The following is a 55,842-nucleotide window of genomic DNA, read 5'->3' as shown; positions in this document are numbered from 1 at the left end:
GCACGCTTCGACTTGCGCGCGCGCACGAGGCTGAGCGCCGCGGTGGCGACGGTCGGGAGGAGCCACGGCGATGCTCCGCGCGCGAGGCGTACGCCGGCAAGGCTGTCGCGGTGTGCAGAGGTTTGGCTGTGGGGCATGGATGACCTTCGTAGCGGATGATGCCGCGCTGGCAACGGGGGGACGGCGGCTTTCCGGCGATGCTATCGGTTGCGGGGCGCAACTGGGCAAGCCAGGAACCGAGTCGACGGCCGGAAGACGAACACAGGGTGTGATCTTCTTCGCGGCCGAACCGACTCAAAAGCCACAATCAACCCTGGAATCGGTACTCCTCGAGCAGCCGACGACCAATGATCATTTTCTGGATCTCGGCGGTACCTTCACCGATGAGCAGCATCGGCGCCTCCCGGTAGAGGCGCTCGATCTCGTACTCCTTCGAGAACCCGTAACCACCGTGGATGCGGAAGGCGTCCTCGACGACCTCCTTGCAGTATTCGGAGGCGAGGTACTTCGCCATCCCTGCTTCCAGGTCGTTTCGTTCCCCGGAGTCCTTTTTGCGTGCTGCATTCACCATCATGGCATGAGCGGCCTCGACCTTGGTAGCCATCTCGGCCAGCTTGAACTGAATCGCCTGGTGCTGGGCGATCGCCTTGCCGAAAGTGTGACGTTGCTGGGCATAAGAGACACCCAGTTCGAAAGCACGCTGAGCGACGCCGCAGCCACGGGCCGCCACGTTCACGCGGCCGACCTCCACGCCGTCCATCATTTGGTAAAACCCTCGGCCGGTGACCCCGCCGAGTACCCGATTGGCCGGAATGCGCAGTCCGTCCATGATGAGTTCGGTCGTGTCGACGCCCTTGTAACCCATCTTGTCGATCTTCCCGGGGATGGTGAGGCCGGGGCGGACCTCTCCGAAGCCGGGCTCCTTCTCGACGAGGAAGGTCGTCATCGACTTGTGGGGGGCGGTGCCCTCCGGGTGTCCTTCGTCACTTCGGACGAGAACGGCCACCAGCGTTGACGTTCCGCCGTTCGTCAGCCACATCTTCTGGCCGTTGAGGACGTACTCGTCGCCGTCCTTGACCGCCTTGGACGTGATGGCCGACACGTCCGAGCCGAGGCCCGGCTCGGACATCGAGAACGCGCCGCGGGTCTCGCCGGCCGCCATCCGCGGAAGGAAGTACTCCTTCTGCTCCTGGGTGCCGTGCTGCTTCAGCATGTACGCCACGATGAAGTGGGTGTTGATGATGCCGGAGACCGACATCCAGCCGCGGGCGATCTCCTCCACGCACAGCGCGTAGGTGAGCAGTGACTCGCCCAGGCCCCCGTACTCCTCGGGGATCATCAGACCGAAGACGCCGAGCTCCTTGAGCCCGTCGACGATCTGCTGGGGGTACTCGTCGCGGTGCTCGAGCTCCGTCGCGACCGGGATGATCTCCTTGTCGACGAAGTCCCGGACAGTGGCGAGGATCTCCTGCTGGACATCGGTCAGACCGTGGGTCTGGGCGAGTCGCGCCATGACTACTTCTCCTGCTGCTTGAGTTCCGGGCGGCCGGGCTGCTCGCCGCCGCGTGCGTCGATGTACTCGGCGGTCGGGACCATCACCTTGCGGCGGAAGACGCACACGAGGGTGCCGTCCTGCTTGTAGCCCTTGGTCTCGACGTAGACGATGCCGCGGTCGGTCTTCGACTTCGACGGGGTCTTGTCGAGGACCGTGGTCTCGCCGTAGATCGTGTCGCCGTGGAAGGTCGGCGCCACGTGCCGCAGCGACTCGATCTCCAGGTTGGCGATGGCCTTGCCGGAGACGTCCGGCACGGACATGCCGAGCAGCAGCGAGTAGATGTAGTTGCCGACGACGACGTTCTGCTTGAAGTCGGTCGTGTTCTCGGCGTAATTCACATCCATGTGCAGCGGATGGTGGTTCATGGTGAGCAGACAGAAGAGGTGGTCGTCGTACTCGGTGACCGTCTTTCCGGGCCAGTGCTTGTAGACGGCACCGACTTCGAACTCTTCGTAGGTACGGCCGAACTGCATCGGACTCAGGCCTCCGGGATCTCGAACTTGCTGGTGCGCTGCATGCCGGCGGCGCGGCCCTTGCCGGAGATGACCAGGGCCATCTTGCGGGAGGCCTCGTCGATCATCTCGTCGCCGAGCATCGCGGAGCCCTTCTTCCCGCCGGCCTCGGACGTGTAGTAGTCGTACGCGTCGAGGATGAGCTCGGCGTGGTCGTAGTCCTCCTGCGACGGCGAGAAGATCTCGTTCGCGGCGGCGACCTGGTCCGGGTGCAGCACCCACTTGCCGTCGAAGCCCAGGGCGGCGGCGCGCTGCGCGACGGCCTTGTAGCCCTCCTGGTTGCGGATCTGCAGGTAGGGGCCGTCGATCGCCTGGAGGTTGTTGGCGCGGGCGGCCATCAGGATGCTCATCAGGATGTGGTGGTACGCGTCCGCCGGGTAGCCGGGCGGCTGCTCGCCGACGACCAGCGACTTCATGTTGATGGAGGCCATGAAGTCGGCCGGGCCGAAGATGATCGTCTCGACGCGCTGGGAGGCCTGCGCGATCGCGTTGACGTTGGTGAGGCCCTGGGCGTTCTCGATCTGCGCCTCGATGCCGATCTTGCCGACCTCGAAGCCCATGGTCTTCTCGATCTGCGTCAGCAGGAGGTCGAGGGCGACGATCTGCTGGGCGTCCTGGACCTTCGGCAGCATGATGCAGTCGAGGTTCTGGCCGGCGCCCTCGACGACGGTGACGACGTCGCGGTACGTCCAGTGGGTCGTCCAGTCGTTGACGCGGACCACGCGGGTCTTGCCGGTCCAGTCGCCCTCGTTCAGGAACTTCACGATGGTGTGCCGGGCCTCGGGCTTGGCCAGCGGGGCGCACGCGTCCTCCAGGTCGAGGAAGACCTGGTCGGCCGCGAGGCCCTGGGCCTTCTCCAGGAAGCGCGGGTTGGAGCCGGGGACCGCCAGGCAGGAGCGACGGGGGCGGAGCCGGTTCACGGGGCTGGTCATGCGAGGACCTCCGTACTTTCGAGGGGGCTGAGCTTGTGAGCTGTGCGGATCTCGTCGACGATACGGCCGATGATCTCCGTGATACCGAAGTCCTTCGGTGTGAAGACGGCGGCGACACCCGCACGCTTCAGTTCTGCGGCGTCGGCGTTCGGGATGATTCCGCCGACGATGACCGGAATGTCGGTCGCTCCGGCCTCGCGGAGGCGGTCGAGGACGTCGGGCACGAGCTCGGCGTGTGAGCCGGAGAGGATCGACAGGCCCACGCAGTGCACGTCCTCGGCGAGCGCCGCGTCGACGATCTGCTCGGGGGTCAGCCGGATGCCCTGGTAGACCACCTCGAAACCGGCGTCACGCGCGCGTACGGCGATCTGCTCGGCACCGTTGGAGTGGCCGTCGAGGCCGGGCTTCCCGACGAGCAGCCGCAGCCGCCCGGAGTTCAGCTCCTCGGCGGTCCGGGTCACCTTGTCCCGCACGACGGCCATCGGCGTGCCCGCCTCGGCGGTCACCGCGACCGGGGCGGAGGAGACGCCGGTGGGCGCCCGGAACTCGCCGAAGACCTCGCGCAGGGCCCCGGTCCACTCGCCGGTCGTGACGCCCGCGCGGGCGCACTCCAGGGTGGCCTCCATGAGGTTGCCGGTGCCGCGAGCGGCCTCCTTGAGGCGTTCGAGGGCCTTGCAGGGGCGCGGGTGGTTGAACGGGGGCTGGTAGCGGTTGTCCCGCCACGACTTCAGCGAGCCGACCACCCGGGCCTCGACGGCCGGGTCGACGGTCATGATCGCGGTGTCCAGGTCGGCGGTGAGGGGGTTCTCCTCGGTCGACTGGAAGACGTTCACACCGACGATCTTCTCGTCGCCGGCCTCGATCCGGGCGCGCCGCTCGGCGTGCGAGGAGACCAGCTGCGACTTGAGGTAGCCGGACTCGACGGCCGCCATCGCGCCGCCCATCTCCTGGATCCGCTCGATCTCGGCCAGGCACTCCTCGACGAGCGAGTCGACCTTGGCCTCGATGACGTGGGAGCCGGCGAAGATGTCCTCGTACTCCAGCAGGTCGGACTCGTGGGCGAGCACCTGCTGGATGCGGAGGGACCACTGCTGGTCCCACGGCCGGGGGAGGCCGAGGGCCTCGTTCCAGGCCGGGAGCTGGACGGCGCGGGCGCGGGCGTCCTTGGAGAGGGTGACGGCCAGCATCTCCAGGACGATCCGCTGGACGTTGTTCTCCGGCTGGGCCTCGGTGAGGCCGAGCGAGTTGACCTGCACGCCGTAGCGGAACCGGCGCTGCTTCGCGTCCTCGATGCCGTACCGCTCGCGGGTGATCTTGTCCCAGATGCGGCCGAAGGCGCGCATCTTGCACATCTCCTCGATGAAGCGGACGCCCGCGTTCACGAAGAAGGAGATGCGGGCCACGACATCGCCGAACCGGTCCTGGGGGATCTGGCCCGAGTCGCGGACCGAGTCGAGCACCGCGATCGCCGTGGACATCGCGTACGCGATCTCCTGGACCGGCGTGGCCCCCGCCTCCTGCAGGTGGTAGCTGCAGATGTTGATCGGGTTCCACTTCGGGATGTTGTTGACCGTGTAGCAGATCATGTCCGTCGTCAGCCGGAGCGACGGGCCGGGCGGGAAGACGTGCGTCCCGCGCGACAGGTACTCCTTGACGATGTCGTTCTGGGTGGTGCCCTGGAGCTTGGTGATGTCCGCACCCTGCTCCTCGGCGGCCACCTGGTAGAGCGCCAGCAGCCACATCGCCGTGGCGTTGATGGTCATCGAGGTGTTCATCTGCTCCAGGGGGATGTCCTGGAACAGCCTGCGCATGTCACCGAGGTGCGAGACGGGGACCCCGACCCGGCCGACCTCGCCGCGGGCGAGGATGTGGTCGGGGTCGTATCCGGTCTGCGTCGGCAGGTCGAAGGCGACCGAGAGGCCGGTCTGACCCTTGGCGAGATTGCGCCGGTACAGCTCGTTGGACGCCTCGGCGGTGGAGTGACCGGCGTAGGTCCGCATGAGCCACGGCCGGTCCTTCTGGCGCTCAGTCATCTATGGTCCCGGGCTCAGATGTTGCGGAAACGGTTGATGGCGTCGATGTGCTGGGCGCGCTTCTCGGTGTCGCGCACGCCCAGGCCCTCCTGCGGGGCGAGGGCGAGCACGCCGACCTTGCCCTGGTGGAGGTTGCGGTGGACGTCGTAGGCGGCCTGGCCGGTGTCCTCCAGGGAGTAGACCTTGGAGAGCGTCGGGTGGATCTTGCCCTTCGCGATCAGGCGGTTGGCCTCCCACGCCTCGCGGTAGTTGGCGAAGTGCGAGCCGACGATCCGCTTCAGCGACATCCACAGGTAGCGGTTGTCGTACTGGTGCATGTAGCCCGAGGTCGAGGCGCAGGTGGTGATGGTGCCGCCCTTGCGGGTGACGTACACCGACGCGCCGAAGGTCTCGCGGCCCGGGTGCTCGAAGACGATGTCGATGTCCTCGCCGCCGGTCAGCTCGCGGATCTTGGAGCCGAACCGCTTCCACTCGCGCGGGTCCTGCTCGTTCTCGTTCTTCCAGAACTTGTAGCCCTCGGCGTTGCGGTCGATGACCGCGTCCGCGCCCATGGACCGGCAGATCTCGGCCTTCTCCGGGGAGGAGACGACGCAGATCGGGTTGGCGCCGCCGGCGAGGGCGAACTGGGTGGCGTACGAGCCGAGGCCGCCGCTGGCGCCCCAGATGAGGACGTTGTCGCCCTGCTTCATGCCGGCGCCGTTGCGGGAGACCAGCTGGCGGTAGGCGGTGGAGTTGACGAGGCCGGGGGAGGCCGCCTCCTCCCAGCTCAGGTGGTCCGGCTTCGGCATGAGCTGGTTGGACTTGACGAGGGCGATCTCCGCCAGGCCGCCGAAGTTGGTCTCGAAGCCCCAGATGCGCTGCTCGGGGTCGAGCATCGTGTCGTTGTGGCCGTCGGAGGACTCCAGCTCGACCGAGAGGCAGTGCGCGACGACCTCGTCGCCGGGCTGCCAGGCGTTGACGCCCGGGCCGGTGCGCAGGACGACGCCCGCGAGGTCAGAGCCGATGATGTGGTACGGCAGGTCGTGGCGCTTGGTGAGCTCGGAGAGCCGTCCGTAGCGCTCCAGGAAGCCGAAGGTCGAGACCGGCTCGAAGATCGAGGTCCAGACCGAGTTGTAGTTCACCGAGCTCGCCATGACGGCGACCAGGGCCTCGCCCGGGCCGAGCTCGGGGAGCGCGACCTCGTCCAGGTGGAGCGACTTGCGCGGGTCCTTGTCGCGGCTGGCGACCCCGGCGAACATGTCCGCCTCGTCCTTGTGGACGGTGATCGCCCGGTAGGAGTCGGGGAGCGGGATGTTCGCGAAGTCGGCGGACGTGGCGTCCTGCGACTGGATCGCGGCCAGGATTTCCTTCACGGGTTGCCTCCGGCGGTGAGCGTCCTGAGGGAGGGACGCCTGAGGGTTACGACGGGCAGTGCTGCTGCTGTGGAGGTGTGCCGTCGGTTCGGCTCGGTGGTGCGATGGCGGCGCTGTGTGGTGGAGCGCGGGGTGCCTGTGACGCAGGCGTCCGGGCGCACCGGCCGTGGCTGGTGGGGACAGCCGGCGCACGAGGTGTGATCTCTGCGCGCCGGCCGCCCGGACAACATCAACGTATGGCACGCCGTGTCACCTGACAAGGCACTGCGTGCCAACAATTTCACTCAGATGCAATCTGCCCATCACGGATGAGCGATGATCGATCGAAACCGCCCTTGAGCTGGGCGAACGCACGAGGGCCGCCCCCGGAAACCGGGGGCGGCCCTCGTCGTGGAAGGGTGCTCAGGCCTCTCTGAGGGCCTGCTGGATGGTGCGCATGACCTCGTCGAGCGGTGCGTCCGTACGGGCCACGGCGACGACCACGTCGCCGGTGGTGGCGACCCGCGCCGGGGGCGCCGGCTCGGGCTGCGGGGACGGGGCCGGGCGGCCCGCGCCTATGCCCGAGCCGAAGGTCTCCCGGACGATGGCGAAGGCGTGGTCGAGCTGCGCCTCCACGTCGCCCTGGCCGCCCGCCCGCAGCCAGCGCCGCAGCACGTGGTTGTGGGCCGTGACGACCGCCGAGGCGGCGACCTCGGCCAGCAGCGGGTCGTCGTTGCCGTCGTGGTGGTCGCGCTCGTCGAAGTGCCCGAGCAGATACCGGGTGAACAGCCGCTCGTAGCGGGCCACCGAGGCGATCTCCCGCTCCCGCAGCGTCGGCACCTCACGGGTGAGCCGGTAGCGCTCCACCGAGACCGAGGGCGACCCCGCGTACATCTTCATGACTTCCTTGATGCCCCGGCACACCGTGTCGAGCGGGTGCTCGTGCGGCGGGGCGGCGTTCAGGACCGCCTCCGCCCGCACCAGGGTGTCGTCGTGATCGGGGAAGATCGCCTCTTCCTTGGAGCGGAAGTGGCGGAAGAAGGTCCGCCGCGCGACCCCGGCCGTGGCCGCGATCTCGTCGACCGTGGTGGCCTCGTACCCCTTGGTGGCGAAGAGCTCCATCGCCGCCGTGGCGAGCTCCCGGCGCATCTTGAGCCGCTGGGCGGCTGCACGAGTGCCCGCCGCGCTCTCCGGAGCGTCGGACGGGGACGTGGCACGGGGTGTCTTCGCGGCCTTGGGCATGGTCCGAACGTACTGCATCGGAGTGGGAGTGTGCCCAGGTGGGGGCGGGGAGCCCCCCGGGGCGCCGACGGCGCCCGGGGAACTCAGCAGACCGCCCCAGCCGGCCGTACGGGGCTCAGCGTCGGGCATATTCGCGGAAGCCGCGACCCGTCTTGCGGCCCAGGCAGCCCGCCGCCACGAGGTGCTCCAGGAGCGGCGCCGGGGCCAGGCCCGGGTCGCGGAACTCGCGGTGCAGCACCTGCTCGATCGCGAGCGAGACGTCCAGACCGACCACGTCGAGCAGCTCGAACGGGCCCATCGGGTAGCCGCCGCCCAGCTTCATCGCGGCGTCGATGTCGTCCAGGGTCGCGTAGTGGTCCTGGACCATCTTGATCGCGTTGTTCAGGTACGGGAAGAGCAGCGCGTTCACGATGAAACCGGCGCGGTCGCCGCAGTCCACGGGGTGCTTGCGGATCTTCGCGGTGACCTCGCGGACGGTGGCGTGGACGTCGTCGGCGGTCAGGACCGTACGGACGATCTCGACCAGCTTCATCGCCGGAGCCGGGTTGAAGAAGTGCATCCCGATGACGTCCTGCGGGCGCGTGGTGGCGCGGGCACAGGCCACGACGGGCAGCGAGGAGGTCGTGGTGGCGAGCACCGCGCCCGGCTTGCAGATCTTGTCGAGCCGCGCGAACAGCTCCTGCTTGATCTCCAGGTCCTCGGCGACCGCCTCGACGGCCAGGTCGACCTCGGCGAAGGCGTCGAGCGAGCCCGCGGCGGTGATCAGCGCCAGCGTGGTGTCGCGCGCCTCGCCCGTCATCCGGCCCTTGTCGACGGAGCGGGCCAGGGACTTCGCGATCCGGGCCTTGGCGGTGTCCGCCTTCTCCTGGGAGCGCGCGGCGAGGACGACCTGGTAACCGGCCTTGGCGAAGACCTCGGCGATGCCGGAGGCCATCGTGCCCGAGCCGGCGACGCCGACCGAGCGGACCTCGCGGCCCGCTCCGGCCTCGGCGGAGGCCGACGGGGTGAGTGCGTCGTCCACCACCTGCGCGGAGCCCGGCGCCTCGTACGTGTAGAAGCCGCGGCCCGCCTTCCGACCGGTCAGACCGGCCTCGCTGAGCTGCTTGAGGATCGGGGCGGGGGCGTGCAGGCGGTCGTGCGAGGAGGCGTACATGGCCTCCAGGACCGTGCGGGCCGTGTCGACGCCGATCAGGTCGAGGAGCGCCAGCGGCCCCATCGGCAGGCCGCAGCCCAGCTTCATCGCCGCGTCGATGTCCTCGCGGGAGGCGTACTTGGCCTCGTACATGGCGGCGGCCTGGTTCAGGTAGCCGAAGAGCAGGCCGTCCGCGATGAAGCCGGCCCGGTCGCCGACCGCCACCGGCTCCTTGCCGAGGTCCTGGGCGAGCCGGGTGACGGCGTCGACCGCCTTCGGGTCGGTCAGGACGGAGGACACCACCTCGACCAGCTTCATGGCCTGGACCGGGGCGAAGAAGTGCAGGCCCAGGACACGCTCGGGGTGGGCCGAGTCGGCGGCGAGCCGGGTCACGGAGAGGGCGTTGGTGCCGGTGGCGAGGATCGCGTCCGGGCGGACGATCGCGTCGAGGGCGCGGAAGACCTCCTGCTTGGCCTCGTACGACTCCGGCACGACCTCGATCACGAGGTCGGCCTCGGCGGCCGCCTGGAGGTCGGAGAAGGTACGGAAGCGGGCCAGCACGTCCTGCCGCTCCTCCTCGGTGATCCGCTCGCGGGCCACCGCGCGGGCGGTGGACGCCTCCAGGGCGGCGACGGCCCGCGCGGCGGCGACGTCGCTGATGTCGATGCCGATGACCTCACGGCCGGCCCGGGCGAGGACGTCTGCGATACCCGCGCCCATGGTGCCGAGACCGACGACGGCGATGGTGGAGAGAGGGGTGTCCATCAGGGGACTCCAGAGAGGAAGAGTGACGACTGAGGGCAGTTGCGCGCGCGAAAGGGCGCGGGAAAAAGGTGAGGGCGATGCCACGGAAAGAGGGCGCTGCCCGGTATTGAGGGCGATGCCCTGGGAAAGGGGGCCGACGGACTCTGTCCCGAGTCACATCGAAACTGCCGAACCGACGAACGACACAACGGCTGCGTCACCAGGCCGTTGTGGGAAGTGCGGGTGGTGGCCCGCTCACCTGAGACTAACCGGCCGGTAACGAGCACGCCAGTCCCGGGAAGTTGAGGAAAATGTGATCTGGATCGCGGATAGGCTCGGATTCATGGAATACGCCGAGGATCCGGAATTCTGCTCGATGATCGATCGATTGCGCGACGAGATCGAGAATGACACCGGAGAGGTCCCCGAGACATTCCGTCGCCTCGCGGCCACCGCCGACCCCGAGGAACTGCACCGGGTCCTCACAGCACCCGGGCAGCCGCTCTGGGCCCGCGAGATCGCCGCGTACGCCCTCGGTGTCGCCGGTGACCCGCGAGCCTTCGAGGCCCTCGTCCTCCTCCTCAACCACCGCGACCCCGAGCGCTGCGTCACCGCGGCCCACGCCCTGACCCGGCTCGGCGACCCGCGCACCGCCCGCGCCGCCGCCGCGCTCGCCACCAACGAACTCCGGGCCGCCTACGCCCTCCTGCCGGTACGGCTGCTCGCCGCGCTCCGCGCCCCCGAGTCCGTACCGGCCCTGATCACCGTCCTCGAACGGCGACTTCCCGCGGACGACCCCCACTGGCGGGTCGGACTCGCCTGTGTCGAGGGCCTGGGCGCCCTCGGCGACCCCGTGGCCCGTCCCGCTCTGGAGGCCGCCCTCCCGCACCCCAGGCTCGGCGCCGCCGCCGCACGCTCACTGCACCTGCTCGGCCCCGCCGGCTGACCGGCGGCCCGGACACAGGAGAGCCGGCGCCAGGGTCCCGGCCGACGCGAGGACTGCGGGGAACGCGGCCAGCGCGAAGCACAGGGCCAGCGGCAACCGTCCCACCAGGAGGCCCGCACCCGCCGTCGCCGCCGTACTGCCCGCGTTGAACGCGGTGTTGACCCAGGCACCGGCCCGGGTGCGCCGACCGGGACCGGCGGACTCGTCCGCCAGCAGGTACGCGCTCGTGAGCGCCGGAGCCAGGAACAGACCGCCGAGCGCCACCCAGCCGACCAGCGCGTACGGATGCGGGGAGAGCCCCGCCACCGCCAGCACCCCGCCGAGACCGAGCGTGAGCAGGGAGAGGCGCACGGCGGTGGGCAGCCGCCAGGACACGGCGCCGTGGACCAGGCCGCCCACCGCGCTGCCCGCGGACAGCGCCGCCAGCACCCAGGGCACCGCCCCCGGCAGCCCGTGCGCGTCCGCGAACGCGATCACGAGCAGGTCCAGGGCGCCCAGGCACATGCCCATCGCCGCGGCGACGGCCGCCGCCCGGGCCGGTCCGCCACCGGGCGCACCCACCGGGCCGGTCCCCGCATCCGGAGCCTCGCGCTCCCGCTCCTTCGGCGCGCCCCGCACGACCGGCGAGGTGACCAGCGCGAGCGTGCCCGTCAGGACCAGCGCGGCGCTCACCGCGAGCCCGGCCGGCGCCGCCGCGAACCGCAGGAGCAGCCCGACCAGCAACGGGCCCGTGACGAAGAGGAGTTCCTCCGCCACCGTGTCCAGGCTGTACGCGCGCCGCAGCAGCTCCCGGTCGGGCAGCATCGCGCTCCACAGCGCCCGTGTCACCGGTCCGAGCGGCGGGACCACCGCGCCCGCGGCAGCGGCCAGGACCGCGAGCCCAACGGTCGAGGTCACGCGCCCGGCCGTCGCGACCGCCAGCGCGGTGAGCAGCAGGGCGTGCGCGGCGGCCAGCGGCGGCAGGGCCCGGCGGGGCCCGAACCGGTCGACGAGACCGGCGCGCGCGGGCGACAGCAGCACACCGGTCAGCCCGAACACGGCCATGACCGTGCCGGCCGCGGCGTACGAGCCGGTGCCGCCCTTGACCGAGAGGACCAGGGACAGCGGGGCGATGCCGTTGGGGAGCCGGCCCACGAGGGCGGCCCCGAAGGTGCGGGAGGCGTGCGGGGTGCGCAGCAACGCGGCATAGCCGGGCGCGCGGGAACGGGCAGGGGAGGTCACGGACATGACGGAGGTTCCTCGGGGAGGGCGCCGGGCGGTGCCCGCGGCGCCTGGGTGTGCGGGGTCGCGAAGGACCGCGCCGGTGCCCGGGGGCACGGACGTCGGCCGGGCGACTCCTACGCACAGAAGAGGAACATGCGCGTCAACGTATCAAGCGGAGCTCCGTCCCGGTGTCACCGGGACGCCGTCCCGGCACGCTCCGGTACGAGCGCGAACGCCTCGATCTCCACGAGCAGCTCCGGCCGGACGAGCGCCGACACCTGCACCGCCGAGCTCGCCGGCAGCGGCGCGCCCGCGAAGTGGGCGTCCCTGGCGTCCCGCACCGCGGGGAGATGGGCGACGTCCGTGACGAAGTAGGTCAGCTTCACCACGTCCCCGAAGCCCGCGCCGGCGGCGGCGAGGCACCGCTCCAGGTTCGCGAAGACCTGGTGGGCCTGGGCCGCCGCGTCGCCCTCCCCGACGACCGCCCCGGAGGCGTCGAGGGCGCACTGCCCGGATATCGCGACGAACCGGCCCGTGCCCCAGACGACGTGGCTGTACTGGGGGCTGGGCGCGAGGCCGTCGGGAGCGGGGACGTGGGTGAGGTGGCTCGTCATGTCGCACATCCTCGCCCACGGCACTGACAGTGCCCGCCACCCCGTGGGGTGCGGGCACTGCCGGCCGGTGCGGCGGGGTCAGCGCACGTGGCCGAGGAGCCCGTGCAGGGCTACGCCGATCGGCTCCGCGAGCGGGATGCCGGCCCGCCCGGCGCGCTTCTCCGGTGCCTTTTCCCCGGAGGTCTGCTCGTCCGCGGCCTTCTTGCCCTGGGCCTTCTTCCCCGCGGCGGTCAGCGGCTCGGGCTCCGGCTCCGGAAGCGCCTCGCAGACGGCGTCCACCTCGGCGTCGCCCTCGGCGCGCGGGACCTTGCCGGTGGCGAGGTAGGCGGTCAGGTGGTCGTCGAGGCAGTCGTTGCCGCCGAGGGTCACCCCGTGGTTCCCGCCGCCCTGCTCGACGACCAGGCTGGAGCCGCGGACGAGCCGGTGCAGGGCGACCCCGCCCTCGTACGGGGTCGCCGCGTCGTCGGTGGCCTGGAGGATGAGGACCGGCGGCAGCCGGTCGTTGGTCACGTCCGGCGGGGTCAGGGACTCGACCGGCCAGAACGCGCACGGCGCGTTGTACCAGGCGTTGTTCCAGGTGGAGAACGGCGCCTTCGCGTGCACGTCCCAGCTGTCCTTGCGCCAGACGTTCCAGTCGCGGGGCCATGCCGCGTCCCGGCACTGCACGCTCGTGTAGACCGAGTAGCCGTTGTCCGCGGCCGCGTCGGCCTCCCCGTACCGTTCGTACGCCTCCTTCAGCGGCGCCGGGTCGGCGTCGTTGACGTACGCCGAGAACGCGTTCGCCAGGCGGGGCCAGTAGCCGTTGTAGTACCCGCCGGGCAGGAAGGTGTCCTCCAGCTCGCCCGGCCCGACCTTCCCGCCGGCCGGGGCGGCCCGCAGCGCGTCGCGCATCCGGTACCAGGCGGCCTCGACCGCGGCCGGGTCGGTGCCCAGCCTGTAGACGGCGTCCTGGCGGGCCACCCAGGCCATGAAGTCCTTGTGGCGGGTGTCGAAGGCGTAGTCCTGGGAGATGTTGTCCTCGTACCAGACGCCGTGCGGGTTGACGACGGAGTCCAGTGCCATGCGGCGCACCCGGTCAGGGTGGAGCCGGGCGTACACCGCGCCCAGGTAGGTGCCGTACGAGTAGCCGAGGTAGTTGATCTGCGGGGCCCCGAGCGCGACGCGGATGGCGTCGAGGTCCCGTGCGGTGCTCACCGTGTCGATGTACGGCAGGACGTCGGCGTACTTCTTGCCGCAGGCCTCGGCGAAGGACCGGGCCCGGTCGACCGCCGCCCGCTCGGCCTCGGCCCCGGTCGGCACCGAGTCGGCGCGCACCGGCGCGAAGTGGCCGGGCTTGCAGTCGAGCGCGGGCTCGCTCTTGCCGACCCCGCGCGGGTCGAAGCCGATCACGTCGTACTCGGCGGCCACCTTCGGGGGCAGTGAGGCCGCCACGTACCCGGCCATCGCGCGCCCGCTGCCGCCGGGCCCGCCCGGGTTGACGAGCAGCGGGCCCTGGAACGTACCCGCGGTGTGCGGGACCCGCGTGAGGGCGAGCGTGATGCTCCGCCCGGCCGGGTCGTCGTGGTTGAGCGGCACCTTCAGGGTGGCGCACTGGAGCTTCGGGTACGCCTCGGTGGCGCAGCCGGTCCAGGCGAGCGGCGGCAGCGGACGGGGGGCCGGTTCTCCGGCACCCGCGGGAGCGGCGGGCAGGACGGTGACCGTCCCGGCGACCAGCGCTCCAGCGGCGATCAGCATTCCTGCGCGTGGGGTCATGGGGCCTTTGTGTCCCGTGCGGGCCGCGGCAGGACCTGTTTCGGCCAGAGTTGACCCGAACAGAGGAGGATCCGACGGCGTGTCAGGTGACCGGTCCGATGATCGGGCCGGACGTCCGAGCCGGTTCTCCGAATGTGGATTCAGAGGAAGGTGAGCTGCTCCGGGGTGGCCGCCCCGGCCGGTCCCTCGGGGAGGGGAACCCGGCGCGACGCACCCCGGTGGGCGGGCCCGATGCCGAACTCGGCGGCCAGTTCGTGCACCTGACGGGTGATCCGCCGCTGGTACCAGGTCGGCGCGTAGGCCCCGGACGCGTACATCCGTTCGTACCGCCCCACCAGGCCGGGGTGGTGCTCGCGCAGCCATCGCATGAACCACTCGCGGGCGCCCGGCCGCAGGTGCAGGACGAGCGGGGTGACCGAGCTCGCCCCGGCCTCGGCGATCGCGCGCACCGTCTCGCGCAGCTGCTCGGGCCGGTCGCCGAGGAACGGCACCACCGGAGCCATCAGCACCCCGCAGTCGATGCCGTGCTCACCGAGGACGCGGACGACGTCCAGGCGGCGCTGCGGTGAGGGCGTGCCCGGTTCGACGGTCCGCCACAGCTCCTCGTCGGTGAAGCCGACGGAGACGGAGATGCCGACCTCGGTGACCCGGGCGGCCTGGGTGAGGAGCTCCAGGTCGCGCAGGATCAGGGTGCCCTTGGTGAGGATCGAGAACGGGTTGGCCCGGTCCCGCAGCGCGGCGAGGATGCCCGGCATGAGGTGGTAGCGGCCCTCGGCGCGCTGGTAGCAGTCCACGTTGGTGCCCATGGCGATGTGCGCTCCCTGCCAGCGGGCGGAGGCGAGCTGGCGGGCGAGCAGCTCCGGGGCGTTGACCTTGACGACGATCTGGGAGTCGAAGCCGAGTCCGGTGTCGAGGTCGAGATAACCGTGGGACTTGCGGGCGAAGCAGTACACGCACGCGTGCGTGCAGCCCCGGTACGGGTTGACCGTCCACTCGAACGGCATCCGGGAGGCGCCGGGCACCCGGTTGAGGATCGAGCGGGCCCGCACCTCGTGGAAGGTGATGCCGCGGAACTCGGGGGTGTCGAAGGTGCGGGTGGTGACCGCGTCCGTACCGAACAGGGCGATGTCGGCGGGTGCCGTCGCGCCGCCCGGGGTGTCGCCCAGATGGTCCCAGCGCATGGACGCCTCCTCGGTTGCCGTTCTCGACCGTGCGCCCAGAATAGAACACCTGTTCCCTTGATTGTCGCAACCCGGATTTCGCCCGCCGGACCCCACGTGGTTCGCTTGGCCCACACCCCGAGGAACCACAAGCTGGAGGAAGTCAATGGCGCAGGTCGAGGCCACCACGGAACGGATCATCGCCGCGGACGCGGAGACGGTGTTCGACGCGCTGGCCGACTACAGCGGTACGCGCGCGAAGGTGCTCCCCGAGCACTTCAGCGAGTACGAGGTCCGCGAGGGCGGCGACGGCGAGGGCACCCTCGTCCACTGGAAGCTCCAGGCCACCAGCAAGCGCGTCCGCGACTGCCTCCTGGAGGTCACCGAGCCCACCGACGGACAGCTCGTCGAGAAGGACCGCAACTCGTCCATGGTCACCACCTGGACCGTGACCCCCGCCGGCGAGGGCAAGTCCCGCGCCGTCGTCACCACCGTCTGGAACGGCGCCGGAGGCATCGGCGGCTTCTTCGAGAAGACCTTCGCGCCCAAGGGCCTCGGCCGGATCTACGACGCCGTCCTCGCCAAGCTGGCGGACGAGGTCGAGAAGTAACGCCCTGAGCGTTCACCGATTCGAGTGGATCGCCCGCGCCCCCGTACCGGAGCCCCCGCGCACCGAGGGGGCGCGGGCCTCCTCGTAAACGCGCTGATGAGCGAGCCAAGTGCGCCGTAGCGCAGGGATGTTCGCCCCCCGGGGCGCCACCGGCCTCCCCTACCGCCCGACTTGCTCCCCCTTCGCCTGCAATGCGAAGAATGGCGCGGCGCAGACGCCGTGACGAGGGGAGCAGGTACGTGGGTGCGATCACCACCGCGGAGTACGTCGACAGCGCGGCGGAGGACGCGGAACCGCCCGCCGCGGACGGTCCGCCCGCCGACCTCGCGCCCCCGCCCGACCCCGGCCCGGCCGACTTCGACCCCCGGCGCGTCCGGCTCGTGTTCTGCGGCCTCATGCTCGCGCTGCTCCTCGCCGCGCTGGAGCAGATGATCGTCGCCACCGCCCTGCCGAAGATCGTCGGCGAACTCCAGGGCCTGGACCGGATGTCCTGGGCGATCACCGCCTACCTGCTGACCTCCACCATCGGCCTGCCCGTCTACGGAAAGCTGGGCGACCTCCTCGGCCGCAAGGGCGTCTTCCTCTTCGCCATCGTCGTCTTCGTCATCGGCTCGGGCCTCGCAGGCTGGTCACGGTCCATGGACGAGCTCATCGCCTTCCGGGCGATCCAGGGCGCCGGCGCCGGCGGACTCATGATCGGCGTCCAGGCGATCATCGCCGACATCGTCCCCGCCCGGGAGCGCGGCCGGTACATGGGCCTCATCGGCGCCGCCTTCGGCCTCGCCTCCGTCGCCGGCCCCCTCCTCGGCGGCTTCTTCACCGACCACCTCTCCTGGCGCTGGTGCTTCTACTTCAACGTGCCCTTCGGGCTCGTCACCCTCGCCGTCGTCGCCGTCGTCCTCGAACTGCCCAAGCCCGCGGCACGCGCGCGCTTCGACGTCCTCGGGGCCCTGCTCCTCGCCGCCGCCTCCACCTGCCTGGTCCTGCTGACCAGCTGGGGCGGCACCGAGTACGCCTGGGACTCCCGGGTCGTCCTCGCCCTGGCCTGCGGAGCCGCCGGAACCACCCTCCTCTTCCTGGTCGTCGAGCACTTCGCGCCCGAACCCCTCATCCCGCTCCGGCTGTTCCGCGACTCCGTCTTCACCGTCACCGCCCTCGTCGGCGCGGTCGTCGGCATCGCGCTCTTCGGCGCCGCCAGCTACCTGCCGAGCTTCCTGCAGATGGTCGAGGGCGCCACCGCCACCGAGTCCGGCCTCCTCATGCTGCCCCTGATGGGCGGCATCGTCGTCGCCTCCGTCGTCTCCGGCCGGCTGATCAGCCGCACCGGCCGCTACAAGGCCTATCCGGTGGCCGGCGGCGCCGTCTCCGTCCTCGGCATGTGGCTGCTCTCGCGCATGGACGCCGACACCCCGCGCCTCCAGCACAGCCTGTGGCAGGCCGTCCTCGGCACCGGCATCGGCCTCGTCATGCCGGTCCTCGTGCTCGCCGTGCAGAACTCCGTACGACCCTCCGACCTCGGCACCGCCACCAGCGCCCACAACTACTTCCGGCAGATCGGCGGCAGCGTCGGCGCCGCGGTCTTCGGCACCCTCTTCGCCTCCCGGTTCGACGACGCACTCGGCGACCGGCTCGCGGGCGTCCTCGCACAGGGCGGCCCCGGGTCACCGCCACCCGTCGAGTCGATCACCCCCCAGGGCGTCCACACCCTGCCGCCGGCACTCCGCGACGCGTACGTCCAGGCGTACGCGGACGCGATGCCGCGGATCTTCCTCTACCTCGTGCCGGTCCTCGTGCTCGGCCTCGTCCTCGCCTTCTTCCTCAAGGAGAAACCGCTGGTGTCCCACCACAGCCCGCTCACCGAGGCCACCGACGCCCCGCTCGCCGACGGCTTCGGCGGGGTCCAGGCGGTGCCGCACGCCCGCCACGCCGCCCCCGCGCCCGCCGCCGCCCCGCCGCACTCCGGAGTGCCCGTCTGCGGCGCCGTCCAGCACCACGACGGCAGCCGGGTGCCCCGGGCCGCCCTCACCCTCATCGACGTCCAGGGGCGGCAGGTCGGCCGCGGCGCCAGCGGGGAGGACGGGCGGTACGCGCTCAGCGTCCCCGGCGGCGGCGCGTACGTCCTCATCGCGGCGGCCGGCGGACACCAGCCGCAGGCCGTGTCCGTCACCGTCGGCGACCGGCCGGTCGAACTCGACGTCGTCCTCGGCGGCGCCGGGCGGCTCGCGGGCAACGTCGTCACCGCCGACGGCACCCCGGTGCGGGACGCCGCCGTCACCCTCACCGACGTACGCGGCGAGGTCGTCGCCTCCACCCGCAGCGGACGCGAGGGCGGGTACGTCATCGGCGAGCTCGTCGCGGGCGAGTACACGCTCGCCGCCAGCGCCCCCGCCTTCCGCCCCGCCGCGCTTCCCGTGAGCGTCCAGGCCTCCCGCGAGACCCGCCAGGACATCGAGCTGGCCGGCGGCGCGGTGCTGCGCGGCACGGTACGGGCCGGCGGCGGGCGTCCCGTCGAGGACGCCCGGGTCACCCTGCTCGACGCGGCCGGGAACGTCGTCGACACCCTCACCACCGGCGCCGACGGCACGTTCCGCTTCGTGGACCTGTCCTCCGGCGAGTACACGGTCATCGCCGCCGGTTACCCGCCCGTCGCCACGGTCCTCCAGATGGCCGGCGGCGGCCGCACCGAGCGCGACCTCCAGCTCGGCCACCAGGACTGACCGACACCCTCAGGAGGTGGTCGTCGCCTTGCGCAGCGCGCTGATGCAGGTGCCGATCGCCTCCTGGAGGGCTTCGAGGCGCTGGAGCATGTCCGCCTCGTAGATGTCCTCCTCCATCACCTCGTCGAGCGTCAGCTCCTCGAAGACCTTCGTCGCCTTCTGCAGGCTGTTGTAGAACTTCGTCCGGCGCTCCTGGACGCGCAGCGCGGGGTTCTCCTCGACCGCCTTGGCGACCAGGCCCTTCACGGCGTCGTAGGCCTCGCCGGCCCACTCGCCCGCCTCCTCCGAGTCGTCGAGCTCGTCGAGGAGCGACAGGTGCCGCTCGGCCTCGGCGCGCAGCTCGGCCGGCGCCTCGACGGTCTGCCCGGCGGGGGTCCTGATCTGCCCGTTCTCGACGATCTGGCGCACGTACCCGATGCGGTCGGCCGCCTTCGCCTCGCTCGCCACCGCCTTCTTCAGGTCGTCGGTACGGGCGATGGCGCGGGCCATCTCGGTCTGGAGGGCGGGGTCCTCCTTCATCCGGTCCAGCAGCGCGCCGCGCGCGGCCTCGGCCGTGCCCGGGTCGGCGAGGATCGCGGCCCGCAGCGCCGTCGGGTTCTCCGCGACCTCCAGGGCCTTCGTCGGTCGGATGCCCTCCGCCTCGGCCGCGGCGGTGATCGCCTGGCCGCGCACCGAGGACGCGCTGTTGCGGGACGTGTAGTACGACAGCCAGACGTCCGCGTCGGGCAGCTCGATGTCCGCGCCCGGGACCAGGACCTCGAACTGCGGGACCAGGCCGTCGTCGGCCGCCATGTCCCAGGCCTTGTAGTAGCGCATGACCCGCTCGGGCGAGCACCCCGCGAGCCGGGCGAAAGCCTTCGCCGAGACCTTCGTCCGTGCCGCCCCCTCCTCGGCGGCCTGGCCGCCGGGTCGCACGCTCCGGGCCACCTTCAGGGCGAACGCCCAGCCGCCGGTCCGTGCGTAGACCCCGAAGTCATGGGCGTCACGGACGACGACGGGGTCGTGCTCCTCGTCGGCGCGGCCGTCCTCGTCGTCCTCCTCGTCCGCGTCGTCCTCCTCGCCCGCGGCGCCGTCGGCGTCCGGTGCGATCCGCGGCCCGGGGGCCGACGGCTCCCAGAACTCCGGCTCCTCCGCCATGACGGGCACGACGGACTCGACGGACTCGACGGGCTCGGAACCGATCGGCTCGGAACCGATCGGCTCGGAAACGACGATCCCGGAGCCCAGGGGCTCGGATCCGACGGGCACGGACTCGACGGGCGCGGTTTCGGACGGGGTGAAGGCGATGGTCACCGAGAGCTCTCCGGAAGGTCGGGTGCGACAACTGACCCAGCCTATACGCACCCGTTGGCGACGTTTCGGCCCTATTGGGACCCTCGGTAAACCGCCGGCGTGGCCCACGCCACGAGACCAGGACGCCCCCATGACTCACGGAATCGAGCTCCACCGCGCGCGTTGAGCGCCTCCCGCGAGCGCCCGACGCTCGTCCCCTCGCTGTACGCGTACGCCAAGGGCCTGCGCGACGCCGCACCCGAAGCGCCCCTGCCCCGCCGCGGCCTTCCCCTGCCCGGGCACGCCCGGCCACCGCGCGTGCCCTACGACGGCCCCGAACCACCCGAGGCCATCGCCGCCGTCACCGACCTCCTCCGTCCTTTCCTGGCCGTCCGGCCGCCGCCGGGCCGTCACGGCCGCGCTCCTGGCCGTCGTCGGGGAGCCCGGCAGCCCGCCCGACCGGGAAGGGCGCCGGCGTGCCGACTGGGTCCGCCGTACGGCACGGGAGCTCCGCACGGCCGTGCTCGTGGCGACCTCGGCGGAGCCCCGGCTGCGGATCGAGGTCGCCGTCGCCGACCCCGGCGATCCGGACGTCGTCGAGACCCGGTTCCTCGTGGACGGGCGTCCGCTCGTCCCGTCGGTCTTCGGCCGGGGACCTGGCGGGGCGCCGGAGGCGCTCCTCGCCGGCGGAGCGCTGCGGGCCGGGCCCGAACCGAAGGAGGTGCGCCTCGCGGAGGCGTGCTGCACCGAAGACTGCTGCGGCGCCCTGTACGTCACCGTGCGGCGCGAGGGCGCGCACGTCGTCTGGGACGGCCGGCGGCGGCCCGGCATGCCGCCCGGGGCTGCCGCCGACGCCCCGCGCGTACCGTTTCGACGCCGACGCGTACGACGCCGAGATCGCCCGCGCCGAACAGGATCTGAGCTGGACCTGGCCGGCCCGCGAGACGGCCTGGCTGATCGGCGCGGGGCTGCGCGAGCGTCCGGAGCCGCTCGCCCGATGGGGACTGCGTCGGGGGTGGATCTCCACCGACTTCCAGGTGCAGGACACCACCGTGGTCGGCCTCCACGGACCGCCCCCGAGCGCCGGCGGCACAGCCGGCACGGAGCAGCCCGCACCCCCGTACCTCTGGTGCCTCCCGGACGACGGCACTCCGCCCGAGGAGCAGGCCGCGCGGGCCCTGCGCCGACTGGCCGACAGCGACCCCCGGGGGTATCCGGAACTGCGCGGCTGAGCCGTACCGCCGTCCCGGTGAGCGTCATTGGTCCACTCCAACGGAGGTTATCCACAGGGGTGGTAGGGCCGCCGGGCGGCGCGTACGGTGCCAGGCATGAAGATCCTCATCAGCGCCGACATGGAGGGCGCGACGGGCGTGACCTGGCCCGCCGACGTGCTGCCCGGCACGCCCCAGTGGGAGCGGTGCCGCGCGATGTTCACCTCCGACGTGAACGCCGCCGTGCTCGGCTTCTTCGACGGCGGCGCCGACGAGGTCCTGATCAACGAGGCGCACTGGTCCATGCGGAACCTGCTCCTGGAGCGCCTCGACGAACGGGCCGAGATGCTCACCGGCCGGCACAAGTCCCTCTCGATGGTCGAGGGCGTGCAGCACGGGGACGTCGACGGCATCGCCTTCGTCGGCTACCACACGGGTGCCGGCACCGAAGGAGTCCTCGCCCACACCTACCTCGCGAACTCCATCACCGGCGTCTGGCTCAACGGGGAGCGGGCCAGTGAGGGCCTGCTCAACGCCCATGTCGTCGCCGAGTACGGCGTCCCGGTCGTCCTCGTCACCGGGGACGACCTGACCTGCGAGGACGCCCTCGGATACGCGCCCGAGGCCCCCAAGGTCGCGGTGAAGGACCACGTCTCGCGGTACGCGGCGGTGTGCCGCGCCCCGGCCAGGACCGCCGCCGACATCCGCGAGGCGGCCAAGGCCGCGACCGCCCTCGCCGTCCGGCACGAACCGGTCCGCGGCGGACCCTTCACCGTGGAGCTGGAGTTCGACGCCGAGCACCTGGGCGCCGCCGCCACGGTGGTTCCCGGCGTGGCGCGGAGCGGCGAGCGGCGCGTCGCCTACACCAGCGGGACGATGTACGAGGCAATCCGTACGTTCAAGGCGGTCACGACCATCGTCTCGGCCGCGGTGGAGGAGCAGTATGGCTGAGGAGGTCCGCGGACCGGACACGGCGGCGCTCGACGAGGTGGTCACCTTCACCTCCGAGCTCATCCGCATCGACACCACCAACCGCGGCGGAGGCGACTGCCGGGAGCGGCCCGCCGCCGAGTACGTCGCCGAGCGGCTCGCCGCAGCCGGCATCGAGCCCACGCTCCTGGAGCGCACCCCCGGCCGCACCAACGTCGTGGCCCGCATCCCCGGCACCGACCCCTCGGCCGAGGCGCTCCTCGTCCACGGCCATCTGGACGTGGTCCCCGCCGACCCCGCCGAATGGTCCGTGCACCCCTTCTCCGGCGAGGTCCGCGACGGCCTCGTGTGGGGGCGGGGCGCCGTCGACATGAAGAACATGGACGCGATGGTCCTGGCCGTCGTCCGCTCCTGGGCCCGCCAGGGCGTCCGGCCCCGCCGCGACATCGTCCTCGCCTACACCGCCGACGAGGAGGCGAGCGCCGAGGACGGCTCCGGCTTCCTCGCCGACCGGCACGCCGGACTCTTCGAGGGCTGCACGGAGGGCATCAGCGAGTCCGGGGCGTTCAGCTTCCACCCCACGCCCGGCACCACCCTCTACCCGATCGCGGCGGGGGAGCGGGGCACCGCCTGGCTCAAGCTGACCGCCCACGGCCGGGCCGGCCACGGCTCCAAGGTGAACACGGCGAACGCCGTCACCCGCCTCGCCGCCGCCGTCGCCCGCATCGGCGCCCACACCTGGCCGGTCCGCCTCACCGCGACCGTCCGCGCCGCGCTCACCGAACTCGCCGCGCTGCACGGCATCGAGATCGACACCACGGCGCCCGACCTCGACGTCGACCTGCTCCTCGACAAGCTCGGACCCGCCGCCGCGGTCGTCGAGTCGACCGTCCGCAGCAGCGCCAACCCGACGATGCTGGACGCCGGTTACAAGGTCAACGTCATCCCGGGACAGGCGGTCGCGTACGTCGACGGGCGGATGCTGCCGGGCGCGGAGGAGGAGTTCGCCGCGACCATGGACCGGCTCACCGGACCGGACGTGACCTGGGAGTTCCACCACCGCGAAGTGCCTCTGGAGGCCCCGGTCGACTCGCCGACCTTCGCCAAGCTCCGGGCCGCCGTCGAGCGCTTCGACCCGACAGGACACGTCGTGCCGTACACGATGTCCGGCGGCACCGACGCCAAGCAGTTCTCCCGGCTCGGCATCACCGGGTACGGCTTCTCGCCGCTCCGGCTGCCCCCGGACCTCGACTACGGCGCGCTTTTCCACGGCGTCGACGAACGCGTGCCGGTGGACGCCCTCCACTTCGGCACCCGCGTGCTCGACCACTATCTGAAGTCCGCGTAGGACAAGAGGGGACGGACCTGTGACAGGGGGAGCCGAGATGACCACGACCACGGCCGGGTACGGCAGCTGGCCCTCACCCGTCGACGCGGTGCTCACCGCCGCGCACGACGGACGGCCCGACTACCTCGGCACCGTCGGCGACGAACTGTGGTGGACCGCGCCCCGCCCCGCCGAGGGCGGCCGGCGCGCCCTCGTCCGTCGGCGCGCCGACGGCACCGAGGACAGCGTGCTGCCCCCTCCGTGGAACGTCCGGAGCCGGGTCGTCGAGTACGGCGGGCAGCCCTGGGCCGCGGTCGCCCGCCCCACCGGCGGACCGCTCGTCGTCTTCTCCCACTTCCCCGACCAGCGGCTGTACGCGTACGAGCCCGACGCCGCGCCCGGTGCGCGGCCGCGCCCCCTCACCCCCGTCTCCGCGACCGGCGACGGACTGCGCTGGGTGGATCCGGTCGTCCGGCCGGAGCTGGGCGAGGTGTGGTGCGTCCTGGAGGAGTTCACCGGACCCGAGCCCACCGACGTGCGCAGGATGCTCGCCGCCGTCCCGCTGGACGGAACGGCCGCCGAAGACCGTGCCGCCGTACGCGAACTCACCGACGCGCGGCACCGGTTCGTCACCGGACCCCGGGTCTCGCCGGACGGGCGCCGGGTCGCCTGGATCGCGTGGGACCACCCCCGGATGCCCTGGGACGGCACCGAGGTGCGGATCGCCGACGTCGCCCCCGACGGCACCTTCCGGGAGGTCAGGACCGTCGCGGGCGGACCCGCCGAGTCGATCCCGCAGGTCGGCTGGGACGCGGCCGGACGCCTGCTGCTCGTCAGCGACCGCACGGGATGGTGGAACCTCTACCGGGCCGAGTTCGGCGCCGGCGGCGAACTCGGCGAAACCGTCGCCCTCTGCCCCCGCGCCGAGGAGTTCGGCGGCCCGCTCTGGAAGATCGGGCTCAGCTGGTTCACCCCCCTGGAGAACGGACTGATCGCCGTCGTCCACGGCAAGGGGACCACCTCCCTCGGGATCCTCGACCCCGACAGCGGCACCCTCGTCGACGCCGCGGGACCCTGGACCGAGTGGGCCTCGACCCTCGCCGCGCACGGCACCCGGGTGGTCGGCGCCGCCGCCGGACCGCACACCTCCTGCGAACTCGTCGAACTGGACACCAGTACCGGCCGCACCCGGGTCGTGGGTGCCGCGCACACGGACGCCGTCGATCCCGCCTACTACCCGGAGCCCCGTCTCCGCACCTTCACCGGGCCCGGCGGGCGGGAGATCCACGCGCAGGTCCACCCGCCCCGCCACCCGGGCTTCACCGGACCCGCCGACGAACGGCCGCCCTACGTCATCTGGGCGCACGGCGGACCCACCGGCCGCGCCCCGCTCGTCCTCGACCTGGAGATCGCCTACTTCACCTCGCGGGGGATCGGCGTCGCCGAGGTCAACTACGGCGGCTCCACCGGCTACGGACGGGAGTACCGGGAGCGGCTGCGCGAGCAGTGGGGCGTCGTGGACGTCGAGGACTGCGCCGCCGTGGCCGCGGCGCTCGCCGCCGAGGGCACGGCGGACCCGGCCCGGCTCGCCGTACGGGGCGGCAGCGCCGGCGGCTGGACGGCGGCGGCCTCCCTCGTGGCCACGGACGTGTACGCCTGCGGCACGATCATCTATCCCGTCCTCGACCTGTCGGCCTGGGCGACCGGCGAGACCCACGACTTCGAGTCCCAGTACCTCCACGGCCTGGTCGGACCGCTCGACCAGGTCCCGGCCCGCTACAAGGAGCGCTCGCCCGTCGAGCACGTCGACCGGGTCACCGCCCCCTTCCTGCTGCTCCAGGGGCTCGACGACGTCATCTGTCCGCCCGCCCAGGCCGAGCGCCTCCTCGCCCGCGCGGCCGGCCGGGGCGTCCCGCACGCCTACCTCGCCTTCGAGGGGGAAGGGCACGGCTTCCGCAGGGACGACACGATCATCCGCGCCCTGGAGGCCGAACTCGCCCTGTACGTAAGGACCTTCGGCATCGACCGCACGGACGTGGCGCCCCTGGAGTACCGCTCATGAGCACCGGGACGCCCGGGGCCCCTGGGACGCCCGCGAAGCCCGAGGTCACCGGGACCCCCGAGGTCACCGGGACCCCTGGCGCCACCCGAGCCCCGTATTCCGCCGTCGCACCCCCGGCCCCCGCCGTCGCACCCCCGGCCCCCGCCGTCGAACCCCTGGCCCGCGCCGAGCGGCTCCGTCCCGGGGCCCGCGTCGCCGTCGTCGCACCCTGCGGGCCCATCCCCGAGGACCGGCTCCGGGCGGGGCTCGGCATCCTGCGCCGCTGGGGCCTGGATCCGGTCGTCGCCCCGCACGTCCTGGACGCCCATCCCGCCCTCGCACACCTCGCGGGCGAGGACCGGGCGCGGGCCCGGGACCTGACCGAGGCCTGGTGCGACCCCTCGGTCTCCGCCGTCATCTGCGCGCGGGGCGGCTTCGGCGCGCAGCGCATGGTCGACCTGGTCGACTGGGGGGCGGTCAGGGCGGCCGGACCCAAGGCGTTCGTCGGCTACAGCGACGTCACCGCCCTCCACGAGGCCTTCGCCGTCCGCGCGGGCTTCGCCACCCTGCACGGCCCGATGGTCGCGGCCGGCACCTTCCTCTCGGACGCGCGCACCCAGGAGTCCCTGCGGGCCACCCTGTTCGAACCGGAGACGGTCCGCACGCTCGGCCTGGAGACCGCCCGGGCCCTGGTGCCCGGCCGCGCGCACGGCGTCACGCTCGGCGGCTGCGCCAGCCTCCTCGCCGCCGACCTCGCCACCCCGCACGCCCGCTCCTCGGCGCGCGGCGGCCTGCTCCTCCTCGAAGACGTGGGCGAGGAACCGTACCGACTCGACCGCGTCCTCACCCAACTCATCCGCTCCGGCCTCCTCGACGGCCTCGCGGGCGTCGCCCTCGGGTCCTGGGTCGACTGCGGCCCCTACGAGGAGGTCCGCGCCGTACTCCACGACCGCCTCGCCCCGCTCGGCATCCCGGTCGTCGAAGAGCTCGGCTTCGGCCACAGCGCGACGGCCCTCACCATCCCCCTCGGCGTACCGGCCGTGCTCGACACGGAATCGGCGACCCTGACCCTGGACGTACCGGCGCTGCTCTGAGCGCCCGACGTGACCGGCGCGTCGACCGCCGGGCCGCCCGCCGTCGTCCACGGCTCCGAGACAGGAGACGGCGCCCCCGAGGACACGGGGGCGCCGGAACCGCCGGTGGTGCGGGGGAGGACCGGCAAGGACCTTCCCGGCGGGCGGGGCGGGCGGGTCCTACAGTGCCGCGTAGCCCGGGCGGACGATCTCGTCGATGAGGCGCTGCCGCTCGGGCAGGGGGAGGAAGGCCGCGTCCAGGGCGGCGACGGTGAACTCCTCGAAGACCTCGGGACCGTAGCCGAAGGCGTCGACCATGTGCTGGAACTCCTCGCTCATGGTGGTGCCGGAGACCAGGCGGTTGTCGGTGTTCAGGGTGATCCGGAAACCGAGACGGCGCAGCTCGTCGATCGGGTGCGAGGCGTAGTCCTTGGCGGCGCCCGTCTGGAGGTTGGAGGTCGGGCAGACCTCCAGGGCGATGCGGTTGTCGCGGACGTACGAGGCCAGCCGGCCCAGGGTGCCGTCCTCGGCGATGTCGTCCGTGATGCGCACGCCGTGGCCGATCCGCTCGGTGCCGCAGACCTGCACGGCCTCGTGGATCGACTCCGCGCCGACGGCCTCGCCCGCGTGGATCGTGAAGTGGCAGTTCTCCCGCTTCAGGTGCTGGAAGGCGGGGAGGTGGCGGGCCGGCGGGTTGCCGATCTCGCCGCCGGCTATGTCGAAGCCCGCCACGCCGTTGTCCCGGTGCGCGACCGTGAGCTCCGCGATCTCCAGGGAGCGGTCGGTGTGGCGCATGCCGGTGAGCAGCGTACGGACGGTGATCCGGCCGCCGGTGCGGCGCTCGCCCTCGCGGAAGCCGTCGTTGACCGCCTCGACGACCTCGTCGAGGGTCAGCCCGCCCTCCAGGTGCTGCTCGGGGGCGTAGCGGATCTCGGCGTAGACGACGCCGTCCGCCGCCAGGTCCTCGGCGCACTCGGCCGCGATGCGGGTCAGCGCCTCGCGGGTCTGCATCACCGCGCACGTGTGGGCGAAGGTCTCCAGGTACCGCTCCAGCGAACCGGAGTCGGCGGCGTCCCGGAACCACACCGCGAGCGCGGCCGGGTCCTCGGTCGGCAGCGCGGTGTAGCCGCACGCCCGCGCCAGCTCGACGATGGTCGCGGGGCGCAGCCCGCCGTCGAGGTGATCGTGGAGGACGGCCTTGGGGGCCCGGCGGATCCACTCGGAAACGGTGGCGGCGGCAGGCGTGGCAGGGTTGTCAGACAAGTGCATGGCCGGGAAGTGTACGCCACACCCGGGGCGGGTGCTGTGAGGGCCGTGACAGGACCCGCTCGCACGAGGTGCGGGGCGGTGAGAGGCGGGCCGGCGGGCGGTCCGGCGAGGCTCAGTGGGACTGGAGGACCGGCAGGGCGGGGGCGCCCGTGGGAAGCATGTGCTTGGCGGCAAGGACCGGGGTCTCGCCGACGCGTACGACCTGGGTGACCAGGACCGCGGGGGTGTCGGCGGGGCGGCGGAGCTGCTCGCCGCGGCGGCGTCCGAGCAGGGTGGCCGTGATGCCGCTGTGCGCGCTCAGCGCCGTCTCGCGGGAGGCCCCGACGAGCACCGACAGCATGGAGACGGCGGCGCCGCCGGGCTCCGCCGTGGTGCCGGGCTCCGCCTCGCGCAGGGCGCGGGCGAACTCGGGGTGGACCCGGTCGAGCAGCTCGTCCGGCGCCGCCCACTCGTGGCTGAGGGCCGCCGCGGTGCCCTCGCCGGTCAGCACGGACTCCCAGAAGCGCAGCTCGGCGCGGGCCGGGGCGAGCAGGTGCTGGGTGGTGAAGTCGGTCGGCTCCTCGACGGTGCGCAGCAGTGCCCTCACGCGCAGCGGCGTACCGGCGCCGATGAGCTCCTCCAGAGGCTGGACGTGCTCGAACCCGCGCCGGGGCGGGCGGTCGTTGACCGTGCGGCCGACCCCTCGGCGTACGGTCAGGACGCCGTCCTCCTGGAGCAGCAGGAGCGCCTCGCGCAGGGCGGGCCGGCTCACGCCCAGCTCGGCGGCGAGCTTCGGCTCGGAGGGGAGGGTCGACCCCGGCGGGTAGGTGCCGTCGTGGACGGCGTCCGCGATCCGCTCGTAGAGCGCCACGACCGGCCGCCGCCGCTGTCCGCTGACCGCCACGGCCCCTCCTCGTCTCGTCCCGGCCTGCTCTCCGCCGGTGTCCGGCACCCACGGTAGCGGCCCTCGTTGTCTGACAAGTCACCCGTACGGCTCTCCCCACCGATCCAGTGAGGCTCCGCTCGGCCCATTCTGGTCCCACGACGGTCGGCCGGTACGACCGACGGCACGACGGAGGAGAGGGCCGGGCATGAGTCCCAAGGAGAGGCAGAGGACCGCGCACGGGAGCACGTCCCGGTTCAGCGGAGCCTTCGCTCCCGGCCGGATCGCGATGACGGCCGTCGCGGTGCTCACCCTCGTCTTCATCTTCGAGAACACCCATGAGGTCAAGATCCGCTTGCTGATCCCCGAAGTGACCATGCCCCTGTACATGGCCCTGCTCGCGACCGCCCTCCTCGGCGCCGCCTGCGGCTACTACGCCGCGGCCCGGAGGCGGAAGTGAGGCGGGCCGCCGTCGTGGGCGCGGGAGCGGTCCTCGCGCTCGCGGCCGTCGCCGTGACCTCGACCGAGGAGTCCGCCGCGGCCGGGGACGACGCCGAAGCGCGACCGATGCCGGACTTCCTGGGCCTCGGGCTCTGGCGGGTCTTCACCCGCCTCCCGCGCCGGACCCGGCTCGACGTCCACGACGTGAGCGGGCGGGACCGGCGGGTGCTGTGGCCGCCGAGCTGGCAGGTCTGCACGCAGTACCCGGCGGCGGGCACGGGCCTCGACCGCCGCACCACGGTCATGATCGGAGTCGTGCGCAAGGGCGAGAGCTGCCCGCCGCGCGTCCAGAGCGCCCGCCGCTGAGTAGCCTGGCGCCATGTCCGATGATCTCGGCCGGTACCTCGTGGCCGGCCCCCGCGTGGGTCTGCGCGCCCTCTCGCCCGACGACGCGGGGGAGTTCACCGCCCGTGCCCGCGAGAGCCGGGACCTGCACCGCCCGTGGCTCTTCCCGCCGTGCACGGAGGAGGCGTACGCGACGTACGCGGGCACGCTCCTGGGGGATCCGGCGCGCGCCGGCTTCCTGGTGTGCGAGCGGGAGGAGGACGGCCGGATCGCCGGGTTCGTCAACATCAACAACATCGTCCGCGGCGCCTTCCGGAGCGGCGCCCTCGGCTACGGCGCCTTCGCGCACGCCGCCGGGCGCGGCCTGCTCACCGAGGCGCTCGGGGTCCTCCTGGCGTACGCCTTCGGGCCGATGGAGCTGCACCGCCTGGAGGCGAACATCCAGCCGGGCAACACCGCGTCCCGGGCGCTCGTCCGCCGCGCGGGCTTCCGCCTGGAGGGGTTCTCGCCGGCGATGCTGTTCATCGACGGAGCCTGGCGCGACCACGAACGCTGGGCGATCACGGCCCCGGAGCCGCAGGGCGCGACTCAGCGCTTGTAGTTGATCTTCATCGTGTCGAGGTCCGTCACGGTCGAGCGCAGCGGCCCGTGCGCGTGGCCGAGCTCCCTGAGGGCGGTCTCCACCCGGTCCTCGGCGAGCGCCCCCGCCATCTCGTCGCCGTCCGCCGCGTCGGAGACGACGACCAGGCGGTACGAGAAGTGCTTCAGCGTCCGGTCGTACGCGAGCGAGCCCTCCTCCGTGAACTGCATCGCGGTCAGCCCGTGCGCGTCCACCTCGGCGAGCAGCCGGGCCCGGCTCTCCTCCGACAGACCGTCGAACGTGCCGCGCACGATGACCCGGTAGGTGTGCTGCGTGCCCATTCCTCGTACTCCCTGTGCCGTGGTTCCGTCGGACGCCGGGGCGGCGCCGACCCTCCACGGTACGGCGGCGGGCGCCCGCGCCGCCGGGAATATCCGGGCTCCCGGGGCGACCGTTCCTTTGCCGAAGCCTGACGCGGAGAACCCCTGGTCAGGACGGGCCCCGGCGTGTTCCATGGGGCGATGACGACCGTACGACGTGCCGTACTGACGCTGCCCGCGGCCCCGTTGGGCCCGGACAGTCCGCTGCCCGCGCTGCGCCCCCACGACGGGACGCACGCGGTCGACGCGCACACCCTCGCGTCCCTGCCGCGCGACATGGCCCGAGGCATCGGACGCGACCCCCTGCGCAGCCTGCTGCCCGTGCCGGTGCGCGACGGATACGGGCGCGAGCGCACCCCCGCGGACCTCGCCGCGATCGTGATCGAGAACGACCGGCTCCGCGCGACCGTGCTGCCCGGTCTCGGCGGCCGGCTCCACTCCCTGCACCACAAGCCCACCGGGCGCGAACTCCTCTACCGCAACCCGGTGTTCCAGCCCGCGGCCTTCGCGCTCAACGGCGCCTGGTACTCCGGCGGCGTCGAGTGGAACATCGGCGCCACCGGCCACACCGCCCTGTCCTGCTCGCCCCTCCACGCCGCCACCGTCCGCGCCCCCGACGGCGGCCCGATGCTCCGCCTCTGGGAGTGGGAGCGACTGCGCGACCTCCCGTTCCAGGTCGACCTGTGGCTGCCGGACGGCTCCGACTTCCTGTACGTCGGGATCCGCGTCCGCAACCCCCACGAACACACCGCCCCCGTCTACTGGTGGTCCAACACCGCCGTCCCCGAGGACCGCCGGATCCTCGCACCCGCCGACGCGGCCTGGCACCACGGGTACGACCGAGGGCTGCGCCGGCTTCCCGTCCCCGTCACCGACGACGGCACCGACCGCTCGTACCCGCTGAACGGGGCGCACGCCGCCGACTGGTTCTACGACCTCCCCGAGGGGCAGCGCCGCTGGATCGCCGCACTCGACGCCGACGGCACGGGCCTCGTCCAGACCTCCACGGACAAGCTGCGCGGCCGCAAGCTCTTCGTGTGGGGGACCGAGCGCGGCGGCCGGCGCTGGCAGGAATGGCTGACCGAACCCGGCACTCCCGGCTACGCCGAGATCCAGGCCGGGCTCGCCCGCACCCAGCTGGAGCACCTGGAACTCGCGGGCGGCGCGGAGTTCAGCTGGCTGGAGGCGTACGGGCCGCTGGTCGCCGACCCCGCCACGGCGCTCGGCGACGACTGGGCCGCCGCCCGTGCCGAGGTCGAGGGCGCCCTCGCCGGAGCGCTGCCCCGCGCCGCGGTCGACGCGGCCCACACCGCGTGGCGCGACGGCGCCGCGGACGCCGAACCGGAGACGTCCCTCGCGACCGGTTCGGGCTGGGGCGCCCTCGAAGTCCTGCGCGGACGCCTCGCGTTGCCCGGCACTCCCTTCCCCGAGTCGACCATCGGGCCCGACCAGGAGCCCTGGCTGGCGCTGCTGCGCACCGGAGTCCTGCCGGCCCCGGCCAAGGGCACGGCGCCGGGCCCGCCGCTGGTCGCCGCGCCGTGGCGGGACATGCTGGAGACCGCGCCCGCCGACCCCTCCACCGAGTACCACCTCGGCATCGCCCAGTGGCACGCCGGCGACCGCGCCCAGGCGGTACGGAGCTGGGAGCGCGGTCTGCGGGACGCCGAGGTGCGCTGGCCGCTGCTGTACTGCCTGGCCGTCGCCGACCGCGAGGACGGACACCCGGCCCGCGCGGCGGACCGTTTCGCGGAGGCCTTCGCCGACCACGCGGATGCGGGCCCGCCCGCCCGGGACCTCGCGGTCACGGCGGCCCTGGGGCGCGAGGCGATCGCCGCGCTGCTCGCCGCCGGGCGGCCCGGTTCGGCCGCGGAGGTGCGGCAGCGGCTTCCGGGGGAGGTCCGGGAGAGGGGCGCGTTCCGCCTCCTGGAGGCACGGATCCTCCTCGCGGAGGGCAGGGCGGCGGAGGCCCGCGCCGTCTTCGACGAGGGCTTCGAGGTCGCCGATCTGCGCGAGGGCGCCGAGATCGTCGGGGAGCTCTGGGCCCAGGCCACCGACGAACCCCTGCCCTACGCCTACGAGTTCAGGATGCGCCCGAGCTGACGGGCGGGCGCCGCGGCGGGGTGCCCGGGACGGCGTCCGAGCCGGCGGGTGAGTGCCCGGAGGCGGCGCGGCGGGATGGCACCCGAGCCGGCCGCAGCGCGCCGGGCGACGGTACCGTGGACGGACGACGGGGGAGGGGCGCGACGCGGACGGGTGCGGGGCCGGGCCGGTTCCGGCGCCGGGCCGGGTACTCCGCGTGGCGAAGGCGACGTGGCGCGGGCCACGGAGGGACGGGGGTCCGGAGACGGCGTCCTGGGCGACGGCCGAGTGCCGGTGCGGGCATCCGCGCTTCCGTCATGCCGAGCCGCGGTTCTCCGGGGTCTGCGGGGCGTGCCTGTGCGGCGGGTTCGAGATGGCGCCGCCGGTGGGGCCGGCTCGGCGGAACCCGAAGCCCGCCCCACCGGAGCCGGACCGCACGCCGCATCCGAGCTGCCCCTCCCAGGACCCGGACTGCCTCGGGTTCCACGACTTCTTCCGGGACTGACGCGGTCCGGCCCCGTCGGGGCCGTCAGGGGACCCGGCACAGGATCTCGCCGTGCGGGACCATGAACCAGGCGTCCTCCTGCTCGCCCCACTCCCGCCAGGCCTCGCCGATCGAGGCCAGTTCGGCGGCGGTCGCGTGGCCGCCCGACACGGCCAGTTCGGCGTAGACGGACGCGGTCGTACGGTCCGCCCACAGGCCGCTCCACCAGGCGCGCTCCTCCGGGGTGGCGTAACACCAGGTGCCGGCCGTGGTCGTGACGTCGGTGAAGCCGGCCCGCCGGGCCCAGGCGAACAGCCGCCGGCCGGCGTCCGGTTCGCCGCCGTTGGCGCGGGCGACCCGGTGGTACAGGTCGAGCCACCCGTCCAGCGCGGGCCGCTCGGGGTACCACGCGAAGGCCCCGTAGTCGCTGTCGCGGGCGGCGACGACACCGCCGGGCCGGCACACCCGCCGCATCTCGCGCAGCGCCTGGACCGGGTCGCCGACGTGCTGGAGTACCTGATGGGCGTGGACGACGTCGAAGGAGTCATCGGGGAAGTCCAGGGCGTGGACGTCGGCGACGGCGAACTCGACGTTCTCCAGGCCGCGTTCGGCGGCCACGGCACGGGCCTTGGCCAGGACGTCCTCGGCCGCGTCGACCGCGGTCACGCGGCCGGGCGCCACCAGGGCGGCCAGGTCGGCGGTGATGGTCCCGGGGCCGCAGCCGACGTCCAGGACGTCGAGTCCCGACCGCAGTTCCGGCAGCAGATAGGCCGCCGAGTTGGCGGCGGTGCGCCAGGTGTGAGAGCGCAGGACGGACTCGTGGTGGCCATGGGTGTAGACGGCGGTCTCGTGGGCCGTCGACGGTGCGGAGGCGTGCGTCATGGAAGCGACTCCCTCGGAGTGGGTGCGTGCCCCCACCGTACGTGCGGCGGCCGGATATTGAGATAGGCGTCCTGCATTGTGGACAGAGTGGTGTTTGAACAGGGCCTGCCCGTCCCGGAGTTCGCCGCACACCCGGCCGCCACGCCGGAATCCGCGCCTCACCGGCGACCCGTGCGCCCGACCTGACGAATCCGTGTATTGCAGCCCTGTGAACGGCCCGTGCGGAACCGGTCCGTGCCCCTAGGATCGGCGCGCCGCCGTCCGGCGGCCCGTCCGTCCCCCGTGCCGAGGAGTCCCGTGCCGTACTCGCCCGCGCCCGCCCGCCGCTCCCTCCTCAAGCTGATCGCGGCGGGCCCCGCGGTGTCCGCCGTCGGCGGGCTCGCCGCCGCGCCCGCGCACGCCACGACGGCCGCCGCCGCGCCCGGGATCGTCAAGGCGCTCCCGACCGAGTACTTCACCGTCCGGGGCACCAACGCCGAGGCGCGGTTCGACGCCTTCGCGGACACCGGCCTCCTCACCCCCGCCGAGCGCTTCTTCGTCCGCAACCACACCAGCACCCCCGTCCTCGACGCCGCCGACTGGCGGCTGACCCTCTGGGGCGACGGGCTCCACGGCCGCAGCCCCGTCCACTTCACCTACGGACAGCTGCGCGACCTGCCGTCCGTCACCCGGACGGCCCTGATCGAGTGCGCCGGAAACGGCCGCAGCCTCTACACGAGCCAGCAGGGCGAGCCGGTCACCGGCACCTCCTGGACCCTCGGCGCCGTCGGGGCGGCCCGCTGGCGCGGCGTCCGCCTCTCCGACGTGCTGCGGCGCGCCGGGATCGCCCACGACGCCGTCGACGTGCAGCCGCGCGGCCTCGACGACCCGTACGTCTCCGGCGGCGTCGACTACGGCCGGGTGCGGCGCCCGCTGCCGGTCGCCAAGGCCTTCGACGACGTGATCCTCGCGTACGAGATGAACGGCGAGCCGCTGCCGTACGACCACGGCCACCCGGTCCGGCTCGTCGTGCCGAACTGGGTCGGCATCGCCTCGATCAAGTGGCTCGGCGACATCGAGGTCTCCACCCGCCCGCTCGGCTCGCCCTGGACCACCGACTGGTACCGCCTCTTCGGCGCCGCGCACCCCGCCGGTGGCAGCGCCCCGATCAGCCGCCAGACCCTCAAGTCCGCCTATCAGCTGCCCTTCGGCGCCACCCTGGAGTCCGGCCGCGTCCACCGGCTCACCGGGCGCGCCTGGTCCGCCCTCGCGCCCGTGCGGACCGTCGAGGTCTCCACCGACGGCGGCGCCCACTGGCGGCACGCCCGGCTCCTCGACACCCCGCGCCGGGGCGGCTGGGTCCGCTGGACCGTGCCGTGGCGCCCGCACACCACCGGACCCGTCACCCTGCTCTCCCGTACCACCGACACCGCCGGCAACACCCAGCCCGAGCGGGCCGTCCACAACACCCAGGGGTACCTCTTCAACGCGGTCGTGCGTCACCCGATCACCGTCGTCTGAAGCGGCGGAACCGCCCGAACCTTCGTATAAAGGGCACGGGGGTGCCCGCCCGGCGCCCCCGTGCGCTCAGGAGGTACGGGACATGCGGCAGACGGCTCCGGAAGGCCGCGGCCCGGTGCGCTACGGCCCTCCCGCGCCCGACACCGGCCTGCCCGTCCTGCCCGGACTCGCCGCCCTCCTCGCCGCGGCCGCCGCGCGGACGGTCTCCGAGCCTCCCGGCGGCGGGCCCGTCCTCCGGGAGGCCGCCGCCGGCTACTGGTGGCGCCGCGGCCTGCGCACCCACCCCGAGGACGTGGTCGCCGCCCCCGGCGCCCCGGCCCTCCTCCTGGCCCTGCTCGCCGCCCACGGCGGCGACCTCCTCCTGCCCCGCCCCTGCCCCGCCTGGTGGACCCCGCAGGCCCGGCTCCTCGGCCGCCCGGCGTACCACGTGCCCACCCCCGCCGAGTGCGGCGGCGTCCCCGACCCGTACGCCCTCCTGGAGACGGTCCGGCGCGTCCGCGCCGAGGGCGGCGACCCCCGGGTCCTGCTGCTCTCCGTCGCCGACGACCCCACCGCCACCGTCGCCCCGCCCGAGATCGTCCGCGAGGCCTGCGAGGCCGCCGTCGCCGAGGGGCTGCACGTCATCAGCGACGAGACCTGGCGCGACACCCTCCACGCCCCGCACGACACCGTGCTCCTCGGCCCCGCCGAGATGTGCCCCGACGACGTCACCGTCCTCACCGACCTCGGCGGCGCCCTCACCCCGACCGCCTGGCCCTGCGCCGTCGCCCGCTTCCCGCCCACGGATCCCTCGCGCGCCGACCGCTGGACCGACCGCAGAGCCCGCGTCCTCGACGTGCTCACCGCCCTCGGCGCCGTCGTCCCCGGCCCGGTGGCCCCCGCCGCCGCGCACGCCCTCGACGAGCCCGAGGACGTCACCGTACGGGCCCGGTACGCCGCCGTCGTCCACGGGCGGCTCGCCGCGGCCGCGCACCGCGCCGTGCGCGCCGCCGGGGCCCTCGCCCGGCCCCCGCAGGCGGGCCGCCACCTCTACGCCGACCTCGGACCACTCCGGGCCGGTCTCGCCGCCCGGGGCGTCACCGACTCCCTGGAGCTGGAGAGCCACCTCACCGCGCGGCTCGGCGCCCCCGTCCCCGGCGGCCACCGCTTCGGCGACGAACTCGGCGCGCTCCGCGTCAGGTTCGGCACCATCATGTTCCTGGGCACCACCGAGGAGGAGCGCGCCGAGACCCTCGACGCTCGGGACCCGCTGGAGCTGCCCCATGTGGCTCGGAAGCTCGCGGAGTTCGGAGGGGCCCTGGAGGAACTCCGGTGACGGCGCCCGACCGGCCCCCGAGCGGGCCTCGAACCGCGCACCCCGCACTGGTACCCGGCACCCCGCACCCCGCTCGGGTGCCCGGCGCCCGGCACCCCGCAGCGGCGGATCCCCGCACCCCGCCCGCCGCACCGGCGACGACCCGCACGAGCCGCGCAGAACGGAGCCCGCAGATGACCGAACGGACGGCACATCCCGCCCGGGCCGCCCAGGTCCCGCCCCACCCCGACCCCGCCACGGCTCCCGCGCCCGCCCCGGCACCGACCCCCGTTCTCCAGCCCGTCGGCCGGCTGCGGCACGACTGGCCCCGGACCTTCGTCGACCGGCTCACCGCGCCGCTCCCCGGCGTCCGGGCCCTGGCGCGCCTCGCCCGCGAGGGCGCCGTGCGCCCCCGTCCCGAAGGGCTCCGCGACATCCCCCTGCTGCCCTTCGAGCCCGGTCCGCTGCCGCCCGCCGGTCCCGACACGCTCGCCGTCACCTGGGCGGGTCACGCCAGTTGGGTCCTGCGCATCGGCGGAATCACCGTCCTCACCGACCCCGTCTGGTCCCGGCGGATCTTCGGCACCCCGGCGCGGCTCACCCCGGTCGGGGTCCGCTGGGAGGACCTGCCGGCCGTCGACGCCGTCGTCATCAGCCACAACCACTTCGACCACCTCGACGCCCCCACCCTGAAGCGGCTGCCCCGGCACACCCCGGTCTTCGTCCCGGCCGGACTCGGCCGCTGGTTCGCCCGACGGGGGTTCCTCCGCGTCACCGAGCTCGACTGGTGGGAGGCGGCCGAACTCGACGGCGTGCGCTTCGACTTCGTCCCCGCGCACCACTGGTCCAAGCGCACCCTCCTGGACACCTGCCGTTCCCTGTGGGGCGGTTGGGTCCTCACCGACCGCTCCGGGCGCCGCGTCCACTTCGCCGGGGACACCGGGTACGGCCACTGGTTCGCCGAGATCGGCCGCCGCTACCCCGGGATCGACCTGGCACTGCTCCCCATCGGGGCGTACGACCCGCGCTGGTGGCTCAGCGACGTCCACACCGATCCGGAGGAGGCCGTCCGCGCCCACCAGGACCTCGGGGCGCGGCGGATGGCCCCCATGCACTGGGCGACCTTCGTCCTCTCCTCCGAGCCCGTCCTCGAACCCCTCACCCGGGTCAGGGCCGCCTGGGAGAAGGCCGGGCTGCCCCGCGAGGAGCTGTGGGACCTGCCGGTCGGCGGCTCACGGGTGCTCGTGCCCTGACACGCCGTTCCCGGGCAGTCCGTCGCCCGACGCCTCGTTCCCGGGCGCGGCGTCCCCCGCGGCCCCTGCCCCGTCGGGCCGACGCCTTCCGCGGATCCGCCGCCACAGGCCCGGGACCGCGCTGACCAGCACCGTCAGTGCCACCGCCGCCACGACCCCCTGCCAGGGCTCGGGGAAGAGTGAACCGCCCAGGATCCCGATCAGCTGGTACGTCGCCGCCCACGCCAGGCAGGCCGCCAGGTCGCCCCGGGCGAAGCGGCGCAGCGGCATCTCGGAGAGCAGGCAGGCCAGCATCACCGGGATCCGCCCCGCCGGCACCAGGCGGGACAGCACGAGCACCGACACCCGATGGGTCTCGAGCCGCTCCTGTGCCTGGGCGAGCCGCTCCGGCGTGACCCGGCCGCGCAGGGCGGCGAGCCACCGCGAGCCGTTGTGGGAACGGACCCCGCGCTGCCCCAGCCAGTACAGGGCCGTGTCGCCGAGCCACGCGGCGAGCGACGCCACCAGGAAGACGTGGAGCAGCGCCAGCGGCGACGTCTGGTGGAAGGCGACCACCGCGGCCGAGCTGACGATCGCGCCCGTGGGCACGATCGGCACCAGCGCGCCCAGCGCGACGAGCAGGAACAGCGACGGGTAGCCGACGGCCTGCTGCGTCGACTCCGGCGCCAGCTCCCGCACCGCCGTCACCACCCCGGTGACCCCAGCGATCACCGAGCGACCTCCGGCCGCACCCGGTCGCCGTGGCCGAGCAGGTGGACCGCCACCTTCGGGGCGAGCCGCGAGGCGTGCCGTACGAACTCGTCCCCCGGGGCGTGGAACTCGTGCGGACGGACGCCGTCGAGCCCGATCGGCCAGTACGTGCCGTAGTGCACAGGGACCGCCGCGGCCGGGGAGAGCGCGGCGAGCGCCTCGGCCGCGCGGCCCGCGTCGAGGTGGCCGTGCCCGAGGTACGGGCCCCAGCCGCCGACCGGCAGCAGCGCCACGTCCACCGGCCCCACCGCCTCCGCCATTCCGTCGAACAGGCCGGTGTCGCCGGCGAAGTACGTCCGCGCCTCGCCCTCGACGACGTACCCGAGCGCGGGAGCGCGGTGCGGCCCGAGCGGTAGGCGCCGCCCGTCGTGGAGCGCCGGCACGGCCCGTACCGTCACGCCCTCCACCGTCACCGTGTCGCCGGGCTCCACCTCGGTCAGTCGCAGCCCGTCGGCGCCGAGCCTGCGGAGGCCCGGCACGGCGGCGGGAGCCCCGCGCGGCACGACGAGCCGGGTGCCGGGCGCGAGCCGGGCGAGCGAGGGCAGATGGAGGTGGTCGGCGTGCAGGTGCGACACGAGGACGGCCTCGGCGCGGGCGGCCTCGGGCGGCGGCAGGGCGCCGCGCCGCCGCCGCAGATGGGCGAGCCGCCGGGCGAACAGCGGGTCGGTGAGGAAGCGGACCCCGGAGTCCTCGACCGTGCAGGTCGCGTGACCCCACCAGGTGACCTCCACCGGCATGCCGCCTTCCCTCCTCGGGGCCCGGCCGCCGTGCCCGATGTCCGCGGCCGTTCCGTAACTCCGTAACGAGGGTAAATGTCCGGAGAGCGCTCCGGAGGATGTTCGGCCGTGCCGTTCCCCAGTAGGGTCGGTCCATGGACGACGTTCGGGTGGCGGCGATCGCCAGCCTCACCCCGCTCGAAGAGCTGGACAGCGACCCCTTCCTTGTCGACACGCGCGGCCAGCACGCGATCTGCGCCCGCTGGGCCGACGACATGGGCTACGTGATCGCCCGCCAGCTGCTGTTCTACGACATCCGGCCCGACCACGAGGCGCTCTGGGCCGACGTGGACGCGGGGGCGGTCGACCTCTTCGTCGCCGCCAACGAGCGCGTCCTCGCCCGCGCGCTGACCTCCGTCCCCGGCTTCCGCGCCGAGTGCGAGCGGCGCGGGGTGCGGCTGGAGACCGTCCGACCCGACGAGCCGTCCTACGACGCGGCGGCCAAGGCGGGCGTCCACCGCCGCCTCTCCATGCCGACCGCGGGGTACGACGGCTCCTGACGAGCCGGGTCCGGCGCGGCGGCTCCCGTCCGGCGGGCTCGACGCGACGGCTCCTGACGGGCCCGGCGCGACGGCTCCTGACCGGTCGTCGTCCGCGGTCGACCTGACACACCCGGGCCGCCCGCCGTCATCCGTTCACCGCACCGGTCCTGGGCGTTGTGCCACGCTTGGGACAGGAAACGGGTGAAAGGTGAAGCGGGCGTGGGTGACGGGCGATGGGGTGGCGCCGACCGCTGGCGGTCCGCGGGCAGGACGGTGGCGCGGGTGGCCGCGGTCTGGGCGGTGTCCACGCTCACCATGCTCGTCCTGGCCGGTCTGCTGCCCGACTTCCAGCTCCAGTCCGCCGACGGCGACAGCTTCACGAGGACCGCGCTCACCGCCGCCACGGCCGCGGGCGCGTTCGGTCTGCTCGGCGCGCTGGTCTGGCCGGTGCTCGTCCGGGCCCTGCTGCTCGTCCCCGCACTCCTCCTCGGCCTGCTCGTCTTCTTCCTCAACGGCTCGATGCTGCTCGTCGCGCTCTGGCTGATCCCCGACGGGCGTGGCGCCGCCGACCCGGAGACCGCCGTCGTGGTCGCCGCGGTGATGTCCGCCGTCGCCTCCGCCACCTCCACGGGCCTGGCCGTCCGCGACGACGACGCCTACCGCCGCCGGCTGTACCGGCTCACCGGCCGCACCCGGCCCCGCGACCCGGGCGACGCGCCGGAAGCGGTCCCCGGGACCGTCTTCCTCCAGCTGGACGGCGTCGGCCACCACGTGCTGCGGGGAGCCGTCGCCGACGGCCTCATGCCGACCGTCGCGGGCTGGCTGGAGGCCGGGCACCGGCTCACGCCCTGGCGCACCGACTGGTCGAGCCAGACCGGCGCCAGCCAGCTCGGCATCCTGCACGGCTCCAACGAGGACGTGCCCGCCTTCCGCTGGTACGAGAAGGACACCGGCCGCCTGATGGTGTCGAACCGGCCGGCCAGTGCCGTCGAGCTCCAGCGCCGGGCCGTGCGCCGCACCGGCGACGGCGGGCTGCTCACCTTCGACGGCGCCTCCCGCGGCAACCTCTTCAGCGGCGGTGCCGACCAGCTCGCGCTCGTCCTCTCGATGGCCGCGCGGCGCGGCCGGCGCAACCGCTCCCGGGCCGGCTACTTCGCCTACTTCTCCGACCCGGCCAACGCCGTCCGCACCGCCGGATCGCTCGTCACCGAGTGCGTCCGCGAGGTGTGCCAGTCGACCCGGGCCCGGCTGCGCCGGCAGACCCCGCGGGTCTCGCGCGGCGGCACGTACCCCTTCGTCCGCGCCTTCGCGACGGTCGTCGAGCGGGACGTCGTCGTCTCCGCCGTGATGGGCGACATGCTGGCCGGGCGGACCGCCGTCTACGCCGACCTGGTGGCCTACGACGAGGTGGCGCACCACTCGGGCCCGCACGGTCGTGACACCGACCAGGTGCTGCGCCGGCTCGACCGCGCGATCGGGCTCATCGCCACCGTCGCGGAGCACGCCCCGCGGCCGTACCGGATCGTGCTCCTCTCCGACCACGGGCAGAGTCCCGGCGAGACCTTCGAAGGGGCGTACGGGCTGACGCTCAAGGACCTCGTGCGGGCCGGGTGCGGGCTTCCGGTGCCGCGCCGGGTGCGCCGTACCCGCAGCGGTTCGGAAGCGCGGGACGCCGCGAGGGACGCGCTGCGCAGCGCGCTGCACCGGCCGGTCGACGAGACCGGCGAGACGGCGCGAGAGCTGCCCGCGCGGCCGTCGGAACCGGTGGTGCTCGCCTCGGGCAACCTCGGTCTCGTCTCCTTCCCCGACGTGCCGCACCGGATGACCCGCGAGGAGATCGACCGGCGCCACCCGGCGCTCCTGCGCACCCTCGCGCACCATCCGGGCGTCGGCTTCGTCCTCGTGGCGAGCGCCGAGCACGGCTCCGTGGTCCTCGCCCGCGACGGGGCCGAGGTGCCGGTCGCCGAGCTCGCCGACGACGGCCCGCTGGCCGTCTTCGGACCGGGCGCGGCACAGGCCGTACGGCGCACCGACGGCTTCCCGCACGTCGCCGACATCATGGTCAACTCGATGTACGACCCGGCGACCGGGACCGTGCACGCCTTCGAGGAGCAGATCGGCTCCCACGGCGGCCTCGGCGGCGAGCAGTCGCAGCCCTTCCTGCTGTCGCCGCCGGACCTCTCGCCGCCCGTCGCCCCGGGCGGGGAACTCGTCGGCGCCGAGCACGTCCACCGCGTCCTGCGACGCTGGCTCCGCGAGTCGTCGGGTCCCCAGGTACCCCTGGAGACTTCTCCGCCCACACGCGAATCGGAATCAGCTCTTCCGATCGACGGGCCGGTCGTGCCGGACAAGAACCACTGATGCGGACGCCTGTCCGCCGTTACCGGACGAGGTCGGCGGAGTGACCGCCGGTGCGGTGAATCCGGCGCCCCCGCTGTAGGCCGCCCGGGCGGAACTCGCCTTCCCGGCGCCGCCGGCGCCGCCGGACGGGGCAGTACGGATCTCCGTGAGCCCCGTGTCCGGACCGACCGCCGCGCCCGCCGCCCCGGCGGGGCGGCGGGCGCGCCCGGACAGGGCCGGCCACCGCTTGATCGCGCTGCTCCTGGTCCTCGCCGCGCTGTGCGGCGCCGGCGCCACGGCCGGCCTCCCCGCCGTCGAACTCCGCGCGGCGGCCGCGTCCCCGGCGTCCGACCCGGGCGGCGAGACGCACGACCCGGCCGGCGCCGATGCCGGACTCACCGGCCGGACCCGCCGGCACCGCACCGGCCTGCGGCCCGCCCGCTCCGGCCGCGGACCCCACGGCGCCCCCGTGCGCCGTCGAACCCCCGCGCCCGTCCTCGTACCCGCCCCGCGCGGCGACGCGCTCCGGCGTGTGGTGATGCGCTGCTGAGAGGCCCGCGCCTCTCGGCAGTCCCCCTCCATCACCCCCGCACCACGAGGAGCTTCGTCATGCCCGTCGACCCGTACGCCGTCCTCCAGGCCCTGCTGCGCGCGGAGGCCTCGCGTGCCCAGCGCGCCGACCGTTCCGCGGCGGACGCCGCGGCCCCGGCACCCGCCCCGGTGCCCGAACCGCCGACGCCGCCGGAGAAGCGCGCCCGCTGAACCGGCGGCATCCCCCGCGGCCGGGCGGCTGCCGTACCGCCGCCCGGCCGCGGGCCGCCCCGTGCGCGGCGTCCCGGATCAGGCCGCCTCCACCGCGCCCACCGGCGCCGGCGTACGCCGGCCGTGCAGGCCGACCAGGGCCGCCGCGACGGTGGCGAGGACGGCGAGGGCGAGGAGCGCGGGGACGAGGCCGACCAGCGGGCCGGCCGCCAGGCAGCAGACGCCGCCGGCCGCGAGGGCGGTGGGGCGGCGGCCCGAGGTGCGCAGCACGATGGCGGCCGAGCCGAGGAGGAAGACACCGACGCCGCCGGTCAGGGACCAGGCGACGACCCCGTGCAGGGGCTCGGCGAGACCGTGGTGTCCGGTGTCGGCGACCTGCTGGAGGACCTTCTTCATGCCGAGGGCGCACAGGACGACGCCGGCGACGAGCGGGAGGTGCAGGAAGGTGTAGACGTCGCGGGCGAAGCGGGTGCGGTCGTCTCCGTCGAGCGAGGTCAGGCGGTGCTCGGCGGCCTCGCCGAGCTGGCGGAAGTACAGCCGCCACAGCCCGGCCGACAGGAGCAGCCCGGCGGCGGAGGCGCCGAGCACGGCGAAGGTGAGGGGGAAGCCGGAGACCCCGACGCCCATCGCCACGATGGACTCGCCGAGCGCGATGATCACGATCAGGCCGTGGCGCTCGGCGAAGTGCCCGGGCGAGGTGACCCGCCAGCCGGAGGAGCCCGTGACGTAGACGCCGCCGTAGTCCACGGCCACCGCGCCGAGCCACAGCAGGAGTTGCACCCGGCCGCTGTACGCGCTGCCGATCAGCAGCAGCACCAGCGGGGGAGCCACCGACACCAGCGCCGTACGCCGCAGGGTGGCGCGCAGGGCGACGTCGCCGGGGCTGGAGATCCAGTACGAGGCGAGGTGCAGGACGCGGACCGCTCCGTAGCAGAGCACGAAGAGCAGTGGTTCCGACAGCCCGCCGTGAGTGTCCGCGAAGACCTGGGGCACGGCGAGCGACACGATCAGGACGACTGCCATCACCGTCACGAGGACGGCGAACAGGGCGCCGGAGTCGGCCCTCACGACGTTCCCCAGCCATGCGAAGCAGCACCAGCACCACCAGAGCAGCGCCAGCACGACCATGCCGCCGACCACCCGCACCGGCGAGGGCGCCGCCGCCATCAGGGCCGTGACCTGCGTGATCGCGTACACGAACACCAGGTCGAAGAAGAGTTCCGCCGGCGTCACCTTGTGATCGTCCGCGGTGGCCACCAAACGGGCCCGTTCCCTGTTCCACGCCATCTCTGTCTCCCCCTCCGGGGGACCGCTCTCGGCCACCCGGCGCGAGGATACCCACGGCCGTCCCCCAGCGGCGCCCCGCCCGAACTCCGGCCCCCCGCAAGGCCGGAGGGCCGCATTACCTCACGGGTAACGCCGTGGCTCGCTACTGGGCGCCGTAATCCCAGGTCGCAGCCATCGGCTAGGGCTGAAAGGACGGTGGGGGAGCCAAGTAGGGAGCCACGGCGGGTCAGTTACGCCTTGCTGGGGCGGAAGATCTCATCCATCGCTTCCGCCCCCTCCGTGATCACGGGACGGATCTGCTTGCGGTAGACCGTCTCCGTCGTCGCGGTACCGCTGTGACCGACCAGTCTGGCGATGACTTCGATCGGCGTCCCGTGGTCCGACAGGAGAGAGACGAAACTCGTGCGGAGCTCTCGGGTCGTCCAGGCCTTCGGCGCCGAGAGGCCGGCGCTCTTGAGTAGGGACCGCAGCTCGCGCAGGACGTTCGTCGAACTCCGCTGCGTGCCGTCGAGGTGGCCAAAGACAAGTCGCTCCTCGGACCACTCGACCCCGTCGGCGGCGCACTGTTCCTGCTGCGTCTGGCGATGCCGTGTCAGGACAACAGCCGCATGGTGAGGCATGGTCAGTGACCGTTTGCTCTTGCGTGTCTTCGTCTCGCCCTTCTTCCTGACCGACCGCCATACGTCGACGTAGGGGCGGTCATCGCCCGCGGTGTCGATGTGGACATGGGACCAGGTGAGGGGCCGTTCCTCCTCCGTGCGGACACCCACGAGCAACGCCAGCACTACATAGGCGTGGATCCAGCTTCCCTGCCTGGTGTGAAGGACGGCGTGCGCCTCCTCCAAGGAAAGGGACTTACTGGGTCGGCCCTCCTTTCCCTGTGGCAGTTCGACGAACTCGACGACGTTTCGCGCTACTTTCCCGTCGCGTTGAGCCAGGGCGATCGACCGACGGAGAACGGAACGGATCCTCTTCAGAGTCTCGTGGGAGATCTCTTCGGACTTCGCCGTCAGCCATTCGTCGACCTCATCGGAGGAGAGTTCGTGAACACGGGCCTTCCCCAGGTCGGGGATGACGTGGTTCTTGGCCAAGCTTCGGTACATCTTGACGCTGGATTCGTCCCGGCCGCGCAGGCCGCGGTTGAGCCAGGTGTTCACGGCGGTCTCGACGGTGTTCTTCGCGGAGGACTGAACGCCCACCTCCAGCTCGCCCCTGAGCTTGCGGAGCTTGCTTCGAACTTCCGTCTTCGTCTTCCCCGAGACCTTCGAGCGTCGTCGATTCCCGTTCGGCTCGTACCCGAGCGAGATGGCGCCGATGTATCGGTTCTTGGACTTGTCCCAGTAGATCGAGTCCTCACCATTCGCCGCCTTCTTGCGCGGTGTGGGGTCGCTGTTGGTCAAGGTGTGAGGGCCTCTCGGAAACGGAGGAGGCCGTGCCTGACGGCGCGGCCTCCGGGGTGTCGGCTTGTCAGGCGGCGTCGGCTTCGCGCTTCAGCAGCTCGATGTACTCCTCGATGTACTCCGTGGGTACGAGCCGGCGCCGGCCGACGCGAACGGTCCGGAGGCGGCCGAGGCGGATCTCCTCCCACGCGGTGGTGCGCTCGAAGCCGAGCACGTAGGCGGCATCGGGAACGGGGTGCAGCCGCCGTTGGAGCGGCATGGAGGTGACGGGCGGGGGCGTCGTGGTGGTTGCCATCGGGCTCCTTCGGCTCGCTGCGGGTTGGTGGTTCTAGGCGCCAGGGGTGAAGTTCGGTGGCTCCTCGGAGCGGATGCATCTGTCCGAGGTCAGGATTTCTGCGTCACGGCGTCATCCGTGTCGCGCACGCGGCTGACCTGAGGTTTTCAGTGACGTAGGGCTCTGCAGGCTGTGTCACTGATGACGCTGGTCTCTGTCACCGGTGACGCGGGTGACGTGGGGTGACACAAGAAGCAGGTTCTGCGTCACCCCACGTCACCACAGCTCACCGGCGGTTTTCGGGCCGCCGGTGACACAGGTGACGCAGTGTCTCCTCTCTTAGGAAAAGAGAGGGAGGTGTCTGTGTTGGGGTGCGCCTTCGGTCGTGAAGAGGGAGCCGCTGCGCGGCACGTTCTCCAAGGGGCGGCGCTGCCGCCAGAACAGCAAGAGGAGCACCCCGGGCCGGGCGGGGGTGCTCCTCTTGCCTGTGCACGAGCGCTCGCGGTGGTTCGGGTCAGAACATCGGCCCCTGCTCGTCGGCCGGGGGCGTGGGGCGGGTCATCTCGATGTAGCGGGCGGTGCGGGTGCGGCCCCAGTCGACGAGGACGCCGCGGGCGGCGAGGACGGGCTGGAGGCGCTTGAGGCGGTCAGAGAGGACCTTGCCGGTCGTCGGCCACCCCTTGGGCAGCGGGCGGATGTCCTCGCCGCTGTAGAGCTGGGTGAGGCCGTGCAGCCACTCCGAAGACGTCATCCGGACCTCCGTGCCCGGGTCGATGCCGGCGGCGTGCTTGAGGACGGTCTGGGCGAGCAGGTCGCCTTCGATGACGTCGTCGTTAAGGTCGTCGAGACTGGCCCGGTAGGCGTCCAGCGCGCCGAGACTGCCCGCGGCGTCGAGCCGGGCGCAGAGGTGGGCGAAGTCGGCCATGCGCAGGTCGGTGGGGATGTCGGCCTGAGCGGAGCGGACCTGGACGGTCAGGTCGAGGACGGAACCGAGGATGACGGGCAGCACGTCTTCGAACTCCGCCCACAGTTCCGCCTCGGTGCGCCGCACCCGCGGGCGCTCCAGGCGGAGGGGGAGGAGTCGTTCGGCGAGGTCGGGGCGGATGACGCCGACGTCGATGCCGGTCAGCAGCAGCGGGCGCCGGTATCGGGAGCGGACGACGTCGCCGTCGGTGAACAGGGCGCGTTTGATGGTCTCGGCGCCGGTGACGATGCAGCACATGAGGTCGGACAGGTCCGGGCCGAGGTGGGAGAGGTTGTCCAGGGCGGTGACCCATCCGGCCGCGACGGCCGTGATCAGGTTCTCCTCGTCCTTCGGGGCGCGGCGCAGGTCGCCGCTCATGCCCTCGATGATCCGTACGAGCATCCGGCCGGCGGTGGACTTGCCCGCGCCCTGGGGGCCGGTGAGGAACGGGGCCGGGACGGGCGCGGACGGTCCCAGGCAGCCGATCAGCCAGGCCAGGGCCAGGCTCTCGCCCTGGGCGTTGGCGAAGTTGCACAGGCGCATCAGCAGGTCGATGCCCTTGCCGTTGGTCTTCTCGACGGGCAGCGGAAGCTCGCCGGTGAGCTGGGTGCGCCGCCAGGACACCTCGCGGGGGTCGGGGGTGAGGATCTTCCAGCCGGTGGGGTGGATGCGGACCGACTTTCCGTCGTCGCGGCCCAGGTCGAGCCAGGTTGCGCCGTCGAAGCCGGGGGCGACGCGGATGTGGGTGGGTTGTACGTCCTCGTTCAGCGCGAGCGCTTCGATCAAGTCGAGTGCCTCCTTGAGGGCGGTTCCGTTGAAGACGCCGTGCCCGTCGCGGAACAGGCCGACCATGAGTTCCTGCCGGTGGCTCCCGGTCGTGCCCTGGGAGCGGATGGGGCGGGCCACGGGGTGGCCGTTCTTTTGCGCGTACACGGTGCCGTCGACGGTCCGGAAGTACCGGAAGTGGGCCTGCGCGTAGTCGGTGATGACCTGGCGTGCCGGGGTCTTGTCGTCCTCGGACATGTCACATCCCCAGAGCCGTGCGGGCGTTGGTCCAGGCGTCCGTGCAGTGCCGCGGGGACTCCCCCTTGGCCTGCGCGGCGGTGAACAGTCGGTCGATGTGCGATTCGGTGAGGCAGCCGCACCGGCCGTGCGCGGAGAGCACGGCCAGGAACGTCCGGTACACCGTCGCGTGGACCGCGCTCGCCGCGCCTGTGATGCGCTGCTCGGCCATGGCGATCCCGCGCTCCAGGTAGGCGGGCGAGCGGTGCGGGCACCGTCCGCCCCCGGCGGGCGCGGGCACGACGACGGTGCGCGGCGCCGGCAGGATGGCGGTGGGCCTCTTCTCGGCGAGCGCGCGCACGACGTCCGGCAGTGCCGCCATCGTGCAGGTGCCGGGGCCGAGCCACCGGGCGTAGGACATCGACGACTTCAGGTCGACACCCGCGCGGACGCCGTTCACGGAGCGCATGGTGCCCTCGTAGATCCAGTGTTCACCGCGCGTCGTGACCACCGTGCGGGTGGACGGCAGGGTGGTGCGGGCCCAGTCGACGGCGTCGGTGTCGTCGAGGTCGACCACGGTGACTCCGGCGCCGCCGGGGTGGTAGGCCACGGCCCCGGCACGGCGCCATGCGGCCGTCCAGGCCGGGGAAGAGATGACGTGCGGGTCGGTGGTGGCGGCGGCCCAGGCGTGGCACGGGAACGGGCAGGCGCAGGGGCCGGGGGTCTTCATGTTCGGCCGTCCGCCGCAGGCGTTGTCCGCGCACGTCGAGCAGTTGCCGAACGGGCCCTTCCCGGCGCGCAGCGGCAGGACCGGCAGACCGCCGGCGGCCAGCCGCAGGGCCACGTTGAGGTGATCGTCGGTCCGGACGTCTCGCCGGATGAGGGTGGGTTGGGTCATGCTGGGTGTCTCCAGTTCCGTGAGAAGTACTGGTTAGCGAGGGCGGCCCCGGAATTTGGCGAGACGGGGGCCGCCCTCTTCCCTGTCCGCGGAGATAAGAGGCGGCGGGGTGTCAGAGGGGGCGGTTATGGTCGCGGCATGACGACGACCGTTGACCTTGTGCCGGGCTTGCTCACGACGCGCGATGAGATTGCAGCGGCGTTCGGCTGTGGAACCTTCCAGGGCATTGAGCCGGCTGTGGAAGCGAAGAAGGTGTTTGTCTACTCCGACCCGTCCGCGGGCGAGGAGTACGGCTACACGTTCGATGGCCGCGCCGAGGACGACGAGTACGGGCCGCTGTACCTGTACACCGGGTACGGGAAGTCGGGAAACCAGGAACTCAAGAGCCGGAACAAGTCCCTGCACAACCACGCCGAGGCTGGCCGCGAAGTGCACCTCTTTGTGGCAGACGGCAAGGTGCCGGACTCCGGCCAGAAGCGGCAGCGGTACATCGGGCAGATGATCGTCGACCCGATCACCCCGTATGTCACCCGTACCGGCATCGGTGAAGACAAGAAGCAGCGGACCGTCCTGGTCTTCCGCCTGCGTCCTGCACCCGGTACGACTCCCGTGTGGAAGGAGCAGGACCGCCTGCCCGCGGCCACCACTACGGCCATCGAGGAGATCGACGCGCCCCCGCAGTTGGTGATCCCGGCGCAGACGAGCGTCAAGGCGAAGAGCTCCGAGCAGTTCACGGCCACCCAGACGATCGCCAACGTGGTCGGCGGTCTGAAGACGGTGAACCTTCGGGAGGGGCTGTTGGTTGAGGCGTTCAAGAAGCACCTTGCTGCGGCTGGCCATGCGCACAAGACGTTCCAGATCACGATCGCCGGCGAGCCTGGTGCGCTGACACCGGACCTCTACGACGTCACTGACCACGTGCTGTATGAGGGCAAGGGGCTCACCACTCGCCACAACATTCGGCTGGCTATCGGCCAGTTGATGGACTACCGGCGTCATGTCGAGAAGTTCGAGGGTGCCGGCTTGCGGGTGGCTGTGCTCCTGCCGAGCGAGCCGAGTGCTGACCTCAAGGACTTGCTCGTCTCGCAGGGAGTGCACCTCGTCTACCAGACGGAAGACGGATTCTCCGGCTTCCCGCTGCCTTCCTAGGCACAGCCGGAGAAGAGGGCGGCCCCGGTCTTTGGTGAGACGGGGCCGCCCTTGTTGCTGTTACGCGGCGAACAGGTCGCGCTGCCCTGGATCGACGTCGACATCGACGACGGGCGGCGGAGGGTCGGTGGTGACCGGGGTCAGGACGGGTGCGCGCTTGTCGGTGGTGGGGCCGTCGTTGTGGAAGCGCCAGGTGCCGACGTCGTGCTGCGACCGGTCCTTCGAGGGCGGGGTATAGCGGCGGGGCTCTCCGGGGTGGGTGGCGTTCCAGTCCTCGGCGCACACCTTGTGGACGGACTCTCCGGCGTGGGACCGCATCGGGGTCGGCCTGCCGCATAGGCAGCAGGGCCGGTCCCGGGTGTGATCGAAGTGCCGGGCGTCTCCCCAGTCGACGAGCGGGGCCATGGCCGGTCAGAGGTTCTGGACGGTCTGGATGAGGGATTCGGTGAGCTGGTTGATGGGCTTGGCGGCGCCGGTGGAGGCGAGGAAGAAGCCGAACCCGGCGGCGGTGAACGCCGCTCCGGGGCTGAGGGACTTGGAGCGCAGGAGGAAGAACAGGACGAGTCCGAAGAGCGCGACCAGGGAGACGGTCACGGCCATGGCGGTATCTCCTTCGACGTGGGTCAGCGGGTGCCGGCGCGGTGGATGGCGCGGCTGTGGTTGGTCAGGCGCCGGCCGACACGGAGTCGCTTGCCGTGGCCCTTGCAGCGTCGGCACGGCTTGGTCTTCTTGGGGCGGCGCTTGCGGTCGAGGACGACCTTGCCGCCGAGTCCCTGGCACTTGCGGCAGGTCCCGAACGGGGACGCCGCGCACAACAGGGAGTAACCGGCGAGGATGGCGAGCAGGAGCAGGGCACTAGCGGTGAGCATGGGTGGTCTCTCCCCCTCCAGGGGTGGTTTCCAGGGGTTCTCGCAGGTGGGCCGCTAGACGCTAGTGCGCAGGTCAGCGCCCATTTGGTGTGCTAGCGCGGCTGCTAGACCTAGCGGCCGGGGCTGCTAGGTCTAGCGGTGCTGCTCGGGTCAGGCGGCGGCCCGATCGGCGTTACGGCGGGTGACGGCGTCGGTGATGTCGGTGCGGTCGATGCCGCGCCGGTTGGCGCCCTTGCCGTCGTCGGTCTGGCCCCAGACCTGTCCGGGCTTGATGCCGTAGGGCTTGAGGGCCGCGGTGACGTTCTCGCCCTTCCAGCCCGCGTACGTGTCCGGGCGGAGCATCGTCAGGCGGATGGCGATGCGCTCGCACCACACGGCCTTCTCGCCGTCGAGGATGACGTCGAGGACGTCGGCGAGGATGTTGGATCCGGTGGTCTTGTCGGGGCCCTTGCCGATGGCGTGGCCGGTGACGTTGCCGTAGTCCTCGCGGGCCTTGCGGGCCCGCGCGACGACCTGCTCGGCGGCGACGGCGTCGACGAACGCGGAGGCGACGATGCGGGGGTCGTCGCCCTCGCCGGCCATCCAGCAGATGCCCCGGTCGGAGCGGGAGAACATCGTGGCCCGGTAGCCCGACTTGTACATCGAGGTGCCCAGCACCATGTCGTTGGCGGGCTGCCCCATCACCTTCAGGCAGAACCGCAGGATCGCGTTCGCCGAGATGCCGGTCGGCAGCGACTTTGCGTCCGGCCGCTGCGTTCCGAAGAGCGTGACGATGCCGAGGGCGGGGCCGCGCTTGACGAGGTCGGTGCAGATCGCTTCGATCTCCGCCCCGTGCTCGCCGTGCTCGAAGGGCACCTGGCACTCGTCGAACCCGACGACGATCGGGTGCAGCCCGAGTGACTTGTCGTCCGCGAGGGCGGGGGTGACCTTCGACTCGGGGCAGCGCGAGCGCGGCAGGGACTTGATGACCTTCGCCCGGCGGCGCAGCTCTTCCTTCAGCTCCCGCAGCGATTCGACGACGTAGCTGATGTCGTCGTCCTCCTCACCGGCCCGGTAGCGGTGGCAGACCGGTTCCAGGGCGCCGAAGTCGCCGGTGCCCTTGAAGTCGAATGCGTGGATCTCCGCGCGCGGGTCGAGGGCGGCGATGAGTAGCAGCAGCCGCATCAGGAATGTCTTGCCCATGCGGGGGACGGAGCCGACGACGACGGCCGCGAACATCAGCGTCACGCTCACGTCCCGCATCCGCTGGTCGTTGCCGAACACGACCGGCTTGAACAGATCGACCATGCCGGTCTTGAGCAGGGGCCATGCCGGTTTGGTGGTCTCGTTCATCGGCTTGTCCCCCACCCACAGGACGAGACGGCCCTCGTGCTCGGTGGGGTCGGGCGAGGGCCACACGCAGCCGACCTTGCGCCGCAGACCGGACGCGAGGGGCTTGCGGGCCTCCATGATGTCCTACGGCGTGACGCCGTAGGGCAGGTCGAGGTCGGCGCGGTAGCCGGGCCCGTCGCGGACGATCTCGCTGGTGAAGCGCAGGCCGTTCATGTCGCCGCCCTTCTTGATGGCGGCGGAGATCTTCGCGTTGCCGATCGAGTCCAGACCCCGGAGCACGATCGACCCGGTGAGCTTCTGGATCTCCGTCTTCAGCACCGCGGGGCCGACGACCGGGGAGTCGGGCTGCTGTCCGGCCATGCCGAGCAGCAGCACCCCACCGGTGGCGAACACGAACAGGTAGGCGGGGGCGACGACGTACAGCCACAGGGCGAAACCGGCGCCGAAGACGAGGGAGACGAGGGTGACCAGACCGCGCAGCCGGATACGGCCGGCGCGCAGCTTGGACAGCCGCATGTACTCCTCCACGTCCTCCGTGCGCACCGCGTAGTCGCGCAGCGGCGCGGCCTCCCGGTCCCACACCCACCGGTTGGTGGAGGCGATGAACCGGCAGGTTCCCCGCGGCGACATCAGGGCAAGGCGTCCGGCATACACGGGGATGCGGACGCCGTGGTAGAGCGCCGCGTAGCCGACGTTCGCGCCGGTGTGGCGGGTGGTGGCGAGGAAGTCGCGCCGGTTGGTGAGCCATCCGGCGAGGACCGGCTTGCGCTTCTCTATGGTCACCTTCGGGTCGGGCAGGGACGGGTTGTCCACCATCGTCGGCGCAGTGGGCGTCTCGTCGTCGTGGTCCATGTCGGGCACGGGCCGCAGGTGTGCGGCCGTGGGCGTCTCGGTCATGCTGTGGTTCTCCTGCTGCTCGAAAGGGCGAGGGAGGGACCCGGGGACGGCGCGGTTTCCTTGGCCGGGACGGCCGTCCCCGGGGCGTAGCTACTTGCGCTTGGGCTTGAGGGTCACCACGCCGCAGGGCCGGTAGCCGGCGGCCTGCACGGACTCGATGACGCCCTCACGGGCGGATGCCTCGCTGTGGGAGTCGACAAGGCCGCTGTGCTTACCCAGGCGGCCCTTGCTGTCGGTCGCTTCGACGGTGAATTTCCAGGTCAACAGTGGGGCGCCCACTCGGCTCCTCCTGTGTGATTCGGGATGCGGCCACGGCTCCTCTCCTGGCGCTCGAAAGCGGTGGAGGGAGGGTGTCAGGGGATGGCGCTGTTCCTTGCCCGGGGATGGCCGTCCGCGGGGCGTCGCTACTTGCGCTTGCCGTCGTTCTGGTCGGCACGCTTGCGGGCGCGGTCGATGATGCGGTCGACCTTCTTCTCCAGGTCGCCCTGGTGGACGGTGTCGCCGGCGATGGACCGCTTGCACATGCGGGCCACGTTCCACGCGATCCGGGCGTGCTCTCCGGCGGTGAGCTTGGGGTAGTTCGGGTCCTGCGGCATCAGTGGTTCTCCTTCGTCTGCGTGATCGTGGCGACGGCGCGGCGGATGATGGCGGCGTGGTCGAAGGCCACCTGCGGGAGGTCGCTCAGGGGCCACCACTGGGCGTGGGTCGCGTCGTCGCCCGCCTCGATGGGCGTGCCGGACACGACCTCCAGGTGGTAGGCGACGGTCACGTACCTGCCGCGCGGGTCCCGGTCGGGCTGGTCCCAGACGCCGAGCTGGTCCAGCTCTTCCGGTGCCGCGTACACACCGGCTTCCTCGGCGAGTTCGCGGGCGGCGGCGACCATGCTCGTCTCGCCCGGGTCGACGTGCCCGCCGGGCAGCGCCCACTGACCCTTGAACGGGTCCCAGCCCCGCGCGATCAGCAGGACGTACCCGTCGGTGGTGGTGACGACGACGTCGGCGGTGTAGCGGACGGTCTCGAACGTTTCGGTCTCGGTCATGTCGTCCTTTCGGCCGGGGCTGTCCCGGCTCCCCTCACCGCCCGAACGGGTCGGGCGGATCGGGCAGCCGTCAGCGACGGCGCTTCCGGGCCTTGCTCAGGGTCTTGGCCGCGGCCTTGCCGTCCGGGCCACCGATCGACTTCACGACGCTCACGACGCCCCAGGCGAGGACGGCGGCGAGGAACGCGAGCAGCGCGAGGTTCGCGGCGATGGCGGTGAGCGCGCCGACGAGCAAGGGGCCGAAGTAGACCCCGGCGGCCACCGTGCCGGCGCCGATGCCGGAGCCGAGCGCGATCCGCTGAACGGTGCGGTCCGGCGGCGCCTGGTGGATGTGCTGATGCACCACCTGCGGGGCGGCGGCGGTCGGCTGGATCGGGGTGGGGAGGTGGTCGGCGTAGGTGTAGGTGCCGTCCGGGAGCTGCACGACCCGGACCGGCTCAGGCAAGTTGTTCACGGCCGCTTCCCTTCGGCTCGGACCTTCTGCGTCCAGGCGTCCTGGAGGCGGGTGAACTCGGTGTGGATGGGGTCGCCCTCGATGCACGGCTCGCCGTCCTGGCAGTCCAGGCAGAGGCCGGTGTGCTTGGCGGACTCCTCGAAGGAGCGCATGTAGGCGATGAACAGCTCGTCGTCGCTCATGGGGTTCTCCCGGGTCACAGGTCGGTGAGGGCGTCCGTGGGGATGACGTAGATCTCGGTGATGAACGCGCCGCTGTTCCAGTAGCTGAAGCTCTGGTGGACGTGGGCGATGTGGAGGCTGTTGCCGTCGCGGTCGGTGGTCTCGTAGACGTGGACGGTGTCGACGCCCTTGCGGGCCGCGCCGATGCAGCCGCGGGCGGTGTGGACGGTCAGCCGTTCCGGGCGGTGGTGCCCGGTGCGGTCGGTGCCACTGCGGCGGGACAGGCGGTACAGGGTGACGGGTCGCATGGCGTGACTCCTCGGGTCAGGCAGCGGACGTTTCCGGGTAGGCGCAGGGGGTGCACATGCCGAGAGAGGGCGGGATGCGGTATCCGGCGTCCCGCCCGCACTCCGGGCAGATCCGACGGGCCGCGTTCGCCCGTTCTAGGGCCGCCCACCGGGCCGGGGTCATGGGCCGGACCGGGCGGGCCAGATCGATGCGGTAGAGGAACGCGACCAGCGGGCCGCGGCGGCGGCGGGGGCGTTCGAGCTGCGCGGCGACGTCCTGACCACCGGGTCGCAGCCCCATCGCCCGGAGCTGCCGGAACGTCGCCAGACCCTCGGGAGCGAGACGCCACCGGTAGACCGGGACGGCACTCATGCCGCCGCCTCACCGCGTTCGCCCTTGAGGGTGTCGCGCAGCCACCGGCCCTTCTCCGGCGACGTCCGCAGCGCCTTCCGGATCCCGTCGGCGGTCAACTGCTCCACCGACCACGACTCCGTCAACCGCCGGGCCTGAGCGAGTAGTTCATCCTTCGTTCGGCGCGGTTGGGTCGACTTCGCCGCGTCCGGTACCCGGTGGGTCACCCGCTTGGGCGGGGTCGACTGATCGGCTGCGTCGACCCGCTTGGGCCCCCGACCGGTCGACTCGGCCGGAGCAGGCCGGGTGGACTCTTCCAGTTGGAGGAGGTCGTACGGGCTGCGCTTGACCGGGCCCGGTTCGAGGGCCGGTACGGGCAGGTCAGAGGTAGACCGTTCCATGCTGATCTGGGTCGATTCCTCCGCATTCGTGGAGTGGATCGATCCAGTAGACCGGTCGATGTCCAGCTCCACGACCACGTCGACCGGTTCATCGACCGGTCGGGCGGTCAGGGCAGGGGCGGTCGCGACGCCGAACATGTCGGCAAGAGCGGCGTCGGCGCCCTCGGTGACGTGTTCGCGTTGGACATCGACCAGTCGAGTACCCAGGACGATGTCCCCGGCGCCGACCTTCCGGGCCAGCTTCCACGACTCCAGCTCCG

General features: G+C 72.7%; 55 protein-coding genes and 1 pseudogene (2 of these 56 cut by a window edge). 20 read left to right on the top strand and 36 right to left on the bottom strand.

The features are described 5' to 3' along the window. The 8 genes from OO54_RS12805 to OO54_RS12770 all read right to left on the bottom strand — a co-directional run. Positions 1-137: the 5' portion of a phosphatidylserine decarboxylase gene (locus OO54_RS12805; protein WP_033202964.1), read on the bottom strand. 520 nt of this gene lie to the left of the window's left edge; 137 of the gene's 657 nt are visible here — the first part of the coding sequence; it begins with the start codon at positions 135-137; its stop codon lies beyond the left edge, outside the window. 170 nt (positions 138-307) lie between these two features. Beyond that, positions 308-1,513, bottom strand: a complete 1,206-nt coding sequence (locus tag OO54_RS12800; protein ID WP_017236794.1) for an acyl-CoA dehydrogenase family protein — start codon at positions 1,511-1,513, stop codon at positions 308-310. A 2-nt stretch (positions 1,514-1,515) separates the two neighbouring features. Then, a complete protein-coding gene (locus OO54_RS12795; RefSeq protein WP_017236793.1) occupies positions 1,516-2,028 on the bottom strand; it encodes a MaoC family dehydratase in 513 nt (170 codons plus the stop codon). Between the two features lie 5 nt (positions 2,029-2,033). Continuing rightward, entirely contained in the window at positions 2,034-2,999 is a 966-nt protein-coding gene (locus tag OO54_RS12790) for an HpcH/HpaI aldolase/citrate lyase family protein (protein ID WP_015037486.1), read from the bottom strand. After that, positions 2,996-5,032: a protein meaA gene (locus OO54_RS12785; RefSeq protein ID WP_017236792.1), complete on the bottom strand. Its 2,037-nt coding sequence runs from the start codon at positions 5,030-5,032 to the stop codon at positions 2,996-2,998. Before OO54_RS12785 ends, OO54_RS12790 begins: the two co-directional genes overlap by 4 nt. A 14-nt stretch (positions 5,033-5,046) precedes the next feature. Then, the gene (gene ccrA / locus OO54_RS12780; RefSeq protein ID WP_026057766.1) at positions 5,047-6,384 is read right to left on the bottom strand and encodes a crotonyl-CoA carboxylase/reductase; all 1,338 of its coding nucleotides are present in this window, start codon (positions 6,382-6,384) and stop codon (positions 5,047-5,049) included. 402 nt (positions 6,385-6,786) lie between these two features. Beyond that, positions 6,787-7,605, bottom strand: coding sequence for a TetR family transcriptional regulator (locus OO54_RS12775; RefSeq protein ID WP_017236791.1), 819 nt, complete (start codon positions 7,603-7,605; stop codon positions 6,787-6,789). 115 nt (positions 7,606-7,720) lie between these two features. Further along, positions 7,721-9,502, bottom strand: a complete 1,782-nt coding sequence (locus tag OO54_RS12770; protein WP_017236790.1) for a 3-hydroxyacyl-CoA dehydrogenase family protein — start codon at positions 9,500-9,502, stop codon at positions 7,721-7,723. 322 nt (positions 9,503-9,824) lie between these two features. Between OO54_RS12770 and OO54_RS12765 the strand changes: the two genes are divergently transcribed. Continuing rightward, positions 9,825-10,427, top strand: coding sequence for a HEAT repeat domain-containing protein (locus OO54_RS12765; RefSeq protein WP_033202963.1), 603 nt, complete (start codon positions 9,825-9,827; stop codon positions 10,425-10,427). Here the strand turns inward: OO54_RS12765 and OO54_RS12760 are convergent. From OO54_RS12760 to OO54_RS12745, 4 genes are all read right to left on the bottom strand, one after another. Beyond that, positions 10,398-11,654 carry an MFS transporter gene (locus OO54_RS12760; protein ID WP_033202962.1) on the bottom strand — a complete coding sequence of 419 codons (1,257 nt, stop codon included), beginning with the start codon at positions 11,652-11,654 and terminating at the stop codon, positions 10,398-10,400. The two genes, OO54_RS12765 and OO54_RS12760, sit on opposite strands and share 30 nt — an antisense overlap. A 167-nt stretch (positions 11,655-11,821) precedes the next feature. Beyond that, positions 11,822-12,244, bottom strand: a complete 423-nt coding sequence (locus OO54_RS12755) for a RidA family protein (RefSeq protein WP_033202961.1) — start codon at positions 12,242-12,244, stop codon at positions 11,822-11,824. A 78-nt stretch (positions 12,245-12,322) separates the two neighbouring features. Beyond that, a complete protein-coding gene (locus OO54_RS12750; RefSeq protein ID WP_033202960.1) occupies positions 12,323-13,996 on the bottom strand; it encodes an alpha/beta hydrolase in 1,674 nt (557 codons plus the stop codon). A gap of 140 nt (positions 13,997-14,136) precedes the next feature. Next, positions 14,137-15,177 (bottom strand): Rv2578c family radical SAM protein, encoded by a 1,041-nt coding sequence (locus OO54_RS12745; protein ID WP_033202959.1) that lies wholly within the window; start codon positions 15,175-15,177, stop codon positions 14,137-14,139. Positions 15,178-15,322: 145 nt separating this feature from the next. Here OO54_RS12745 and OO54_RS12740 point away from each other — a divergent pair, with 145 nt between their 5' ends. Together OO54_RS12740 and OO54_RS12735 are read left to right on the top strand one after the other, a co-directional pair. Then, positions 15,323-15,766: an SRPBCC family protein gene (locus OO54_RS12740; protein ID WP_017236784.1), complete on the top strand. Its 444-nt coding sequence runs from the start codon at positions 15,323-15,325 to the stop codon at positions 15,764-15,766. A gap of 239 nt (positions 15,767-16,005) precedes the next feature. After that, positions 16,006-18,483, top strand: coding sequence for an MFS transporter (locus OO54_RS12735; RefSeq protein WP_234439488.1), 2,478 nt, complete (start codon positions 16,006-16,008; stop codon positions 18,481-18,483). 9 nt (positions 18,484-18,492) lie between these two features. Here the strand turns inward: OO54_RS12735 and OO54_RS12730 are convergent, their stop codons facing one another. Further along, positions 18,493-19,776 carry a hypothetical protein gene (locus OO54_RS12730; protein ID WP_106970009.1) on the bottom strand — a complete coding sequence of 428 codons (1,284 nt, stop codon included), beginning with the start codon at positions 19,774-19,776 and terminating at the stop codon, positions 18,493-18,495. Between the two features lie 1,016 nt (positions 19,777-20,792). On the opposite strand from OO54_RS12730, the gene OO54_RS42380 reads away from it, so the two are divergent. The 5 genes from OO54_RS42380 (at position 20,793) to OO54_RS12700 (ending at position 26,358) form a co-directional block, all read left to right on the top strand. Then, positions 20,793-20,987, top strand: coding sequence for a hypothetical protein (locus OO54_RS42380; RefSeq protein ID WP_157856466.1), 195 nt, complete (start codon positions 20,793-20,795; stop codon positions 20,985-20,987). A 96-nt stretch (positions 20,988-21,083) separates the two neighbouring features. Further along, complete coding sequence (locus OO54_RS12715; RefSeq protein ID WP_033202957.1) at positions 21,084-21,917, top strand: M55 family metallopeptidase; 834 nt, start codon at positions 21,084-21,086, stop codon at positions 21,915-21,917. Continuing rightward, the gene (locus OO54_RS12710; protein ID WP_033202956.1) at positions 21,910-23,244 is read left to right on the top strand and encodes a M20/M25/M40 family metallo-hydrolase; all 1,335 of its coding nucleotides are present in this window, start codon (positions 21,910-21,912) and stop codon (positions 23,242-23,244) included. The genes OO54_RS12715 and OO54_RS12710 overlap by 8 nt, the downstream gene beginning before the upstream one ends. A gap of 37 nt (positions 23,245-23,281) precedes the next feature. After that, complete coding sequence (locus OO54_RS12705) at positions 23,282-25,285, top strand: S9 family peptidase (protein WP_033202955.1); 2,004 nt, start codon at positions 23,282-23,284, stop codon at positions 25,283-25,285. Further along, positions 25,282-26,358 (top strand): S66 peptidase family protein, encoded by a 1,077-nt coding sequence (locus tag OO54_RS12700; RefSeq protein WP_245236721.1) that lies wholly within the window; start codon positions 25,282-25,284, stop codon positions 26,356-26,358. The genes OO54_RS12705 and OO54_RS12700 overlap by 4 nt, the downstream gene beginning before the upstream one ends. A gap of 159 nt (positions 26,359-26,517) precedes the next feature. On the opposite strand, the gene OO54_RS12695 is transcribed toward OO54_RS12700, so the two are convergent. Both OO54_RS12695 and OO54_RS12690 read right to left on the bottom strand, forming a co-directional pair. Beyond that, positions 26,518-27,606 carry an adenosine deaminase gene (locus OO54_RS12695; RefSeq protein ID WP_017236777.1) on the bottom strand — a complete coding sequence of 363 codons (1,089 nt, stop codon included), beginning with the start codon at positions 27,604-27,606 and terminating at the stop codon, positions 26,518-26,520. A gap of 112 nt (positions 27,607-27,718) precedes the next feature. Beyond that, the gene (locus OO54_RS12690; RefSeq protein WP_033202954.1) at positions 27,719-28,489 is read right to left on the bottom strand and encodes a GntR family transcriptional regulator; all 771 of its coding nucleotides are present in this window, start codon (positions 28,487-28,489) and stop codon (positions 27,719-27,721) included. Between the two features lie 187 nt (positions 28,490-28,676). Here OO54_RS12690 and OO54_RS12685 point away from each other — a divergent pair, with 187 nt between their 5' ends. Genes OO54_RS12685 through OO54_RS12675 form a run of 3 tightly spaced genes read left to right on the top strand, consistent with a single transcriptional unit; the run spans position 28,677 to position 29,855 of the window. Further along, a complete protein-coding gene (locus OO54_RS12685; RefSeq protein WP_033202953.1) occupies positions 28,677-28,928 on the top strand; it encodes a lipopolysaccharide assembly protein LapA domain-containing protein in 252 nt (83 codons plus the stop codon). Further along, positions 28,925-29,275 carry a hypothetical protein gene (locus OO54_RS12680; RefSeq protein ID WP_033202952.1) on the top strand — a complete coding sequence of 117 codons (351 nt, stop codon included), beginning with the start codon at positions 28,925-28,927 and terminating at the stop codon, positions 29,273-29,275. The genes OO54_RS12685 and OO54_RS12680 overlap by 4 nt, the downstream gene beginning before the upstream one ends. Positions 29,276-29,288: 13 nt before the next feature. Then, positions 29,289-29,855 (top strand): GNAT family N-acetyltransferase, encoded by a 567-nt coding sequence (locus OO54_RS12675; protein ID WP_033202951.1) that lies wholly within the window; start codon positions 29,289-29,291, stop codon positions 29,853-29,855. Here OO54_RS12675 and OO54_RS12670 read toward each other — a convergent pair. Continuing rightward, positions 29,843-30,175, bottom strand: a complete 333-nt coding sequence (locus tag OO54_RS12670) for a DUF6204 family protein (protein ID WP_033202950.1) — start codon at positions 30,173-30,175, stop codon at positions 29,843-29,845. The genes OO54_RS12675 and OO54_RS12670 overlap by 13 nt on opposite strands. 180 nt (positions 30,176-30,355) lie before the next feature. Between OO54_RS12670 and OO54_RS12665 the strand changes: the two genes are divergently transcribed. Further along, positions 30,356-32,314: a DUF5107 domain-containing protein gene (locus OO54_RS12665; protein WP_033202949.1), complete on the top strand. Its 1,959-nt coding sequence runs from the start codon at positions 30,356-30,358 to the stop codon at positions 32,312-32,314. A gap of 508 nt (positions 32,315-32,822) precedes the next feature. Here OO54_RS12665 and OO54_RS12660 read toward each other — a convergent pair. Beyond that, on the bottom strand, positions 32,823-33,659 hold the full coding sequence (locus OO54_RS12660) for a methyltransferase domain-containing protein (protein WP_033202948.1): 837 nt from the start codon (positions 33,657-33,659) through the stop codon (positions 32,823-32,825). A 297-nt stretch (positions 33,660-33,956) separates the two neighbouring features. Between OO54_RS12660 and OO54_RS12655 the strand changes: the two genes are divergently transcribed. From OO54_RS12655 to OO54_RS12645, 3 genes are all read left to right on the top strand, one after another. Further along, positions 33,957-35,159, top strand: coding sequence for a sulfite oxidase (locus tag OO54_RS12655; protein WP_033202947.1), 1,203 nt, complete (start codon positions 33,957-33,959; stop codon positions 35,157-35,159). Positions 35,160-35,241: 82 nt separating this feature from the next. Further along, the gene (locus OO54_RS12650) at positions 35,242-36,474 is read left to right on the top strand and encodes an aminotransferase class I/II-fold pyridoxal phosphate-dependent enzyme (RefSeq protein WP_033202946.1); all 1,233 of its coding nucleotides are present in this window, start codon (positions 35,242-35,244) and stop codon (positions 36,472-36,474) included. Between the two features lie 173 nt (positions 36,475-36,647). After that, positions 36,648-37,706, top strand: coding sequence for an MBL fold metallo-hydrolase (locus OO54_RS12645; RefSeq protein ID WP_033202945.1), 1,059 nt, complete (start codon positions 36,648-36,650; stop codon positions 37,704-37,706). Here the strand turns inward: OO54_RS12645 and OO54_RS12640 are convergent. Further along, positions 37,686-38,417: a DedA family protein gene (locus tag OO54_RS12640; RefSeq protein WP_033202944.1), complete on the bottom strand. Its 732-nt coding sequence runs from the start codon at positions 38,415-38,417 to the stop codon at positions 37,686-37,688. The two genes, OO54_RS12645 and OO54_RS12640, sit on opposite strands and share 21 nt — an antisense overlap. Next, positions 38,414-39,193 (bottom strand): MBL fold metallo-hydrolase, encoded by a 780-nt coding sequence (locus tag OO54_RS12635; protein ID WP_017236761.1) that lies wholly within the window; start codon positions 39,191-39,193, stop codon positions 38,414-38,416. The genes OO54_RS12640 and OO54_RS12635 overlap by 4 nt, the downstream gene beginning before the upstream one ends. A 134-nt stretch (positions 39,194-39,327) precedes the next feature. Between OO54_RS12635 and OO54_RS12630 the strand changes: the two genes are divergently transcribed. The 4 genes from OO54_RS12630 (at position 39,328) to OO54_RS45840 (ending at position 42,816) form a co-directional block, all read left to right on the top strand. Then, positions 39,328-39,732, top strand: a complete 405-nt coding sequence (locus tag OO54_RS12630) for a recombinase family protein (protein WP_033202943.1) — start codon at positions 39,328-39,330, stop codon at positions 39,730-39,732. A 201-nt stretch (positions 39,733-39,933) separates the two neighbouring features. Beyond that, on the top strand, positions 39,934-42,075 hold the full coding sequence (locus tag OO54_RS12625) for a phage holin family protein (protein WP_033202942.1): 2,142 nt from the start codon (positions 39,934-39,936) through the stop codon (positions 42,073-42,075). Positions 42,076-42,229: 154 nt separating this feature from the next. Next, on the top strand, positions 42,230-42,604 hold the full coding sequence (locus OO54_RS12620; RefSeq protein ID WP_033202941.1) for a hypothetical protein: 375 nt from the start codon (positions 42,230-42,232) through the stop codon (positions 42,602-42,604). 59 nt (positions 42,605-42,663) lie between these two features. Then, positions 42,664-42,816, top strand: coding sequence for a hypothetical protein (locus tag OO54_RS45840; RefSeq protein WP_157856465.1), 153 nt, complete (start codon positions 42,664-42,666; stop codon positions 42,814-42,816). Between the two features lie 78 nt (positions 42,817-42,894). Here OO54_RS45840 and OO54_RS12615 read toward each other — a convergent pair whose 3' ends face one another. The 5 genes from OO54_RS12615 to OO54_RS12595 all read right to left on the bottom strand — a co-directional run bounded on the left by OO54_RS12615 (position 42,895) and on the right by OO54_RS12595 (position 48,641). Next, positions 42,895-44,103: a low temperature requirement protein A gene (locus OO54_RS12615; RefSeq protein WP_033202940.1), complete on the bottom strand. Its 1,209-nt coding sequence runs from the start codon at positions 44,101-44,103 to the stop codon at positions 42,895-42,897. A gap of 230 nt (positions 44,104-44,333) precedes the next feature. Next, the gene (locus OO54_RS12610) at positions 44,334-45,503 is read right to left on the bottom strand and encodes a site-specific integrase (protein ID WP_033202939.1); all 1,170 of its coding nucleotides are present in this window, start codon (positions 45,501-45,503) and stop codon (positions 44,334-44,336) included. Positions 45,504-45,570: 67 nt separating this feature from the next. Continuing rightward, a complete protein-coding gene (locus OO54_RS12605) occupies positions 45,571-45,798 on the bottom strand; it encodes a helix-turn-helix domain-containing protein (protein ID WP_033202938.1) in 228 nt (75 codons plus the stop codon). A gap of 493 nt (positions 45,799-46,291) precedes the next feature. Continuing rightward, complete coding sequence (locus tag OO54_RS12600) at positions 46,292-47,764, bottom strand: hypothetical protein (RefSeq protein WP_033202937.1); 1,473 nt, start codon at positions 47,762-47,764, stop codon at positions 46,292-46,294. Position 47,765: 1 nt separating this feature from the next. Next, the gene (locus tag OO54_RS12595; protein ID WP_051786888.1) at positions 47,766-48,641 is read right to left on the bottom strand and encodes a bifunctional DNA primase/polymerase; all 876 of its coding nucleotides are present in this window, start codon (positions 48,639-48,641) and stop codon (positions 47,766-47,768) included. 138 nt (positions 48,642-48,779) lie between these two features. On the opposite strand from OO54_RS12595, the gene OO54_RS12590 reads away from it, so the two are divergent. Further along, a complete protein-coding gene (locus OO54_RS12590) occupies positions 48,780-49,790 on the top strand; it encodes an SRA domain-containing endonuclease (RefSeq protein ID WP_033202936.1) in 1,011 nt (336 codons plus the stop codon). Positions 49,791-49,850: 60 nt separating this feature from the next. Here OO54_RS12590 and OO54_RS43010 read toward each other — a convergent pair whose 3' ends face one another. From OO54_RS43010 to OO54_RS12530, 12 genes and pseudogenes are all read right to left on the bottom strand, one after another. Continuing rightward, complete coding sequence (locus OO54_RS43010; protein ID WP_063738273.1) at positions 49,851-50,108, bottom strand: hypothetical protein; 258 nt, start codon at positions 50,106-50,108, stop codon at positions 49,851-49,853. Positions 50,109-50,201: 93 nt separating this feature from the next. Continuing rightward, positions 50,202-50,390: a hypothetical protein gene (locus OO54_RS12580; protein ID WP_033202935.1), complete on the bottom strand. Its 189-nt coding sequence runs from the start codon at positions 50,388-50,390 to the stop codon at positions 50,202-50,204. Between the two features lie 23 nt (positions 50,391-50,413). Then, entirely contained in the window at positions 50,414-50,659 is a 246-nt protein-coding gene (locus tag OO54_RS12575; RefSeq protein WP_033202934.1) for a hypothetical protein, read from the bottom strand. Positions 50,660-50,809: 150 nt separating this feature from the next. Beyond that, positions 50,810-52,888 (bottom strand): annotated as a pseudogene (locus OO54_RS41485) (cell division protein FtsK). Positions 52,889-52,978: 90 nt separating this feature from the next. After that, a complete protein-coding gene (locus OO54_RS12565) occupies positions 52,979-53,167 on the bottom strand; it encodes a hypothetical protein (RefSeq protein ID WP_033202933.1) in 189 nt (62 codons plus the stop codon). Between the two features lie 125 nt (positions 53,168-53,292). Further along, positions 53,293-53,484 carry a DUF6257 family protein gene (locus OO54_RS12560; protein WP_033202932.1) on the bottom strand — a complete coding sequence of 64 codons (192 nt, stop codon included), beginning with the start codon at positions 53,482-53,484 and terminating at the stop codon, positions 53,293-53,295. Further along, complete coding sequence (locus tag OO54_RS12555; protein ID WP_033202931.1) at positions 53,484-53,927, bottom strand: NUDIX domain-containing protein; 444 nt, start codon at positions 53,925-53,927, stop codon at positions 53,484-53,486. The genes OO54_RS12560 and OO54_RS12555 overlap by 1 nt, the downstream gene beginning before the upstream one ends. Positions 53,928-53,997: 70 nt before the next feature. Then, positions 53,998-54,381, bottom strand: a complete 384-nt coding sequence (locus OO54_RS12550) for a DUF6251 family protein (protein WP_033202930.1) — start codon at positions 54,379-54,381, stop codon at positions 53,998-54,000. After that, positions 54,378-54,563 (bottom strand): hypothetical protein, encoded by a 186-nt coding sequence (locus OO54_RS12545; RefSeq protein ID WP_033203007.1) that lies wholly within the window; start codon positions 54,561-54,563, stop codon positions 54,378-54,380. Before OO54_RS12545 ends, OO54_RS12550 begins: the two co-directional genes overlap by 4 nt. Positions 54,564-54,577: 14 nt before the next feature. Further along, positions 54,578-54,850 carry a hypothetical protein gene (locus OO54_RS12540; RefSeq protein WP_033202929.1) on the bottom strand — a complete coding sequence of 91 codons (273 nt, stop codon included), beginning with the start codon at positions 54,848-54,850 and terminating at the stop codon, positions 54,578-54,580. Between the two features lie 16 nt (positions 54,851-54,866). Then, on the bottom strand, positions 54,867-55,202 hold the full coding sequence (locus OO54_RS12535; protein WP_033202928.1) for an RRQRL motif-containing zinc-binding protein: 336 nt from the start codon (positions 55,200-55,202) through the stop codon (positions 54,867-54,869). Beyond that, positions 55,199-55,842 carry the 3' portion of a hypothetical protein gene (locus OO54_RS12530; protein ID WP_033202927.1) on the bottom strand. 505 nt of this gene lie beyond the right edge of the window, so 644 of the gene's 1,149 nt are visible here — the last part of the coding sequence; its start codon lies beyond the right edge, outside the window — the gene reads right to left on this strand; its stop codon occupies positions 55,199-55,201. Before OO54_RS12530 ends, OO54_RS12535 begins: the two co-directional genes overlap by 4 nt.

Source organism: Streptomyces wedmorensis, assembly GCF_000716445.1.
In the GTDB taxonomy this organism is placed as follows: Bacteria; Actinomycetota; Actinomycetes; order Streptomycetales; family Streptomycetaceae; genus Streptomyces; species Streptomyces wedmorensis.
The sequence above is the reverse complement of the archived record's forward strand: the minus strand, read 5'-3'. Positions and strand labels throughout refer to the sequence as shown.

Coding starts and splice junctions, on each gene's coding strand:
- OO54_RS12800 (WP_017236794.1), bottom strand. CDS start 1,513: ATGGCGCGACTCGCCCAGACCCACGGTCTGACCGATGTCCAGCAGGAG.
- OO54_RS12795 (WP_017236793.1), bottom strand. CDS start 2,028: ATGCAGTTCGGCCGTACCTACGAAGAGTTCGAAGTCGGTGCCGTCTAC.
- OO54_RS12790 (WP_015037486.1), bottom strand. CDS start 2,999: ATGACCAGCCCCGTGAACCGGCTCCGCCCCCGTCGCTCCTGCCTGGCG.
- OO54_RS12785 (WP_017236792.1), bottom strand. CDS start 5,032: ATGACTGAGCGCCAGAAGGACCGGCCGTGGCTCATGCGGACCTACGCC.
- OO54_RS12775 (WP_017236791.1), bottom strand. CDS start 7,605: ATGCCCAAGGCCGCGAAGACACCCCGTGCCACGTCCCCGTCCGACGCT.
- OO54_RS12770 (WP_017236790.1), bottom strand. CDS start 9,502: ATGGACACCCCTCTCTCCACCATCGCCGTCGTCGGTCTCGGCACCATG.
- OO54_RS12765 (WP_033202963.1), top strand. CDS start 9,825: ATGGAATACGCCGAGGATCCGGAATTCTGCTCGATGATCGATCGATTG.
- OO54_RS12760 (WP_033202962.1), bottom strand. CDS start 11,654: ATGTCCGTGACCTCCCCTGCCCGTTCCCGCGCGCCCGGCTATGCCGCG.
- OO54_RS12755 (WP_033202961.1), bottom strand. CDS start 12,244: ATGACGAGCCACCTCACCCACGTCCCCGCTCCCGACGGCCTCGCGCCC.
- OO54_RS12750 (WP_033202960.1), bottom strand. CDS start 13,996: ATGACCCCACGCGCAGGAATGCTGATCGCCGCTGGAGCGCTGGTCGCC.
- OO54_RS12745 (WP_033202959.1), bottom strand. CDS start 15,177: ATGCGCTGGGACCATCTGGGCGACACCCCGGGCGGCGCGACGGCACCC.
- OO54_RS12740 (WP_017236784.1), top strand. CDS start 15,323: ATGGCGCAGGTCGAGGCCACCACGGAACGGATCATCGCCGCGGACGCG.
- OO54_RS12715 (WP_033202957.1), top strand. CDS start 21,084: ATGAAGATCCTCATCAGCGCCGACATGGAGGGCGCGACGGGCGTGACC.
- OO54_RS12710 (WP_033202956.1), top strand. CDS start 21,910: ATGGCTGAGGAGGTCCGCGGACCGGACACGGCGGCGCTCGACGAGGTG.
- OO54_RS12705 (WP_033202955.1), top strand. CDS start 23,282: ATGACCACGACCACGGCCGGGTACGGCAGCTGGCCCTCACCCGTCGAC.
- OO54_RS12700 (WP_245236721.1), top strand. CDS start 25,282: ATGAGCACCGGGACGCCCGGGGCCCCTGGGACGCCCGCGAAGCCCGAG.
- OO54_RS12695 (WP_017236777.1), bottom strand. CDS start 27,606: ATGCACTTGTCTGACAACCCTGCCACGCCTGCCGCCGCCACCGTTTCC.
- OO54_RS12685 (WP_033202953.1), top strand. CDS start 28,677: ATGAGTCCCAAGGAGAGGCAGAGGACCGCGCACGGGAGCACGTCCCGG.
- OO54_RS12675 (WP_033202951.1), top strand. CDS start 29,289: ATGTCCGATGATCTCGGCCGGTACCTCGTGGCCGGCCCCCGCGTGGGT.
- OO54_RS12670 (WP_033202950.1), bottom strand. CDS start 30,175: ATGGGCACGCAGCACACCTACCGGGTCATCGTGCGCGGCACGTTCGAC.
- OO54_RS12665 (WP_033202949.1), top strand. CDS start 30,356: ATGACGACCGTACGACGTGCCGTACTGACGCTGCCCGCGGCCCCGTTG.
- OO54_RS12660 (WP_033202948.1), bottom strand. CDS start 33,659: ATGACGCACGCCTCCGCACCGTCGACGGCCCACGAGACCGCCGTCTAC.
- OO54_RS12650 (WP_033202946.1), top strand. CDS start 35,242: ATGCGGCAGACGGCTCCGGAAGGCCGCGGCCCGGTGCGCTACGGCCCT.
- OO54_RS12645 (WP_033202945.1), top strand. CDS start 36,648: ATGACCGAACGGACGGCACATCCCGCCCGGGCCGCCCAGGTCCCGCCC.
- OO54_RS12635 (WP_017236761.1), bottom strand. CDS start 39,193: ATGCCGGTGGAGGTCACCTGGTGGGGTCACGCGACCTGCACGGTCGAG.
- OO54_RS12630 (WP_033202943.1), top strand. CDS start 39,328: ATGGACGACGTTCGGGTGGCGGCGATCGCCAGCCTCACCCCGCTCGAA.
- OO54_RS45840 (WP_157856465.1), top strand. CDS start 42,664: ATGCCCGTCGACCCGTACGCCGTCCTCCAGGCCCTGCTGCGCGCGGAG.
- OO54_RS12615 (WP_033202940.1), bottom strand. CDS start 44,103: ATGGCGTGGAACAGGGAACGGGCCCGTTTGGTGGCCACCGCGGACGAT.
- OO54_RS12605 (WP_033202938.1), bottom strand. CDS start 45,798: ATGGCAACCACCACGACGCCCCCGCCCGTCACCTCCATGCCGCTCCAA.
- OO54_RS12600 (WP_033202937.1), bottom strand. CDS start 47,764: ATGTCCGAGGACGACAAGACCCCGGCACGCCAGGTCATCACCGACTAC.
- OO54_RS12595 (WP_051786888.1), bottom strand. CDS start 48,641: ATGACCCAACCCACCCTCATCCGGCGAGACGTCCGGACCGACGATCAC.
- OO54_RS12590 (WP_033202936.1), top strand. CDS start 48,780: ATGACGACGACCGTTGACCTTGTGCCGGGCTTGCTCACGACGCGCGAT.
- OO54_RS43010 (WP_063738273.1), bottom strand. CDS start 50,108: ATGCGGTCCCACGCCGGAGAGTCCGTCCACAAGGTGTGCGCCGAGGAC.
- OO54_RS12580 (WP_033202935.1), bottom strand. CDS start 50,390: ATGGCCGTGACCGTCTCCCTGGTCGCGCTCTTCGGACTCGTCCTGTTC.
- OO54_RS12575 (WP_033202934.1), bottom strand. CDS start 50,659: ATGCTCACCGCTAGTGCCCTGCTCCTGCTCGCCATCCTCGCCGGTTAC.
- OO54_RS12560 (WP_033202932.1), bottom strand. CDS start 53,484: ATGCCGCAGGACCCGAACTACCCCAAGCTCACCGCCGGAGAGCACGCC.
- OO54_RS12555 (WP_033202931.1), bottom strand. CDS start 53,927: ATGACCGAGACCGAAACGTTCGAGACCGTCCGCTACACCGCCGACGTC.
- OO54_RS12545 (WP_033203007.1), bottom strand. CDS start 54,563: ATGAGCGACGACGAGCTGTTCATCGCCTACATGCGCTCCTTCGAGGAG.
- OO54_RS12540 (WP_033202929.1), bottom strand. CDS start 54,850: ATGCGACCCGTCACCCTGTACCGCCTGTCCCGCCGCAGTGGCACCGAC.
- OO54_RS12535 (WP_033202928.1), bottom strand. CDS start 55,202: ATGAGTGCCGTCCCGGTCTACCGGTGGCGTCTCGCTCCCGAGGGTCTG.